58 protein-coding genes and 1 pseudogene (1 of these 59 running past the window's edge) are annotated in these 57347 nt (G+C 53.7%); 17 read left to right on the plus strand and 42 right to left on the minus strand.

Annotation, left to right across the window (positions count from 1 at the left end):
* The 9 genes from tuf to fkpA form a co-directional block, all read right to left on the minus strand.
* Positions 1-1151, minus strand: a 1151-nt coding sequence (gene tuf / locus OGV69_RS04675) for an elongation factor Tu (protein WP_286469143.1), incomplete at its 3' end; no start/stop codon positions are given.
* Between the two features lie 69 nt (positions 1152-1220).
* Positions 1221-3335 (minus strand): elongation factor G, encoded by a 2115-nt coding sequence (gene fusA / locus OGV69_RS04680; protein WP_038634754.1) that lies wholly within the window; start codon positions 3333-3335, stop codon positions 1221-1223.
* 96 nt (positions 3336-3431) lie between these two features.
* On the minus strand, positions 3432-3902 hold the full coding sequence (gene rpsG, locus OGV69_RS04685) for a 30S ribosomal protein S7 (RefSeq protein WP_003023657.1): 471 nt from the start codon (positions 3900-3902) through the stop codon (positions 3432-3434).
* Between the two features lie 95 nt (positions 3903-3997).
* The gene (rpsL, locus tag OGV69_RS04690; RefSeq protein WP_003023654.1) at positions 3998-4372 is read right to left on the minus strand and encodes a 30S ribosomal protein S12; all 375 of its coding nucleotides are present in this window, start codon (positions 4370-4372) and stop codon (positions 3998-4000) included.
* Positions 4373-4497: 125 nt separating this feature from the next.
* On the minus strand, positions 4498-4785 hold the full coding sequence (gene tusB, locus OGV69_RS04695; RefSeq protein WP_038634759.1) for a sulfurtransferase complex subunit TusB: 288 nt from the start codon (positions 4783-4785) through the stop codon (positions 4498-4500).
* A gap of 7 nt (positions 4786-4792) precedes the next feature.
* Positions 4793-5152 (minus strand): sulfurtransferase complex subunit TusC, encoded by a 360-nt coding sequence (gene tusC / locus OGV69_RS04700; RefSeq protein ID WP_038634761.1) that lies wholly within the window; start codon positions 5150-5152, stop codon positions 4793-4795.
* Positions 5152-5538, minus strand: coding sequence for a sulfurtransferase complex subunit TusD (gene tusD / locus OGV69_RS04705; protein WP_069323824.1), 387 nt, complete (start codon positions 5536-5538; stop codon positions 5152-5154). Before tusD ends, tusC begins: the two co-directional genes overlap by 1 nt.
* Entirely contained in the window at positions 5538-6260 is a 723-nt protein-coding gene (locus OGV69_RS04710; protein ID WP_003023643.1) for a helix-turn-helix transcriptional regulator, read from the minus strand. Before OGV69_RS04710 ends, tusD begins: the two co-directional genes overlap by 1 nt.
* Positions 6261-6427: 167 nt before the next feature.
* A complete protein-coding gene (gene fkpA / locus OGV69_RS04715; RefSeq protein WP_038634767.1) occupies positions 6428-7246 on the minus strand; it encodes an FKBP-type peptidyl-prolyl cis-trans isomerase in 819 nt (272 codons plus the stop codon).
* Positions 7247-7478: 232 nt separating this feature from the next.
* Here fkpA and OGV69_RS04720 point away from each other — a divergent pair, with 232 nt between their 5' ends.
* Positions 7479-7697, plus strand: a complete 219-nt coding sequence (locus tag OGV69_RS04720; protein ID WP_038634770.1) for a protein SlyX — start codon at positions 7479-7481, stop codon at positions 7695-7697.
* Between the two features lie 197 nt (positions 7698-7894).
* Here OGV69_RS04720 and slyD read toward each other — a convergent pair whose 3' ends face one another.
* From slyD to kefG, 4 genes are all read right to left on the minus strand, one after another.
* Positions 7895-8497: a peptidylprolyl isomerase gene (gene slyD / locus OGV69_RS04725; protein ID WP_006687368.1), complete on the minus strand. Its 603-nt coding sequence runs from the start codon at positions 8495-8497 to the stop codon at positions 7895-7897.
* A 94-nt stretch (positions 8498-8591) separates the two neighbouring features.
* The gene (locus OGV69_RS04730) at positions 8592-8792 is read right to left on the minus strand and encodes a YheV family putative zinc ribbon protein (protein WP_016154768.1); all 201 of its coding nucleotides are present in this window, start codon (positions 8790-8792) and stop codon (positions 8592-8594) included.
* An 8-nt stretch (positions 8793-8800) separates the two neighbouring features.
* The gene (gene kefB, locus OGV69_RS04735) at positions 8801-10606 is read right to left on the minus strand and encodes a glutathione-regulated potassium-efflux system protein KefB (protein WP_038634774.1); all 1806 of its coding nucleotides are present in this window, start codon (positions 10604-10606) and stop codon (positions 8801-8803) included.
* The gene (gene kefG, locus OGV69_RS04740) at positions 10606-11157 is read right to left on the minus strand and encodes a glutathione-regulated potassium-efflux system ancillary protein KefG (RefSeq protein WP_003023629.1); all 552 of its coding nucleotides are present in this window, start codon (positions 11155-11157) and stop codon (positions 10606-10608) included. The genes kefB and kefG overlap by 1 nt, the downstream gene beginning before the upstream one ends.
* Before the next feature lie 132 nt (positions 11158-11289).
* Between kefG and OGV69_RS04745 the strand changes: the two genes are divergently transcribed.
* Positions 11290-13191, plus strand: a complete 1902-nt coding sequence (locus tag OGV69_RS04745) for an ABC transporter ATP-binding protein (protein WP_069323823.1) — start codon at positions 11290-11292, stop codon at positions 13189-13191.
* A 16-nt stretch (positions 13192-13207) separates the two neighbouring features.
* Positions 13208-14140, plus strand: a complete 933-nt coding sequence (locus tag OGV69_RS04750; RefSeq protein ID WP_069323833.1) for a LysR family transcriptional regulator — start codon at positions 13208-13210, stop codon at positions 14138-14140.
* Positions 14141-14230: 90 nt separating this feature from the next.
* Here the strand turns inward: OGV69_RS04750 and mdcH are convergent, their stop codons facing one another.
* From mdcH to prs, 10 genes are all read right to left on the minus strand, one after another.
* Positions 14231-15127 carry a malonate decarboxylase subunit epsilon gene (mdcH, locus tag OGV69_RS04755; RefSeq protein ID WP_069323822.1) on the minus strand — a complete coding sequence of 299 codons (897 nt, stop codon included), beginning with the start codon at positions 15125-15127 and terminating at the stop codon, positions 14231-14233.
* On the minus strand, positions 15124-15744 hold the full coding sequence (locus OGV69_RS04760) for a malonate decarboxylase holo-ACP synthase (protein WP_069323821.1): 621 nt from the start codon (positions 15742-15744) through the stop codon (positions 15124-15126). The genes mdcH and OGV69_RS04760 overlap by 4 nt, the downstream gene beginning before the upstream one ends.
* Positions 15745-15747: 3 nt before the next feature.
* The gene (locus OGV69_RS04765; protein WP_069323820.1) at positions 15748-16707 is read right to left on the minus strand and encodes an AEC family transporter; all 960 of its coding nucleotides are present in this window, start codon (positions 16705-16707) and stop codon (positions 15748-15750) included.
* Positions 16708-16833: 126 nt separating this feature from the next.
* On the minus strand, positions 16834-17634 hold the full coding sequence (mdcE, locus tag OGV69_RS04770; protein WP_069323819.1) for a biotin-independent malonate decarboxylase subunit gamma: 801 nt from the start codon (positions 17632-17634) through the stop codon (positions 16834-16836).
* A complete protein-coding gene (locus tag OGV69_RS04775; RefSeq protein ID WP_038634789.1) occupies positions 17634-18467 on the minus strand; it encodes a biotin-independent malonate decarboxylase subunit beta in 834 nt (277 codons plus the stop codon). Before OGV69_RS04775 ends, mdcE begins: the two co-directional genes overlap by 1 nt.
* Positions 18460-18759, minus strand: coding sequence for a malonate decarboxylase acyl carrier protein (mdcC, locus tag OGV69_RS04780; protein ID WP_069323817.1), 300 nt, complete (start codon positions 18757-18759; stop codon positions 18460-18462). Before mdcC ends, OGV69_RS04775 begins: the two co-directional genes overlap by 8 nt.
* 17 nt (positions 18760-18776) lie before the next feature.
* Positions 18777-19637, minus strand: coding sequence for a triphosphoribosyl-dephospho-CoA synthase (locus tag OGV69_RS04785; protein WP_069323816.1), 861 nt, complete (start codon positions 19635-19637; stop codon positions 18777-18779).
* A complete protein-coding gene (mdcA, locus tag OGV69_RS04790) occupies positions 19637-21292 on the minus strand; it encodes a malonate decarboxylase subunit alpha (protein WP_038634792.1) in 1656 nt (551 codons plus the stop codon). The genes OGV69_RS04785 and mdcA overlap by 1 nt, the downstream gene beginning before the upstream one ends.
* Before the next feature lie 196 nt (positions 21293-21488).
* On the minus strand, positions 21489-22979 hold the full coding sequence (locus OGV69_RS04795; RefSeq protein ID WP_069323815.1) for a nicotinate phosphoribosyltransferase: 1491 nt from the start codon (positions 22977-22979) through the stop codon (positions 21489-21491).
* Between the two features lie 14 nt (positions 22980-22993).
* Positions 22994-23854, minus strand: coding sequence for a ribose-phosphate diphosphokinase (prs, locus tag OGV69_RS04800; protein WP_069323814.1), 861 nt, complete (start codon positions 23852-23854; stop codon positions 22994-22996).
* Positions 23855-24044: 190 nt separating this feature from the next.
* Here prs and OGV69_RS04805 point away from each other — a divergent pair, with 190 nt between their 5' ends.
* From OGV69_RS04805 to OGV69_RS04820, 4 genes and pseudogenes are all read left to right on the plus strand, one after another.
* Entirely contained in the window at positions 24045-24764 is a 720-nt protein-coding gene (locus OGV69_RS04805) for an NUDIX hydrolase (protein ID WP_069323832.1), read from the plus strand.
* Positions 24765-24808: 44 nt separating this feature from the next.
* A pseudogene (locus OGV69_RS04810) lies at positions 24809-25868 on the plus strand (hydrolase).
* Positions 25865-26083 carry a YheU family protein gene (locus OGV69_RS04815; RefSeq protein ID WP_003023615.1) on the plus strand — a complete coding sequence of 73 codons (219 nt, stop codon included), beginning with the start codon at positions 25865-25867 and terminating at the stop codon, positions 26081-26083. The pseudogene OGV69_RS04810 and the gene OGV69_RS04815 overlap by 4 nt, the downstream one beginning before the upstream one ends.
* Positions 26084-26136: 53 nt before the next feature.
* Positions 26137-27006: a phosphoribulokinase gene (locus tag OGV69_RS04820; RefSeq protein ID WP_038634800.1), complete on the plus strand. Its 870-nt coding sequence runs from the start codon at positions 26137-26139 to the stop codon at positions 27004-27006.
* 98 nt (positions 27007-27104) lie between these two features.
* On the opposite strand, the gene OGV69_RS04825 is transcribed toward OGV69_RS04820, so the two are convergent.
* Positions 27105-27509 (minus strand): OsmC family protein, encoded by a 405-nt coding sequence (locus tag OGV69_RS04825; protein WP_006687378.1) that lies wholly within the window; start codon positions 27507-27509, stop codon positions 27105-27107.
* A 308-nt stretch (positions 27510-27817) separates the two neighbouring features.
* On the opposite strand from OGV69_RS04825, the gene crp reads away from it, so the two are divergent.
* Both crp and OGV69_RS04835 read left to right on the plus strand, forming a co-directional pair.
* On the plus strand, positions 27818-28450 hold the full coding sequence (crp, locus tag OGV69_RS04830; protein WP_000242758.1) for a cAMP-activated global transcriptional regulator CRP: 633 nt from the start codon (positions 27818-27820) through the stop codon (positions 28448-28450).
* 51 nt (positions 28451-28501) lie between these two features.
* On the plus strand, positions 28502-30589 hold the full coding sequence (locus OGV69_RS04835; RefSeq protein WP_038634805.1) for a YccS/YhfK family putative transporter: 2088 nt from the start codon (positions 28502-28504) through the stop codon (positions 30587-30589).
* A gap of 99 nt (positions 30590-30688) precedes the next feature.
* Here the strand turns inward: OGV69_RS04835 and argD are convergent, their stop codons facing one another.
* The 5 genes from argD to ppiA all read right to left on the minus strand — a co-directional run bounded on the left by argD (position 30689) and on the right by ppiA (position 34026).
* The gene (argD, locus tag OGV69_RS04840) at positions 30689-31906 is read right to left on the minus strand and encodes a bifunctional acetylornithine/succinyldiaminopimelate transaminase (RefSeq protein ID WP_069323813.1); all 1218 of its coding nucleotides are present in this window, start codon (positions 31904-31906) and stop codon (positions 30689-30691) included.
* Between the two features lie 85 nt (positions 31907-31991).
* A complete protein-coding gene (gene pabA, locus OGV69_RS04845; protein ID WP_069323812.1) occupies positions 31992-32555 on the minus strand; it encodes an aminodeoxychorismate synthase component 2 in 564 nt (187 codons plus the stop codon).
* Between the two features lie 31 nt (positions 32556-32586).
* The gene (locus OGV69_RS04850; protein WP_069323811.1) at positions 32587-33189 is read right to left on the minus strand and encodes a putative adenosine monophosphate-protein transferase Fic; all 603 of its coding nucleotides are present in this window, start codon (positions 33187-33189) and stop codon (positions 32587-32589) included.
* Positions 33179-33346 carry a FicA/YhfG family antitoxin gene (gene ficA / locus OGV69_RS04855; protein ID WP_069323810.1) on the minus strand — a complete coding sequence of 56 codons (168 nt, stop codon included), beginning with the start codon at positions 33344-33346 and terminating at the stop codon, positions 33179-33181. The genes OGV69_RS04850 and ficA overlap by 11 nt, the downstream gene beginning before the upstream one ends.
* A gap of 107 nt (positions 33347-33453) precedes the next feature.
* On the minus strand, positions 33454-34026 hold the full coding sequence (gene ppiA, locus OGV69_RS04860) for a peptidylprolyl isomerase A (protein WP_003023595.1): 573 nt from the start codon (positions 34024-34026) through the stop codon (positions 33454-33456).
* 264 nt (positions 34027-34290) lie between these two features.
* Here ppiA and tsgA point away from each other — a divergent pair, with 264 nt between their 5' ends.
* The 6 genes from tsgA (at position 34291) to OGV69_RS04890 (ending at position 41441) form a co-directional block, all read left to right on the plus strand.
* Positions 34291-35472, plus strand: a complete 1182-nt coding sequence (gene tsgA / locus OGV69_RS04865; protein ID WP_038634817.1) for an MFS transporter TsgA — start codon at positions 34291-34293, stop codon at positions 35470-35472.
* 270 nt (positions 35473-35742) lie between these two features.
* Complete coding sequence (nirB, locus tag OGV69_RS04870) at positions 35743-38286, plus strand: NADPH-nitrite reductase large subunit (protein WP_061381016.1); 2544 nt, start codon at positions 35743-35745, stop codon at positions 38284-38286.
* Positions 38283-38609, plus strand: a complete 327-nt coding sequence (gene nirD / locus OGV69_RS04875) for a nitrite reductase small subunit NirD (protein WP_042312029.1) — start codon at positions 38283-38285, stop codon at positions 38607-38609. The genes nirB and nirD overlap by 4 nt, the downstream gene beginning before the upstream one ends.
* A 194-nt stretch (positions 38610-38803) precedes the next feature.
* Positions 38804-39613: a nitrite transporter NirC gene (gene nirC / locus OGV69_RS04880; protein WP_069323809.1), complete on the plus strand. Its 810-nt coding sequence runs from the start codon at positions 38804-38806 to the stop codon at positions 39611-39613.
* Between the two features lie 11 nt (positions 39614-39624).
* The gene (gene cysG / locus OGV69_RS04885; protein WP_038634829.1) at positions 39625-40998 is read left to right on the plus strand and encodes a siroheme synthase CysG; all 1374 of its coding nucleotides are present in this window, start codon (positions 39625-39627) and stop codon (positions 40996-40998) included.
* A gap of 272 nt (positions 40999-41270) precedes the next feature.
* Positions 41271-41441, plus strand: a complete 171-nt coding sequence (locus tag OGV69_RS04890; RefSeq protein WP_006687392.1) for a YhfL family protein — start codon at positions 41271-41273, stop codon at positions 41439-41441.
* Between the two features lie 65 nt (positions 41442-41506).
* Here the strand turns inward: OGV69_RS04890 and trpS are convergent, their stop codons facing one another.
* From trpS to OGV69_RS04950, 12 genes are all read right to left on the minus strand, one after another.
* Positions 41507-42511 (minus strand): tryptophan--tRNA ligase, encoded by a 1005-nt coding sequence (gene trpS, locus OGV69_RS04895; RefSeq protein WP_038634836.1) that lies wholly within the window; start codon positions 42509-42511, stop codon positions 41507-41509.
* On the minus strand, positions 42504-43262 hold the full coding sequence (gene gph, locus OGV69_RS04900) for a phosphoglycolate phosphatase (protein WP_069323808.1): 759 nt from the start codon (positions 43260-43262) through the stop codon (positions 42504-42506). The genes trpS and gph overlap by 8 nt, the downstream gene beginning before the upstream one ends.
* A complete protein-coding gene (gene rpe / locus OGV69_RS04905; RefSeq protein ID WP_003023561.1) occupies positions 43255-43932 on the minus strand; it encodes a ribulose-phosphate 3-epimerase in 678 nt (225 codons plus the stop codon). The genes gph and rpe overlap by 8 nt, the downstream gene beginning before the upstream one ends.
* Before the next feature lie 17 nt (positions 43933-43949).
* Positions 43950-44786, minus strand: coding sequence for an adenine-specific DNA-methyltransferase (gene dam / locus OGV69_RS04910; RefSeq protein ID WP_069323807.1), 837 nt, complete (start codon positions 44784-44786; stop codon positions 43950-43952).
* Between the two features lie 117 nt (positions 44787-44903).
* Positions 44904-46199, minus strand: a complete 1296-nt coding sequence (gene damX / locus OGV69_RS04915; protein ID WP_038634845.1) for a cell division protein DamX — start codon at positions 46197-46199, stop codon at positions 44904-44906.
* 96 nt (positions 46200-46295) lie between these two features.
* On the minus strand, positions 46296-47384 hold the full coding sequence (gene aroB / locus OGV69_RS04920; protein ID WP_038634848.1) for a 3-dehydroquinate synthase: 1089 nt from the start codon (positions 47382-47384) through the stop codon (positions 46296-46298).
* 57 nt (positions 47385-47441) lie between these two features.
* A complete protein-coding gene (gene aroK / locus OGV69_RS04925) occupies positions 47442-47963 on the minus strand; it encodes a shikimate kinase AroK (protein WP_003023552.1) in 522 nt (173 codons plus the stop codon).
* Between the two features lie 405 nt (positions 47964-48368).
* Positions 48369-49604, minus strand: a complete 1236-nt coding sequence (hofQ, locus tag OGV69_RS04930) for a DNA uptake porin HofQ (RefSeq protein ID WP_174330367.1) — start codon at positions 49602-49604, stop codon at positions 48369-48371.
* Positions 49519-49932 carry a HofP DNA utilization family protein gene (locus OGV69_RS04935; protein ID WP_038634853.1) on the minus strand — a complete coding sequence of 138 codons (414 nt, stop codon included), beginning with the start codon at positions 49930-49932 and terminating at the stop codon, positions 49519-49521. The genes hofQ and OGV69_RS04935 overlap by 86 nt, the downstream gene beginning before the upstream one ends.
* The gene (locus OGV69_RS04940; protein ID WP_069323805.1) at positions 49922-50377 is read right to left on the minus strand and encodes a HofO family protein; all 456 of its coding nucleotides are present in this window, start codon (positions 50375-50377) and stop codon (positions 49922-49924) included. The genes OGV69_RS04935 and OGV69_RS04940 overlap by 11 nt, the downstream gene beginning before the upstream one ends.
* Positions 50361-50900: a PilN domain-containing protein gene (locus tag OGV69_RS04945; protein ID WP_069323804.1), complete on the minus strand. Its 540-nt coding sequence runs from the start codon at positions 50898-50900 to the stop codon at positions 50361-50363. Before OGV69_RS04945 ends, OGV69_RS04940 begins: the two co-directional genes overlap by 17 nt.
* Positions 50900-51679 (minus strand): type IV pilus biogenesis protein PilM, encoded by a 780-nt coding sequence (locus OGV69_RS04950; protein ID WP_069323803.1) that lies wholly within the window; start codon positions 51677-51679, stop codon positions 50900-50902. Before OGV69_RS04950 ends, OGV69_RS04945 begins: the two co-directional genes overlap by 1 nt.
* Before the next feature lie 120 nt (positions 51680-51799).
* Here OGV69_RS04950 and mrcA point away from each other — a divergent pair, with 120 nt between their 5' ends.
* Entirely contained in the window at positions 51800-54352 is a 2553-nt protein-coding gene (mrcA, locus tag OGV69_RS04955) for a peptidoglycan glycosyltransferase/peptidoglycan DD-transpeptidase MrcA (RefSeq protein WP_069323802.1), read from the plus strand.
* 55 nt (positions 54353-54407) lie between these two features.
* On the opposite strand, the gene nudE is transcribed toward mrcA, so the two are convergent.
* Positions 54408-54968, minus strand: coding sequence for an ADP compounds hydrolase NudE (gene nudE, locus OGV69_RS04960; protein WP_038634868.1), 561 nt, complete (start codon positions 54966-54968; stop codon positions 54408-54410).
* 322 nt (positions 54969-55290) lie between these two features.
* Between nudE and igaA the strand changes: the two genes are divergently transcribed.
* On the plus strand, positions 55291-57347 hold the 5' portion of the coding sequence (igaA, locus tag OGV69_RS04965; protein ID WP_069323801.1) for an intracellular growth attenuator protein IgaA. Its footprint extends 79 nt past the window's final position; the window shows 2057 of its 2136 coding nt (coding positions 1-2057); it begins with the start codon at positions 55291-55293; its stop codon lies beyond the right edge, outside the window.

Below are 57347 nucleotides of genomic sequence, written 5' to 3' on the forward strand. Positions count from 1 at the left end.
ACAGTACGGCCGCCTTCACGGATTGCGAAACGCAGACCGTCGTCCATCGCGATCGGGTGGATCAGGGTAACAACCATTTTGATGTTGTCGCCCGGCATTACCATCTCTACGCCTTCCGGCAGTTCGATGGTGCCAGTCACGTCAGTAGTACGGAAGTAGAACTGCGGACGGTAGCCTTTGAAGAACGGAGTATGACGGCCGCCTTCGTCTTTGGACAGGATGTACACTTCAGATTCGAACTTGGTGTGCGGCTTGATAGAGCCCGGCTTAGCCAGTACCTGACCACGTTCGATTTCTTCACGTTTGATACCACGCAGCAGAACACCAACGTTCTCACCAGCACGGCCTTCGTCCAGCAGTTTGCGGAACATTTCAACGCCAGTACAGGTAGACTTAGCAGTCTCTTTGATACCAACGATTTCAACTTCTTCACCAACTTTGATGATACCGCGTTCTACACGACCGGTAACAACGGTACCACGACCGGAGATGGAGAATACGTCTTCGATAGGCAGCAGGAACGGCTTGTCAATCGCACGCTCTGGTTCCGGGATGTAAGAGTCCAGGAAGCCAGCCAGTTCGATGATTTTCGCTTCCCACTCTGCTTCGCCTTCCAGCGCTTTCAGAGCAGAACCACGAACGATCGGAGTGTCGTCGCCCGGGAAATCGTACTGAGACAGAAGTTCACGAACTTCCATTTCTACCAGTTCCAGCAGCTCTTCGTCATCAACCATGTCGCATTTGTTCAGGAACACGATGATGTACGGAACGCCTACCTGACGACCCAGCAGGATGTGCTCACGAGTCTGCGGCATCGGGCCGTCAGTCGCAGCAACAACCAGGATCGCGCCGTCCATCTGCGCAGCACCGGTGATCATGTTTTTAACATAGTCGGCGTGGCCCGGGCAGTCTACGTGTGCGTAGTGGCGAGTCGGGGTGTCATATTCAACGTGAGAAGTGTTGATGGTGATACCACGAGCTTTTTCTTCCGGCGCGTTATCGATCTGGTCGAATGCACGAGCAGCACCGCCGTAGGTTTTAGCCAGTACGGTGGTGATTGCAGCGGTCAGGGTAGTTTTACCGTGGTCAACGTGGCCGATGGTGCCGACGTTAACGTGCGGTTTTGTACGTTCAAATTTTTCTTTAGACACGGCTATATTCCTTACTATAGTGCTCTCCCCTATGGAGAGAGCACGGGACTTAGGTTTTAATCCTGTGGCTTATTTACCACGGGCTTCAATAACGGCCTGAGCAACGTTGTTCGGCGCATCGTCGTACTTCAGGAACTCCATGGAGTAAGAAGCACGGCCTTTGGTCAGAGAACGCAGCTGGGTTGCATATCCGAACATTTCAGACAGCGGAACTTCAGCATGGATAACAACGCCAGTGACGTTGGATTCCTGACCACGAAGCATACCACGACGGCGGCTCAAGTCACCGATAACGTCACCGGTGTTCTCTTCCGGAGTCTCTACTTCAACCTTCATGATAGGCTCAAGCAGAACTGGTTTCGCTTTCTTAAAGCCATCTTTGAAGGCGATAGAAGCGGCCAGTTTAAACGCCAGCTCAGAGGAGTCAACGTCATGGTAAGAACCGAAGTGCAGACGCACGCCCAGATCAACAACCGGGTAACCAGCCAGCGGGCCAGATTTCAGCTGTTCCTGGATGCCTTTATCAACGGCCGGGATGTATTCGCCAGGAATTACACCACCTTTGATGTCGTTGATGAACTCGTAGCCTTTCGGGTTTGAACCCGGCTCCAGCGGGTACATGTCGATAACAACATGACCGTACTGACCGCGACCACCAGACTGCTTAGCGTGTTTACCTTCGATATCGGTAACTTTCGCGCGAATCGCTTCGCGGTAAGCAACCTGAGGTTTACCGACGTTCGCTTCAACGTTGAATTCACGCTTCATACGGTCAACGATGATGTCGAGGTGCAGCTCACCCATACCAGCGATAATAGTCTGGTTAGATTCTTCGTCAGTCCATACGCGGAAAGACGGGTCTTCTTTAGCCAGACGGCCCAGAGCCAGACCCATTTTTTCCTGGTCAGCTTTGGTTTTCGGTTCTACCGCGATGGAGATTACCGGCTCAGGGAATTCCATACGTTCCAGAATGATCGGGTGATCCGGGTCACACAGAGTGTCACCAGTGGTCACGTCTTTCAGACCGATTGCAGCAGCGATATCGCCCGCGCGAACTTCTTTGATCTCTTCACGTTTGTTGGCGTGCATCTGAACGATACGGCCAAAACGCTCACGTGCAGTTTTCACGGAGTTCAGGATGGTATCACCGGAGTTAACCACACCAGAGTACACACGGAAGAAGGTCAGGTTACCCACGAACGGGTCGGTAGCGATTTTGAATGCCAGAGCAGCAAACGGCTCATCATCGCTAGCGTGACGCTCAGCCGGAGTATCTTTACCGTCGTCCAGAATACCGTTGATCGCAGGTACGTCGACTGGGGATGGCAGGTAATCAATTACCGCATCCAGCATCGCCTGAACACCTTTGTTCTTAAATGCAGAACCACAGGTTACCAGGATGATTTCGTTGTTCAGAACGCGCTGACGCAGAGCTTTTTTGATCTCTTCTTCAGTCAGTTCTTCACCACCCAGGTATTTCTCCATCAGCTCTTCTGAAGCTTCCGCTGCGGACTCGATCAGGTTCTGGTGCCATTCGTCAGCCAGTTCCTGCATGTCAGCCGGGATATCTTCATAAGTGAAGGTTACGCCTGCATCTTCTTCGTTCCAGTTGATGGCTTTCATTTTCACCAGGTCAACAACACCGGTGAACGCTTCTTCAGCGCCAATCGCCAGCTGCAGCGGAACAGGGTTCGCGCCCAGACGGGTTTTGATCTGACCAACAACTTTCAGGAAGTTCGCACCCATACGGTCCATTTTGTTAACGAACGCAATGCGCGGAACTTTATATTTGTTTGCCTGACGCCATACGGTTTCAGACTGAGGCTGAACACCACCAACTGCGCAGTAAACCATTACTGCACCATCAAGCACACGCATGGAACGTTCTACTTCGATAGTGAAGTCAACGTGCCCCGGGGTGTCGATGATGTTTACGCGATGCGGTTCATACTGCTTAGCCATACCAGACCAGAATGCAGTAGTCGCTGCGGAGGTGATAGTAATACCACGCTCCTGCTCCTGCTCCATCCAGTCCATGGTGGCTGCGCCGTCATGAACTTCACCGATTTTATGGTTTACACCGGTGTAGAACAGAATACGTTCGGTAGTAGTGGTTTTACCGGCGTCGATGTGCGCACTGATACCGATGTTACGGTAGCGCGCGATGGGTGTTGTACGAGCCATTTGATTCCTCGTTTATCTTTTAGGCGTTCAATTTAAGTAGCCCAAAGCGGGCTGCTTACTGGAAGCGCCCGCCTGGTGACTAAAACTCCGAAGGGATTACCAACGGTAGTGTGCGAACGCCTTGTTGGCTTCTGCCATACGGTGAACGTCTTCACGTTTCTTAACTGCAGTACCTTTGTTTTCTGCAGCATCAGAAAGTTCGTTCGCCAGGCGCAGAGCCATGGATTTATCACCGCGTTTACGAGCAGCTTCAACGATCCAACGCATTGCCAGGGCATTACGACGGACCGGACGGACTTCAACTGGTACCTGATAAGTAGAACCACCAACGCGGCGAGACTTAACTTCGACAGTCGGGCGCACGTTTTCGAGAGCTACTTCGAAAGCTTCCAGTTCGTTTTTACCAGAACGCTGAGCCAGGGTCTCCAGCGCGCTGTATACGATAGTTTCGGCAGTAGATTTTTTACCATCTACCATCAGGATATTTACAAATTTAGCCAGCAGTTCTGATCCGAACTTCGGATCCGGCAGAATTTTACGCTGACCAATGACGCGACGACGTGGCATGGAAATACTCCGTTGTTAATTCAGGATTGTCCAAAACTCTACGAGTTTAGTTTGACATTAATATAAAACGTTTGGCCTTACTTAACGGAGAACCATTAAGCCTTAGGACGTTTCACGCCATACTTGGAGCGTGATTGCTTACGGTCTTTAACGCCGGAGCAGTCAAGCGCACCACGAACGGTGTGGTAACGAACACCCGGGAGGTCTTTTACACGACCGCCACGGATCAGGATCACGGAGTGCTCCTGCAGGTTGTGACCTTCACCACCGATGTAGGAAGTCACTTCAAAACCGTTAGTCAGACGAACACGGCAAACTTTACGCAGTGCGGAGTTCGGTTTTTTAGGGGTGGTAGTATATACACGAGTACATACGCCACGTTTCTGCGGGCATGCTTCCAGCGCAGGCACGTTGCTTTTTGCAACTTTGCGTGCACGTGGTTTGCGTACCAGCTGGTTAACTGTTGCCATTAAATAGCTCCTGGTTTTAGCTTTTGCTTCGTAAACACGTAATAAAACGACCTCATACAATATGAGGACGCAGAATTTTAGGTCGGTGTCGAAAAGGTGTCAAGAAATATACAACGATCCCGCAATTACCAGGACATCTGGTTGGGATGCTTCACCGTAAGTCTGACGAAGTCAGTATAGCTAACCCTGACGACACTGTCTGAAATTTGACCATCTAACCCGCGAGCTTTAATGTCTTCTTCCAGTACAGAGACCTTAATGGAGGCATTTTGCAGACTTTCAAGGAAACGGCTTCCTTCTATTGCGGCAGTCACGCCATCCTGGAGCAGTAAAAGCTCATCGTCTTTTTCAATCAGGCGAAGAAGAGAGGAGAAATCAGTAAGCCACGCGGAGCGGTGTAGTGTGTGCAGCATGAGAGTCTCAAAACCTTAAAATGACGTCATAATTACCTAGCTCACGGCGCAAATCTTCAGGTTCCAACGGCGTGGCATCAACCACAAAATTAACACCCTGCTGAAGACCCCGCTCACGTAATGAGGCGGCACAAAGCCAACATTGATCGATATCGTACAACTCCAACAGCTTGAACGTTGCGATATAGTTGCGAGCCAGAACGACATCCGGTTGTTGACCCTGGAGGATCTGGAACACGCCATCGCCGATAAAAAACACGCCGAGACCTTCCGTTAGCGCAGATGTCGCCAGTAAGGCATCTAACCCTTCACGGCCGGATGCGCTGCCGTGCGGCACGGTAGAAAAGACAAAAGCAACCCGTTTCATTAAAACTGCACCACGCGATCGCAGGTCAGGGACGCCTCAGCCAGCGAACCCAGCCCGCTGAGATTAAAACCTGATTGTAGATTAGCAGCTGCCAGCCCAAGCCGCTTTGCTTCAGCTTCATCAACAACGCCGCGACGCAACGCCGCTGCAACGCAAATATTTAGCGTCACGCCATGTTGTTGGTTCAGCTGTTGCCAGGCTCGTACCAGATCATACTCATCGCTGGCGGGCGAAGTCAGGAAGTTGGCGTTATACACACCTTCACGATAGAAAAATACGCTGCTTAACTCATGCCCTTCCTTGAGTAGCGCGTGGGCAAATTGCAACGCGCTACTCGCCTGCTGTGTACCATAAGCAGGTCCCGTCACCATGATGGTAAAGCGCATTACTTGTCTTGCCCCTGGAAATCGCCGCTTTTGAACTGGCGAATATAGAGGTAGACCGTGTGCTTGGAGATATTCAGCCGATCGGCGACCTGGTTAATCGCATCTTTAATATCGAAGATACCTTTCTCATACAGATTCAGGACAATCTGGCGGTTTTTCGCATTGTTGGATACATTGCGATCGGCATTCACTTCTTCGATCGTGAATTCCAGCGTCTGGGTGACCAGATCTTCGACTGAAGAAGCAAAGTTCACGGCAGAGCCCACTTCCGGGGTTTCCGGTGGGATAAAGGTATTCATTATCTGCGAGAATGGCACATCGAGGTTCATGTTGATGCACAGCAGACCAATCACGCGATGCTCTCGGTTACGAATGGCAATCGTCACCGACTTCATCAAGACACCGCTTTTCGCACGTGTGAAGTAACACTTCGACACGCTGCTATCCGCACCCGTCATATCATGCAGCATACGCAAAGCAAGGTCGGTTATCGGCGAGCCAATTTTACGGCCCGTGTGTTCACCGTTCGCAATGCGGATAGCTGAGCATTTCAAATCCTGCAAAGAGTGCAATACGATTTCACAATGGGAACCAATGAGCATCGCCAACCCGTCCACTACCGCTTCATAGGATTTAAGGATATCGAAGTCAGTCTGATCGAAAGGACGTTGATCCAGTAAATCTAGCTCACTGGTTTCGTTGGTTAAAAGCGACCTGGACATGAAAAAAAGCACTCCTTTTCAGGAGCCTGTCGTTATGTTGTCAGGGCAGGCTCATCACTATTATAGGGGCATCTAAAGTAATACAGCGCACAAGGCGCTTTCCAGTATTAATTATATCCTGTCGATAATAAAAAACCGCCGCCCTGTGGGCGGCGGTTACTGTTCGCTTACTTTTTGCTGCTATCTGCAGCTTTATCGGCCGGTGCAGCATCTGGCTGCGCCTCGGCTTTCGGTGCCGGTTTGATGTCTAACAGTTCAACATCAAAGACCAGCGTAGAGTTGGCCGGAATACCCGGAACGCCGGTTTTGCCGTAAGCCAGATCCGGTGGGATAACCAACTGAATTTTACCGCCTTTCTTGATGTTTTTCAGACCTTCAGTCCAGCCAGGGATAACACCATCAAGACGGAAAGAGAGCGGCTCGCCACGGGTGTAGGAGTTGTCAAACTCTTTACCATCAATCAGCGTACCTTTGTAGTTTACAACCACGGTATCGCTGTCTTTCGGCGCAGCGCCGGTACCTTCTTTCTCTACTTTGTAGATCAAGCCGGTGGAAGAGGTTTTAACGCCTTTCTCTTTAGCAAATTTCTCGCGGTAAACTTTACCTTTGGCTTCATTGTCAGCCGCGTCTTTTTCCATTTTCGCCTGAGCGGAGCTCTTCACGCGCGCTTCAAACGCCTGCAGAGTTTGTTCGATTTCCTGGTCAGAGAGCTTGCTCTTGTCAGCAAACGCATCCTGAACGCCAGCGATCAGCTGATCTTTATCCAGTTTGATGCCCAGCTTTTCCTGCTCTTTCAGGGAGTTTTCCATATAACGACCCAGTGACGCGCCCAGCGCGTAAGCGGATTTTTGGTCGTCATTCTTGAATGCTGCTTTGCTGTCAGCAGTAGCGGCTGGTTTCGCAGCATCAGCAGCGAAGGTGATCGGGGCATGCAGAGCAACAGCCATTGTGGTCGCCAGCAGCGTTACTTTAAACAGTGATTTCATCCATATCTCCAGGGCCGGGGCATCTCACCCCAGGGTTATCTAACATAAAAATGTACTATAAAGCGTTGCAGAACAAATCAACATACAGGCACGCCCTATTATCACCACTTTTCAGACTCTTTTTGTTTAAATTAGTTTCGTTGCCGAAGATTGAGTGCTGTGCAAACAGGCAAAGTTAAGTAGAATTCGCCGCAGTCCGCGATCTGCCGGAGAAAAAAGAAAGAGGTGAATCATGCAGGATACAACATTGGAAACTCGCCTGGCCGAGCTGGAAAGCCGCCTGGCATTTCAGGAAATCACCATTGAAGAGCTCAACGTGACGGTAACTGCGCATGAACTGGAAATGGCTAAACTACGCGATCATCTGCGTCTGCTGACTGAGAAGCTGAAAGCCACGCAGCCGTCCCACATCGCGTCGCAGTCCGAAGAGACCCCACCGCCGCATTATTAAGACGTAAAAAAAGCGGGGATATCCCGCTTTTTTGTGCCCGATGGCGCGAACGCTTAGCAGGCCTACTCACATATACCCAAAGGATTTCAAATCACAGCAAGGCGGCAAGCTTGAGGAAGTCCCGGGAGCATAGATAACTATGTGACCGGGATTTGAAAGCGCAGCCAACACCGCTGTGGGTTGAAAGACGAAGGGTATTAGTGGCAACCGCAGCCGCCGTTACCTTTACCGCCACCGCCGCAGCAGCCTTCGCCACCGTGCTCGTGACCATGGTCGTGGCCGTGACCACCGCAGCAACCATCGTGACCGTGGTCATGATCGTGGTCGTGACCGTGCGCGCCGTGAACGTGGCCATGAGCCAGTTCTTCTTCGGTCGCTTCACGAATCGCTACAACTTCTACGTTGAATTTCAGGTTCTGGCCAGCCAGCATGTGGTTACCGTCAACCACAACGTGGTCGTCTTCCACTTCGGTAATTTCTACCGGTACTGGACCCTGGTCAGTTTCAGCCAGGAAACGCATGCCAACCTGCAGTTCGTCAACGCCCATGAAGACGTCTTTAGGAACGCGCTGCACCAGGTTTTCGTCGTACTGACCGTAAGCGTCGTTTGCGCCAACAGCAACGTCGAATTTGTCGCCAACTTCATGACCGTCCAGCGCTGTTTCCAGGCCAGAAATCAGGGAACCGTGACCATGCAGGTAGTCCAGCGGTGCACTCACCGGAGACTCATCAACCAACACACCGTCTTCTGTACGTACCTGATAGGCCAGGCTGACCACCAGGTCCTTTGCTACTTTCATGATATCTCCTGAGCATGGAAAGAATAGTGGCGCAGATTGTAGCGGAATTCTGCACCCGTGTACCCTCTAGCTTAAAAAAAGCTGCGCCATATCGCTAGTCCGGATGAAAAATCCCGATCACTTGCTCTTCTTTGCGAACATGTTCGCGCGCCTCTTTATCGGCTTCCCGCATCTGATGCCCGCACTTAACACACTCAACAATATCGATATTATTTTCGCGCCACATCGCCAGTGTATCCTGCGCCTGGCAGGACGGACATTTTGCGCCTGCAATAAAACGTTTACGAATTGCCATGATTACCTCTACTCAAATTCATCCCAGCCGTCCAGCTGACGCCGCTCTTGCTGCATCTCACGTTGGAAAATTTCCTCCAGTTCACGCCGGGCTTCCCTGGCTCGCGAGATTTGTACCGTGTCTGTATGCATGGGAATCAATTCCCGCAACATGCGCATATCGAGCCGCCGAAAATGCAGTTGAGCGCGCTGAGCCTGGTGCGGATGCATCCCCAACGTGACCAGCGTTTTACGCCCCAACTCCAGCGCACTGGAGAACGTTTCGCGGGAAAACTGCGTCACTCCGGCCTGTAATAACTCATGCGCCTCTACACGTCCGCGCGCTCGCGCAAGAATATGCAAATGCGGAAAGTATTGTTGGCAAAGCTCCACCAGTTTCATGGTGTCTTCGGGTTCATTACAAGTAATGACGATGGATTGCGCCGCCTCTGCCCCCGCGGAACGCAGCAGATCCACCTGCGTTGCATCTCCGTAATAGACCTTATAGCCATATTTGCGCATCAGATTCACAGCGCTGATATCTCGCTCCAGGACGGTAATACGCATTTTATTGGCCATCAGTAAGCGACCAATAACCTGACCAAAGCGTCCAAACCCCACGACAATGACCTGCGGTTTATCATCCTCCACCCAGGGTTTTTCATCTTCTTCATCCGGGCCGTTAAACTGGCGGGAGAGCCATTTATCAATCAGCTTCATCACCAGCGGCGTGGTCATCATCGACAACGTGACGGTCACCAGCAGTAGCGCCATTTGATCGCCCTGAAACAATCGTTGCGAGGATGCCGTTGAAAACAGCACGAAAGCGAATTCACCGCCCTGGCTTAACACGCCGGCAAACTGCATTCGTTCAGAGCTTCTCATGCCGTTCAGTCGTGCCAGCACATACAGCACCAGCATCTTCACGACCACCAGCACGATTACGCTCGCCGCTACCCACAGAATATGGGTATAGAGCACGCCGAGATTGAGCGACATGCCGACGGAGATAAAAAACAGTCCGAGCAACAGGCCCTTAAAGGGATCGATTGCCGTTTCCAACTCATGGCGGTATTCGCTTTCCGCCAGCAGCACGCCCGCGATAAACGTTCCCAGCGCCATCGACAATCCCAGCGCATCCATAAATAGCGCGGAACCCAGTACCAGCAGCAGCGTAGCGGCGGTGAACACTTCCCGCACGCCAGAACCCGCAATAAAGCGGAAAACAGGGCGCAGCAAATAGCGTCCGCCAATCAACATGCCGGCGAAAGCCAACACCTTCATGCCCACTTTGATCCAGTCAAAATGTTCATCGGCAGACCCCGCCAGCAGTGGAACCAGCGCCAGTGCGGGGATTACGGCCAAATCCTGGAACAGCAGCACCGAAAAACCCAGTTGCCCGGATTCGCTGCGGTTCATGCCTTTTTCGCGCATCAACTGTAGCGCCATGGCGGTCGATGACATCGCCAGACCAATGCCGCCGACCACTGCCGCTTGCCAGGAGAATGCGGTCAGCATCAGCAAGCCAGCCAGTACCACTGCGCTCAACATCACCTGCGCGGCACCGACGCCAAAAATTGAACGCCGCAATTGCCATAACTTGGCCGGGTTAAGTTCCAGCCCAATGATGAACATCAAAAAGACGACACCCAGTTCGGAAAAGTGCAGGATTTCATCTACATCGCTAATGAATCCTAATCCCCACGGACCGATAGCGATCCCCGCCAGCAAGTATCCTAATACCGGGCCAATACCCAGCCGCGATGCCAGCGGCACCGCAGCGACCGCCGCGAAGAGGAACAACACTCCCGCGGTCAATAAATCAGAACCTTCCATCAGCGGCCTCCCACAGGAATCGGATTCGCCAGCCAGTCACCGTACGCTTTAGCATGGCTGTCCAGCTCCTGCTTCGTTTGCCGCCTTGCCCAGTAAACGATGATTGGGCTCATCCAGTGCATGCGGCACATACCGGCCGTTAGCTCAAAAGGGCGCAGTACATCGCTCATCGGATAACGGTTCAGCGCGTCATAACGGTACGCGCTTTCCGGTTCACCGGTGGTGATGACGCTTCGCCAGTACTTTCCCGCCAGTTGATTCCCTCCGGGACCGCTGGCAAATCCGCGGCTCAGTACACGGTCAAGCCACTCCTTTAACAGCGCCGGGCAGCTATAGGTGTAGAGAGGATGTTGAAAAACAATCACATCATGCTCACGCAGCAGCGCCTGCTCATGCGGAATGTCGATAAAAAAATCAGGATAGTGCGCGTAAAGATCGTGCACGGTAACATTACTGAGCTGCATGGCCGGTTTAAGCAGAACCCGGTTCGCGACCGAGTCCTGAGATTCCGGATGGGCATACAGCAGCAACACTTTCGCTGGCTGGAACATCATCCCCCTCCCGGTTTTGTCTTTTGTCTATTTTCGACGTTTTGGGCTACCATGGCGTCTCAGTGCGGCAAACGGCCCACACATTACATTATCATAATGATAAATTAACATAGTCTGAACATACGGCGCCTTATGATTGTTTTCTCATCGTTACAAATTCGTCGCGGCGTGCGCGTCTTGCTGGACAATGCCACGGCCACCATTAATCCAGGGCAGAAAGTTGGTCTGGTGGGCAAAAATGGCTGCGGTAAATCTACTCTGCTGGCATTGCTGAAAAATGAAATCAGCGCTGACGCCGGAGGATTTACCTATCCGGGAAACTGGCAACTCGCCTGGGTGAATCAGGAAACGCCAGCATTGCCACAGCCCGCGCTGGAGTACGTGATTGACGGCGACCGCGAGTATCGTCAACTGGAAGCGCAGTTGAACGATGCCAACGAACGTAACGATGGACACGCTATTGCCACCGTCCATGGCAAGCTGGATGCCATTGACGCCTGGACCGTACGCTCACGCGCGGCAAGCCTGCTGCATGGCCTCGGCTTCTCCAATGAACAGCTTGAACGTCCGGTCAGCGATTTTTCCGGCGGCTGGCGTATGCGTCTTAACCTGGCCCAGGCGCTGATTTGCCGTTCAGACCTTCTGCTGCTTGATGAACCGACCAACCACCTCGATCTTGACGCAGTGATCTGGCTGGAAAGATGGCTGAAAAGCTATCAGGGTACGCTGATTTTGATTTCCCATGACCGCGACTTCCTCGACCCGGTGGTGGACAAAATTATTCATATCGAACAGCAAACCATGTTCGAGTACACCGGCAACTACAGCGCGTTTGAAATCCAGCGTGCGACCCGCCTCGCGCAGCAACAGGCGATGTACGAAAGTCAGCAGGAGCGTGTGGCGCATCTGCAAAGCTATATCGATCGTTTCCGCGCTAAAGCAACCAAAGCAAAGCAAGCGCAGAGCCGTATCAAAATGCTGGAACGTATGGAGCTCATTGCCCCGGCGCACGTGGACAACCCGTTCCACTTCAGCTTCCGTCAACCGGAAAGCCTGCCAAACCCGCTATTGAAGATGGAAAAGGTCAGCGCTGGCTATGGCGATCGCGTCATTCTCGATTCGATCAAACTGAATCTGGTGCCGGGTTCACGCATTGGCCTGCTCGGTCGTAACGGTGCGGGTAAATCAACCCTGATTAAGCTGCTGGCGGGTGAACTGGCCCCCATCAGCGGTGAAATCGGTCTCGCCAAAGGCATTAAACTGGGTTACTTCGCGCAGCATCAGCTGGAGTTTTTACGTGCCGATGAATCCCCCATCCAACACCTGGCGCGCATGGCGCCGCAGGAACTGGAGCAGAAACTGCGCGACTACCTCGGCGGATTCGGCTTTCAGGGCGATAAAGTCAGCGAACAGACCGCCCGCTTCTCCGGTGGTGAAAAGGCGCGCCTGGTGCTGGCATTGATCGTCTGGCAGCGCCCGAACCTGCTGCTGCTTGATGAACCGACTAACCACCTGGATTTGGATATGCGTCAGGCGCTGACCGAAGCGCTGATCGATTTCGAAGGCGCGCTGGTCGTGGTCTCGCACGACCGTCATCTGATTCGCTCCACTACCGACGACCTCTATCTGGTGCACGACAAGAAAGTCGAGCCGTTTGACGGCGATCTGGAAGATTATCAACAGTGGCTGAGCGATGTGCAGAAACAGGAAAACCAGAGCGACGAACCGGCGAAGGAGAGCGTGAACAGCGCCCAGGCGCGTAAGGATCAGAAGCGTCGCGAAGCTGAACTCCGCACCCTGACGCAGCCGCTGCGCAAAGAGATCACCCGTCTGGAAAAAGAGATGGAGAAACTACAGGCGCAGTTGGCGCAGGCGGAAGAGAAACTCGGTGATAGCGAACTCTACGATCAAAGTCGCAAAGCCGAACTCACTGCCTGTTTGCAGCAGCAAGCGAATGCAAAATCCGGGCTGGAAGAGTGTGAAATGGCCTGGCTGGATGCGCAGGAACAACTCGAACAGATGCTGGCCGACTAACGATGGGAAGACGATGATGAATCAGCTGACGACCAACGATATTACCTTCCGCAAGCTGAGCATCTTCATGACCTTTATGGAGAAGGGTAACATCGCCCGCACCGCCGAGGCGCTGAACATCAGCGGCGTTAGCGTTCACCGGGCGTTACACACGCTGGAAGAGAACGTTCGTTGCCCGCTGTTCGTTCACAAAGGGCGTAATCTTATCGCCCAGCCCGCAGCGTGGACATTGCTGGAGTACTGCCAGGAAGTCACCCAATTGATGGAACGCGGGCTGGAAGAGGCGCGCAAAACGGCAGGCGTGGGTCAGGGCCGTTTACGCGTTGGCACGCTCTACTCACTGACGCTGGAGACGGTACCGCACCTGATTATGGGCATGAAGCTGCGCCGCCCGGATCTGGAGCTGGATCTCACCATGGGCTCCAACGAAGCGCTGCTGAAGATGCTGGAAGACGGCGTGCTGGACGCCATCCTCATCTCCATTTCCGAAAGCGAAATCGACCGCAACAGCCTCGAAGTGCTGCCCCTGTTCCACGACGATATCTACCTCGCCGCACCGATGTCAGCTACGCTGGACGCCACCATGAAGGCGGACCTGCGCCACTATCGCAATGAGAAATTTGTCTCGCTGGCGGAAGGATTTGCCACCTACGCCGGTTTTCAGGAAGCATTTCATATCGCCGGGTTTGAGCCTGAAATCGTTACCCGCGTAAACGACATCTTCTCCATGCTCAGTCTGGTACAGGCAGGGGTGGGTTTCTGTTTAATGCCGGGGCGAATGAAGAAAATGTATGAGAATACCGTGAAGCTGCAAAAACTGGCTGAACCCTATCAGATGCAGCAGCTTATCGCGATTGTCTTTGCCCGCAACCGCGAGCGCGACCCAAGCCTGTTAGCGCTGGCCGCCGAAGGGCGCATGTACGCCAGGACGCTGAACCAGAACGCCTGAATCGCCGGATGGCGACGCTTCGCGTCTTATCCGACCTACACCAGGTGCGAGCCGTAGGCCCGATAAGCGCAGCGCCATCGGGCAATCACATCACGCACGAAGGCGTTTCGCCAGATGCACGGCAACATCGACGCCGCTGCGCTCCAGAGAAATAGACTCCCCTTCCCACGCGGCCTGACGCGTCAGGCAGGTCAGTACGCCACCGGGCGGCATTTCAATCGCCAGCCGCGCTTCACGTTCGTTAGCGGAAATCACCGCCTCCTGCCAACGTACCGTACGTGCCATATTCATCGCCAGGTCGTCAGCAATACGCTCCGGCTGCCACAGCACGCGTCCGGTACTGCCGCTCAGGTAGGCATCGCGCGGACGGGAAAGCGTCACGCGGCTGAACGCTTCAACCAGCTTTTGCGCGGGCTCGGCCAGCAGTTCACAGTGCGACGGCACGCTCACCGCCAGACGAGAAGCCTTACTGGCCCCTTTGGCCATCGCGCGTTTTGCCACTTCCGCCATCGCTTCATCGGTACCCGCAATCACAATCTGCGTTTCGGCATTCAGGTTGGCAATATAGGTTTCGCTGTCTGCCACCAGGCTTTCCACCTGACTTAACGTTAGCCCCATAATCGCCGTCAGGCCGTAACCGTGTGGGTATGCTTGCTCCATTAAGTCACCGCGCAGCGCCACCAGCGTCAGCGCATCGGCAAAATCGAGCGCACCGGCAACCACCGCCGCCGGGTACGCGCCAATGGAGAGTCCACTGAGGATATCAGGCGCGACACCACGACGTTCAAGCTCACGCGCCCAGGCAACGCCGGCAATCAGCAGAGACAGTTGAACGGCTCGGGTATGTTTCAACGCTTCAGGGCTATCCAGCGTATCCACCTCTGCGCCCAGCACTTCACGCGCCTGAGCGAGCTCCGCCCCCGGAAGGTTTTGCAGCATACCTTCGTGCTGTGTCCCTTGCCCCGGGAAGGTAAACAGAATTTTCATGACTCCTCCCTGCCCCACGGGTCGAGAACCAGTTGCGGCCCCTGCGAGGTTTTCAGTAATGCTTTTCCATCACGCAGCCATTCATTAAGGGCAAAGCCGCCGCGCGGAGTATCCACTTGGATATCCGCCCGGCACAGCCCGCCCGTCAGCTGCTGCTGCCACTTCTCCAGCGCTTGTCGGGAGAGCGGCTGAGGCGCGCGGATCAGCAGATCCAGATCGCTTGCCGCATGGATCACCGGGATCCCGGTTGCCAGCGCATAGCCGGTACTCCCGGTAATGCCCCACGTCCACGGCCACGACTGCTGGGCCAATAATAAAGCCACCTGAAGCGGCGGCTGAGAGATAAAGGGCGAACGCAGCAGCGTCTGCGGGTCCACCAGCGATTCCGGCGAGCAGACGCGAACGACCGCCTCCGCTTTCACCCAACCGGCGGCGCGCTGGTCGCGCTTCATCCCGCGGACGCCCACGGGAATACGCCCCTGCGCATCAACATCACGCCGCACGACCACCGGCAGACCGCTATGCCAGACGGTATCCACCCAGGATTCCGTGACATCCTCGAGCGCGTCGCGTGCGTTCAGCCAGATAAGATCGTGTGGACGTAATGTTGTGCTCATGATTTAGATTCCTGAAGTCAGCGAGATAAACAGCGGCAGCGACAGGATACACAGTACAGAGCTCAACAGCAGCACGGCTTCTGCATCTGGAGACTGCACGCCAAAGCGGTTACCGAACACCACGCCGAAGAAGCCCGCGGACAGTGCAATCATCAGGATGGCAGTGATAGCCACGGAACCATGCAGGCCGAAAATCAGCACGATACCCCAGGCAATGGCCGGTTGAATCAGCAACTTAGCGATGGTGGAAGTAATCACCACGGTATTGATCTGCAGTTTACGCGCAGAGAGGATCACACCAGTCAGGAACAGCGCCGCCGCAGTAGCAGACAGACCCAGCGGTTTGATCGCCGCCAGCACCAGCTCCGGCATTTTAATACCAATGGCGGAAAGGATAACCCCCAGCAGCGGGCCCATTACGATTGGTTTTTTAATCGAGCGCCACATCAGTACCGGCAGCATAGAGAGCGTAGAACCGGAGTTACCGCCTTCAGCACGCGCTTTTTCACGCTCGAGGATCAGCAGGCAGAACGGTGTCATCAGCACGGAGCCGCAGGCAATGGAAACGGCAACGGACAGCGAAGTTGAAGATGCTTCACCCAGCACGCTACCCAGAATCGGCAGACCCAGCGCGGCATAGTTTGGCAGCGCAACGGTCAGGGTCAGCACGGCGGCATCCTGTGGAGATTTCTTGAAAACTTTGGTCGCCATAAAGTAGATAGCGGCATAGGTAATCCACATCGCCAGCGTCAACACCACAATCAGCGGTGACTGAGCCACGATACCGGCCCACGGCGTTTGTACCGTGGCGCTAAACAGCGCTGCGGGTAACGCAAAGTCCATCACGAAAATATTGAGCAGGGAGACATTCTTGTTGTCGACCATTTTGGCCTTCCCGGCCCAGAATCCCAGCAACATGATGACGAAAATCGGAGCAAGAGCATGAACAATTACGTAAGTCATATTTCACCTGTAATCTTAAAAGAAGTAGCACTGACGCGATGATTGTTATTTTTCGGATGCAGCGACCCACGCGGGTGCAGTCACTGCACCCGCGGAGCCGTACATCCGGCAGGTCTCTTTTTTTACTTACCAGCTTGCTCGCATGCGTTCGCGTACGAGGGCAGAGCTGCGGCGATTGTCGGCACCCAGACGGCTTTTAAGCGTAGGGTCCTGACGCGCGTCGTTGATGGCCTGTTGCAGGGTGTTTTTCACCAGCGCCAGGTCTTGTGCGGATGGGGCATCCGGGTTGCTGATATCCAGCAGGTTTTCCAGCAGGCCCAGGGTGGCGTAGTTGCTGATGTCATAGGCCATCGGCGGAATGGTTGCCGCCAGTTTTTCCAGCGCCTCAACGGTACGCAGGGTAATGCGCGCCGCGGACTCTTTGCCCATCGCGTGAATCAGTACGCCTTTATCGTTGAAGGCGATCAGACGGTTTGCCTGGTAGCCGTGCGCCAGAAATGCCCCGGACATCGCTTTACCGACGATAAGACCAATCACCGGGTGGCCTGCCAGACGCGCATTGGCATACGCCGCAGCCGCGCCAGCCAGCGCCTGATGAATGCCAAAGCCTTCTTCACGACGACCATAGGCCTGGCTGGCGACGTCAATCACCGCCACAATCGGGCGCTTGACGGCTTTATCGGCATCGGCGGCGATGGTTTCGCTGACGACTTTCGCAAGCCACCAGCCTTCCAGCAGACCGACTTCACCTTTAGTGGCGCGCGGATAGTGGTTATGGGCATCCGGAACGACGGCGATAAAGCGCACGTTTTCACCGTTCAGCTCGCCATCAGCGGCCTGTACGGACGGGCACAGCCCTGCAATACGTTTGGCGCCTGGCGCCAGCGTTTCCAGCCATAATTCGCCACGGCTAATTACGTTACTCATCATTTCACCTCCCGGGCGAAGAGCGCTCTAATCTGTTCTGAATCGGCCTGTTTGCGGGTATCAAAATGGCTCAGGCGGTCGAGATACCAGTCGTAATTATCGGTGCGATGTTTTGCCGGAACGCCTTTCGCCAGCGCCTCGTTCATGGCGGCTTTCACCGCGTTCACACCGTCGTTGACCAGTGCTTCTACCAGCCCGCTTTCGTAGCGAACTTCACCACCGGTCATGCTCCAGATGAACGGACGGTCGCGGGAGTCATACTCTTCAATCCCGGCTTCCTGTTCGATTACCTGCGGGCCGTTCAGGCCGAGACGCGCTTCGCGGGTCACAATCAGATAGCTACACAGCGCCGCCGCGATGGACATCCCGCCGAAGCAGCCCACAGTACCGGCCACAATGCCAACCACCGGGGTGTAACGACGCAGATCCACAATCGCCGCATGAATATCGGCAATCGCCGCCAGACCGAGGTTCGCTTCTTGTAAACGAACCCCGCCGGTTTCCAGGCTCAGTACCGCCTGAGTAGGAATGCCGTTACGGTTATCTTCCGCCGCCAGCTCCAGCGCCGCTGCCATTTTGGCACCGGACACTTCGCCCATGCTGCCGCCCTGGAACGCGCCTTCAATCGCTACAACAACGGCCGGTTTACCATTGATGGTGCCTTTTGCCACCACCATGCCGTCATCGGCCTGTGGAACAATGCCCTGTGCACCGAGCCACGGCGACATCACGCCTTCAAATGGGTCGAGCAGTTCACGGTAGCTGCCTTCATCCAGCAGCGCATGCGCACGCTGGCGTGCTTTTAATTCGATAAAACTGCGGTCATCACGCATAGCTCACCTCTTCAAAAACCTGTTCGATACGGATGCGCGCCACGCCCGGCGTCGCGCCGAAGTCATGGATGGTCAGTTTGCCGGCAGGCAGGCTGCTGACCGTCTGCAGACGGTTGAACAGCGCTTCCCAGCGGCGGGTGCTGTTATTGACAGAAGTGGTGATATCAATGGTTAATGTCTGGCCCTGGTCGGCGGTGAATAACACCTCCATATCCCCGGAGCCCACAACGCCTGCCAGCGCTTTGCCGCTTAAGGTGCGGCTGGCCGGTACGGTTAACGTAATGTGTTCCATAACATCCTCTTAATGCTTTAAATACGGCGATTCGACGTGATTTCGACGCGATCGAGAAATAGCGTGGCGGCGAGCAGGTCAGCCGCGCCGCCCGGCGAGGCGTTTAGCGCCAGCATCTGGCTATCCAGTTCCGCTAATGCCGCCTGACCCGCCGGGTGCGCGCTGCCGCCTGCATTCAACACGGCGCGCGCGCCGTCCTGCATGGCATCAAGCCCTTCCAGCCCGGCACGAGAAAGTACGCAGGTATCGGTCAGCGAGGTCATGATGGCCATCAGCGCATCCAGCCTCGCGTGCGTCTCGCTACTACCGCGCAGGCGGCTTAAACGCAGTTGCGGCAGCGCGCGCTGCATCACGTGCGGAAACGCCTGCTGAGCTTCTTCACGAGCGCCCGGTACACGATAACGATGCGTCGCGCGAAGCCCTTTGCTGAACACCTTCGGCGCTGCGTCATCCGGCAGCTTCGCCAGTTCCGCTGCGGTAGCGGCTATCTGCTGCGCGCCACCGGCACCACCGTGCATCGCAACGGCGCTCACCAACAACCCCAGCGCCCAAATCGCGCCGCGGTGGGTATTCACGCCGTGGGTCGCGGCCATCATCTGCTGCTCGCCCTCACGGCCGAGTCGCCCTATGGTTTGTCTGAGCGCAATATCCGCTGGACGCTGCCAGCTTTGCTGCGCCAGCGCCTGAAACGTAGGGGTCAGGCTATGTGCGGAGCGCTCCATTAGCGAAAGCGTAAGATCGTGGTGCGCGCCGTTCCCCCGACTGTCCACCAGACCGGGTTTCGGGCTTAATCGTGCTTCGTCAATCAGACACTGCGTGGCGGTTCGCGCCAGCCACTCGGCACCGCCTTCAACCTGAATCTGGGGCAGAAGTTTCATTACCAGCTCCGGAATTTCGCAGGTGGGTTGTAAAGACCGCCGGACCATTCCACCAGGTCAGCGACGCTACCGGCTGCCAGCAGCGAACGGGTGGCATCGGTACGACGAATGCCCATATCTTCCGGATAGACCACCTTGCCGCTCTGACGCAGTTCGGCAACGCGCTTAGCGTCAACGCCCAGCCCGATATCGGTGATCCCTGCTACCGCAGCCACCATCGCACGGCGCTCTTCAAGATCTTTGGCGCGGTAGAGGTAGGCGATACCTTCTTCTGTCAGCACGTGGGTTACGTCATCGCCGTAGATCATTACCGGTGCCAGCGGCATACCGGAGGCTTTCGCCACGTCAACCGCGTCCAGTTTTTCGACGAAGGTTGGCTTCACGCCCGCCTGGAAAGTTTCGACCATCTGCACCACCAGTTTTTTACCGCGCTGCATTGGGTCTGGTTCGGTGATCATATTCAGCCAGGCTGGCGTTGCATGACGACGACCGTGCGGGTCGTGACCCATGTTTGGCGCGCCGCCGAAGCCAGAAAGACGGCCGCGGGTCACGGTGGAGGAGTTGGCGTAGCCATCAACCTGCAGGGTGGAGCCGATAAACATATCTACCGCGTACTGGCCAGCCAACTGGCAGAAGGCGCGGTTAGAACGCATCGAGCCGTCGGAACCGGTAAAGAAGATGTCCGGACGGGCGCGGATATACTCTTCCATCCCCAACTCGCCGCCGAAGCAGTGCACGCTTTCTACCCAGCCGCTCTCAATTGCCGGAATCAGCGTTGGATGCGGGTTCAGGGTCCAGTGCTTACAGATTTTGCCTTTCAGACCGAGCTGTTCACCGTAGGTTGGCAGCAACAGTTCAATCGCCGCGGTGTTGAAGCCGATACCGTGGTTCAGCGACTGTACCTGATGTTCCGCGTAGATGCCTTTAATCGCCATCATCGCCATCAGGATGTGTTCCTGTTTGATCAGGCGCGGGTCGCGGGTAAACAGCGGTTCGATAAAGAACGGTTTGTCAGCCACCACGACGTAGTCAATCCAGGAACCCGGAATATCCACGCGCGGCAGGTCGCATTCGTCGTCCACCAGCTCGTTCACCTGTGCGATGACGATACCGTCGTGGAATGCAGCAGCTTCCACCAGCGCCGGGGTATCTTCGGTACTCGGCCCGGTGTAGAGGTTACCTTTACGGTCAGCTTTATAACCGGCAATCAGCGCCACGTTCGGGGCCAGGTCAACATAAAGACGGGAATAGAGTTCGATGTAGGTGTGGATGGCGCCGATTTCCAGTTGGCCATCTTCCAGTAGTTGCGAAATACGCAAGCTTTGGGTACCGGAGAAGGAGAAGTCCAGCTTACGGGCGATGCCTTTTTCAAAGATATCCAGATGCTCGCTGCGCCCGACGCTTGGCATAATCATATGCAGGTCGTGCACAATCTGCGGATTGACTTCAGCCAGCATGCGGGACAGGAAATCTGCCTGCTTCTGATTATTCCCTTCTAATACCACGCGGTCACCCGGCGCGATCAGTTTTTCCAGCATCGCGGTCAGGTCTGCGGTCGGCAGCACCTTACCCTGCACCGGAACGGAAGCCAGACGGCGCTGTTTTTCCGTGCGGCGGGTGTTCCAGACTCGTGCTGGCGTTTGCCCAGATAACATTATTAACCTCCTGATTCAGCTAATCATTTTGATTGCTTAACACTGGAAAGAGTGTGCACCCTGGTGAGAAAGTCATCAATTAAGCGTAGGAAAGAATCATTAGCTTGAGAGTAATAATTGAAGTAACCATTTGTGACGATGATCAATTCACGCCGGGAGGGAGAGGAAGCGGGTAACGCTACCCGCTTGGGGAAAACTAGCTTTGTGCCGCCAGGCGCTGGCGGATCTGTTCGAAGTGCTCATGGTTAATCAACTTCCCGTTGAGAAAACGGGTTTTCAGCTCTCCTTCCTGCTCTTGCTCCCAGGTTTGTTCATCATGCAGACGCAATTCTCCTTGCTCATCACGTACTACGCGAAGCAAACCTCGGGCCGAGCGCTTTAAGCCGTTATCGGTTTTCGGCTCTTTAAAAATCGTCCGACCCTTGCCGTCGACTTCGCCCCACGTTGCCTTCATCGCAAAACCGAAGGTGTCACGCGTGTTGTACTGATAGGTAAAAGAACCCACGCCAAACACCACATTTGAACTGGCAAATCCTTTCGCTTCCAGGCGGCGCAGGATCTCATTCGCACGCTCAAGGGTGATGGAATCGCCATAAATTAGCCCCACATGTGGGTCGAGCACCTTGTAGCCTTTGGCGTTAACCGTGCCGCCAAATATCTCCCAGAGTACCTCCACAGAGCCTTTCTCCTGTGCCGTACGATCGGCTCGTGTATCCTCATCCGCGCCAGTACCGCACAGGATCTCAACCGGATTACCGCTGTCCGGGCGGAAAACCACCCGTCCCTCGCGCGCCAGAATGATGTTCTTCAGCTCGCGGGTGTACTCCGTCAGTACCTGCCAGTAATCCCACGTATCAGAGACAATCGACACAAATCCCTGCGGGTAGAGATCGGCAATCAGGCGGCGGAAGGTTTCAATTTCATGCTCACGCTCCCCCATACACATCACGCTGTGCTCGGTCGCCGGAATGCTGGCGCCGATAAAATAGGGCTCGCCGTCGGTATAATAATCCCGGGCGTAGAGAAGCGACGGAATGCTGTCAGTGCCTTTAAAACTCAGCAAGTGGCCGCTGCCCGCCTGCATGGTGTCCTGCAATCCGGCCATACCGCGAAATGAAAAGTCATGGCACTGGAAGTCGAGGTGCGTCAGGTCGCTACAGGTTTTCTGTGCCCAGCGCGCGCAAATTTTACGATAGTGATGAGCAATGGTGGCGTTTGTTGACGCCTTCCACAGTTCTGCCGACAGCACGGTCTCCAGGTAATTCACCAGCCAGAAAAACTCAGGTTGGGTGTTGATGATAGTTAAAACGGGCACCGCCATCGGCACCTTGCTGCCTTCATCCAGCGCTTTGATGTGCAACGGCAGATAGCCCAACTGATGCAGGGCGCGGATATGATCAACCGCTACCGCATCTTTGCCGAGATAGCTGTCCATGACCTGTTTGTATTCGCTGACCACCTCGTCTTCCGGACGGGCAAAGAATGCCTCGTTAAACAAATCAACCAGAAACCACTGCAGAAAACCTTGCAGGCCAAAAAACACCAGTTTGCCATCCGCCAACGGCGAGGAGAAAAAGCGATCGCTGCGCGGGGTAAAGTTGGAATACACGCGGCTGGTTCCTTGCGGATACTGTACGCGGTGAGAAACTTTGTAGCCGTCGATAGCCAGAATCGGGTTCATTTTCATAATCAGTATCTCCCTCAGGCGCGGTAAATCGCGTCAATGTCGATAAGCTCAAGCTGCGGATGTTCCAGCGTCGGGGCAGCGAAAGAGGTGGTGGTGTAGATAGCATCAATACCGTTCGCAAACAGGTGTTCAACGCCCTTAGAGAAAATACCGTGGGTGATATACAGGTTGACGCTACGGGCACCTGCATCACGGAGTACCTGCGCAGAACCAATGAACGTACCGCCAGCGTCACACAGGTCGTCAACAATCAGCATATCCCGGCCCCTCACGTCTCCGGCGACTAAAGCAAACCCCGTCAGCTTGCCGCTTGCCACATCGCGTTTTTTGCTCAGGACGGCGTACTCCGCTACACCGACCGCTCTGGCAACGGCATCAATTTTCTTCAGCGATCCGGCATCAGGGGCGACCAGCATTAGCGCTTTTTGCCGGAACTGCCGCTGCAAGGTCGCGCTGTGCAGCAGGCAAGTCTCTTGTGAAATCGCCACGAAATTATTGATAGCTGCCGCCGCCGCGTCACTGTGCGGATCGAGCACCTTCACCCTATCGAATTGCAGCGTATTAAGCTGGCTGGCAAAGACTTTCAGCGCAAAGCTATCACCCGCCAGCATATGGCGATCCTGACGAGCCCACGGTAACCAGGGAAGTTCGAGATGACTGACCAGCACATCCGTTTGATGGCGAACCGCCTCCACCAGTTGCGCCAACAGCATAAAGTCGTTCATATCGCGCATCGCCGTCGCACGAATGCGCATCAGGCGAGCAAAGGGTGGTAATGCTTCAGTAACCTTCAACCAGACGGCGCCATCAGGAAAAACACCGTGTGTCACTCCGTAGCCCTGGTCATCCAACGTTAGTGTCAGTTTTATGTTCATCACGCTCACCCCTTAATTGTGTCCCTTCGACACAATTAATAATGTCCTTAAGACACATATAAAGCAAGCACAAATGCATTATTTTTAGGCCATCGCATAAACAACTGATAAATAATAAGAAAAAACGAACCTTGCCCCCCGGTATTGGGCTGGTACACTTGTGGGCGTTGCAAATCATCGTGAGTACCTTATGACCACCGAAGCCGACTACCTGAATCAATACGATGCCCGCCGCTTTCCCACACCACTGGTGACGGTCGATAGCGTGCTGTTTACCCTGCATCAACAGGCGCTGTGCGTATTACTGGTTGAACGAGCAAACCAGCCGCAAAAAGGGCGTTGGGGATTACCAGGTGGCTTCATTGATATCGAGCGCGATGACTCCACTCGCGCCACAGCGCTGCGCAAGCTCACTGAAAAAACAGGGGTTTTGCCTTCGTGGCTGGAACAACTGGATACTTTTTCCGGCCCGGATCGCGACCCGCGCGGCTGGAGTCTGACAGTCGCCTGGTTTGCGCTTATCGCCTGGGTAGACTGTGCGCCGCACATCGCCAGCGTCAGCAATGCCCGTTGGGTGCCGGTTGATGAGCTGAAAAATTATTCACTCGGGTTCGACCACGGAGACATCATTACGGCGGCCCTGCATCGCTTGCGGCAAAAAACAATGTACTCGCTACTGCCCGTATACTGTTTGCCGGAGACATTTACCCATGGGCAACTGCTCGAAGCCACCGAGGTGATCCTCGGTCAGTCGATCCAGCGTAAAAGTCTGATTCGCCGCTTTGAAGCGTCAGGAATGTTTGAAGATACCGGAGAAAGCGTGGCGACAGGGACACGTAAAGCTCGCCTGTGGCGACGAAAGCCCGACGTCGATTTTCATTTTTTCTCGCGTAACCTGCTGACTGACTAGCGACAAAATCACATATTGGCTAACCCGCAAGCGCTGCGCGCGGTATAGTTATTCTTTCCGATTATTAATTGCTCTGGTGTTATGGTTGAAATCACGTCCACAGAAATGATCCCACCTACTGATGATTCGCGAGAATTCCGCCCTATGCGCGGTATCAGTAACCGCCATTTGCAGACAATGCTGCCGCGTTTAATTCGCCGCAAGGTGAAGTTCGACGCCCATTGGCAGCGTCTGGAATTACCCGACGGTGACTTTGTCGATCTGGCATGGAGTGAAGATCCGCAACAGGCGAAGCACAAACCGCGCCTGGTGGTTTTTCACGGTCTGGAAGGCAGTCTGAACAGCCCGTACGCACATGGCCTGATTGAAGCAGCGCAAAAGCGCGGCTGGCTGGGCGTGGTGATGCATTTTCGCGGCTGCAGCGGCGAACCAAATCGTCTCAACCGTATTTATCATTCTGGTGAAACAGAAGATGGCACCTGGTTTTTACATTGGCTGGAACGCGAGCTTGGTCGTGTGCCGACCGCGGCGGTAGGCTATTCACTCGGCGGGAACATGCTGGCCTGCCTGCTGGCCAAAGAAGGCAACGATATTCCCATTGATGCAGCGGTTATTGTCTCTGCGCCTTTCGTGCTGGAAGCCTGTAGTTACCATATGGAGAAGGGGTTCTCACGCGTCTACCAGCGCTATCTGCTCAATCTGTTGAAAGCTAACGCCTCGCGTAAGCTACAGGCCTATCCGGGTTCGTTGCCGGTGAGTCTGACCCAGTTGAAATCCCTGCGTCGCATTCGTGATTTTGACGATCTCATCACTGCCAAAATCCACGGTTTTGCCGATGCTATAGACTATTACCGCCAGTGTAGCGCCATGCCATTGCTTAATCAGATCGCCAAACCGACGCTGATTATCCATGCCAAGGACGATCCGTTTATGGATCATCACGTGATCCCTGAACCGGAAAACCTGCCCTCACAGGTGGAGTATCAGTTGACTGAACACGGCGGACACGTCGGATTTATTGGCGGCACAGTGCGCCGCCCTGAGATGTGGCTGGAATCCAGAATTCCCGACTGGCTGACAACGTATCTGGAGGCGTCATCATGATTATCCCCTGGCAAGACATCTCCCCGGACGCGCTGGACAATCTGATTGAAAGCTTTGTCTTGCGCGAAGGTACCGATTATGGTGAACATGAACGTTCGCTCGAACAAAAAGTCGCCGACGTCAAACGCCAACTACAATCAGGTGAAGCCGTCCTGGTGTGGTCCGAACTGCATGAAACGGTCAACATCATGCCGAGGAAGCAGATTCACGAGTAATTCGTAGCCGACGGCTGACTATAATAAAAAATCAACCTATTCATGGAGTTGTTATGTCTGCCAAACATCCGGTGATTGCGGTAACAGGATCCAGCGGCGCGGGGACCACCACCACCAGCCTCGCGTTTCGTAAAATTTTCGCGCAGCTAAATCTGCGCGCCGCCGAGGTGGAAGGTGACAGTTTTCATCGCTATACCCGTCCGGAAATGGATATGGCGATTCGCAAAGCGCGCGATGCCGGGCGACATATCAGTTATTTCGGGCCCGAAGCCAATGACTTTGGTCTGCTGGAACAAACCTTCATTGAATACGGCCAGACGGGAAAAGGTCAGTCGCGTAAATATCTGCACACCTACGATGAAGCCGTACCGTGGAACCAGGTCCCGGGAACGTTTACCCCCTGGCAGCCATTGCCTGAACCGACGGATGTCCTGTTCTATGAAGGGCTACACGGCGGCGTCGTCACCCCACAGCAAAATGTGGCCCGGCATGTCGACCTTCTGGTCGGCGTAGTGCCGATCGTTAACCTGGAATGGATCCAGAAACTGACCCGCGATACCAGCGAGCGTGGACACTCGCGTGAAGCGGTGATGGACTCGGTTGTGCGCTCAATGGACGATTACATCAATTACATCACGCCGCAGTTTTCCCGTACGCACATCAACTTTCAGCGCGTACCCACCGTCGATACCTCAAACCCCTTTGCCGCCAGGAGCATTCCGTCGCTGGATGAAAGCTTTGTGGTCATTCATTTTCGTAATCTGGAAGGGATCGACTTTCCGTGGCTTCTGGCCATGCTGCAAGGCTCATTCATTTCCCACATCAATACATTGGTCGTACCTGGCGGCAAAATGGGTCTGGCGATGGAATTGATTATGTTGCCGCTGGTCCAGCGATTGATGGAAGGTAAAAAGATAGAGTGAGGTACGGGATGTGCCCGATGGCGCTACGCTTATCGGGCCTACGAATCGGTATCGTCCTGTAGGCCGGATAAGGCCAAGCCGCCATCCGGCTTCACGTATTACGCAGCAACCACTTCATAGGAGTGGGTAATATTCACCGCCTTTTCCAGCATCAATGCCACGGAACAATATTTTTCCGCCGAGAGATCGACGGCGCGGGAGACCGACGCCTCTTTCAGATCGTTGCCAGTGACGATGAAATGCAGATTAATGTGGGTAAACAAACGCGGCGCTTCTTCACGGCGCTCAGAGGTGAGCTTCACTTCGCAGTTGGTCACATCCTGACGCCCTTTTTGCAGGATCGACACCACATCGATCGCGCTACAACCGCCTGCAGCCATTAATACCATTTCCATCGGGCTCGGCGCTTTATCACCGGAGTTACCGTCCATCAAAATTTGGTGGCCAGAGGCGGACTCACCGAGGAAGGTTAACCCCTCAACCCACTTTACACGCGCTTGCATATTTCGTAACTCCAATGTTTCAATTTTCCTGACAGATTACGCGTACATAACAATTCTCGCAACGGAAGGCGACCTGCGTCATGCTGAAGCGAGACACCAGGAGACACACGGCGAAAGCTATGCTAAAACAGTCGGGATGCTACAGTAATACATTGACGTACTGCATGTATGCAGAGGACATCACATTACAGGCTGCAGTATATTTTTAGTAGCCCCCTTCCCAGGTAGCGGGAAGCACATTTTTGCAAACCCAGAGGCAGCGTCGTTTTCTGGCTCTGGAGACAGCTTATAACAGAGGATAACCGCGCATGGTGCTTGGCAAACCGCAAACAGACCCGACTCTCGAATGGTTCTTGTCTCATTGCCATATTCATAAGTACCCATCGAAGAGCACGCTGATTCACCAGGGTGAAAAAGCGGAAACGTTGTATTACATCGTTAAAGGCTCAGTGGCAGTGCTGATCAAAGATGAAGAAGGGAAAGAAATGATCCTTTCTTATCTGAATCAGGGCGATTTTATTGGTGAATTAGGCCTCTTCGAAGAAGGCCAGGAACGTAGCGCTTGGGTACGGGCCAAAACCGCATGTGAAGTCGCTGAAATTTCCTACAAAAAATTTCGCCAATTAATCCAGGTCAACCCGGATATTCTGATGCGCCTGTCTTCTCAGATGGCTCGTCGCCTGCAGGTCACGTCTGAAAAAGTAGGCAACCTTGCCTTCCTCGACGTCACCGGCCGTATTGCCCAGACTCTGCTGAATCTGGCAAAACAGCCTGACGCGATGACTCACCCGGACGGTATGCAGATTAAAATCACCCGCCAGGAAATCGGCCAGATCGTTGGCTGCTCCCGTGAGACCGTTGGTCGTATTCTGAAGATGCTGGAAGATCAGAACCTGATCTCCGCTCACGGTAAGACCATTGTCGTTTACGGCACACGTTAATCCCATCGAAATGGCGCGTTACCCGGTAGCGCGCCATTTTTGTTTGTTCCGATGTGGCGAAGACTGATTTATCACCCCGAGATCAACTACGCACTACGGCAGACGCTGGTGCTGTGTTTACCTGTGGCTGTCGGTCTTATCATTGGTCAGCTTCATCTGGGGCTTCTGTTTTCCCTCGTCCCTGCCTGTTGCAACATTGCCGGTCTTGATACCCCGCATAAACGCTTTTTTAAACGTTTAGTTATTGGCGCATCGCTGTTTGCCGGTTGCAGCCTGATCATGCAGTTACTGCTGGCGCAAGAGATACCACTGCCGCTCATCCTCACCGGCCTGACGCTAATTCTTGGCGTAACCGCCGAGCTAAGCCCGTTGCATGCGCGACTGCTGCCAGCCTCACTCATCGCGGCAATTTTCACGCTAAGCCTTGCCGGGAACATGCCCGTCTGGGAGCCATTGCTGATCTATGCACTGGGTACGTTGTGGTATGGTCTGTTCAACTGGTTCTGGTTCTGGATGTGGCGTGAGCAGCCACTGCGTGAATCGCTCAGCCTGTTGTACCGCGAATTAGCCGATTACTGTGAGGCCAAGTACAGTCTGCTGACCCAGCATGCCGATCCAGAAAAAGCGCTGCCTCCGCTACTGGTTCGTCAACAAAAAGCGGTGGATTTGATTACCCAGTGCTACCAGCAAATGCACATGCTGTCGGCGCATCACAATAATGAATACAAGCGACTGTTGCGTGCCTTTCAGGAAGCGCTCGATTTGCAGGAACATATTTCAGTTAGCCTGCATCAGCCGGAAGAGGTGCAAAAGTTGGTCGAGCGAAGCCACGCGGAACAGGTGATTCGCTGGAACGCGCGCACCGTCGCCGCCCGCCTGCGCGTCCTGGCCGATGATATCTTGTATCACCGCTTACCGACCCGTTTCTCAATGGAAAAGCAGATTGGCTCGCTGGAGAAAATCGCCAACCAGCATCCGGATAATCCGGTAGGACAGTTTTGCTACTGGCATTTCAGCCGTATCGCCCGCGTGCTACGGACCCAGCGACCGCTGTATGCCCGAGATTTGATGGCGGACAAACAGCGGCGGTTGCCGTTGATCCCGGCGCTGAAAAACTATCTGTCGTTGAAATCCCCGGCGCTGCGTAACGCCGGGCGCATCAGCGTCATGCTGAGTATCGCCAGCCTGATGGGCAGCGCCTTACATCTGCCTAAACCTTACTGGATTTTGATGACGATCCTGTTCGTCACGCAAAATGGCTATGGGGCGACCCGAGTGCGTATTTTGCATCGTTCGGTGGGTACGCTCGTCGGACTGGTGATTGCCGGCGTCACATTGCACTTTCATATTCAGGAAGGTTTCACGCTGGCAGGCATGTTGCTGATCACATTAGGCAGCTATCTGATCATTCGCAAAAACTACGGCTGGGCCACCGTCGGCTTTACGGTTACGGCGGTGTACACCCTGCAACTGCTGACGCTGAACGGGGAACAATTTATCGTGCCGCGGTTTGTCGACACGGTGATTGGCTGCTTAATCGCCTTTGGCGGCACGCTCTGGCTGTGGCCACAGTGGCAGAGTGGTCTGTTGCGTAAGAACGCCCACGATGCGTTAGAAGCCGACCAGGAGGCTATTCGCCTGATCCTCAGCAACGATCCGCAGGCCACGCCGCTGGCGTATCAACGCATGCGGGTCAACCAGGCGCATAACACGCTGTTTAACTCACTGAATCAGGCAATGCAGGAGCCGGGATTCAACGCGCACTATCTGGCGGATATGAAACTGTGGGTCACGCACAGCCAGTTTATTGTCGAACACATCAACGCGATGACCACACTGGCAAGGGAACATACGATGCTGACGCCAGATTTGGCGCAGCGGTATCTGGAGTCCTGCGAAATTGCGCTCCAGCGCTGTCAGCAGCGGCTGGAGTATGACGGACCGGGAAGCTCGGGCGATGTGAATATTCTCGAAGCGCCTGAAATGCTGTCCCACGGTCCATTAAGCACCCTGGAGCAGCATCTGCAGCGAATCTTGGGGCATCTGAACACCATGCACACCATTTCGTCGGTAGCATGGCGTCAACGACCCCACCACGGGATCTGGCTTAGCCGTCGGTTGCGGGACATGAAAGGTTAAGATCGGCTGCCGGATGCGCTACGCTTATCCGGCCTACGAATCACACCTTACCCTGTAGGCCGGATAAGGCGCTCGCGCCGCCATCCGGCAATCAGGCATTCAGCCCACCACCTTCGCTACCGCCTGCGCGAAACGCAACATCCCTTCCTCGATATCCGCGTCTTCCACCACCAGCGACGGCGCGAAACGCATCACGTCCGGCCCGGCATTCAGCACCATCACCCCTTCGTGCGCGGCGGCGTAGAGGAAATCGCGCGACCGGCCTTTAAACTGCGGCTTCAGCTCGGCGCCAATCAGCAGCCCCATGCCGCGAATATCGCTGAAAATATCGAACTGCTGATTAATTTTCTGCAAATGATGCACAAACGTCTGACGTTTGCCCTGAATACCTTCCAGCACTTCCGGGGTGTTGATGATATCAAACGCGGCATCTGCAACCGCACAGGCCAGCGGATTACCGCCGTAAGTGGAACCGTGCGAACCCACGTGGAACGCGGAGGCAATTTCCTGAGTGGTCAGCATGGCGCTCACCGGGAAACCGCCGCCGAGCGCCTTGGCGCTGGTGAGGATATCCGGCGTCACGCCGTAGTGCATATAGGCAAATAAATCGCCGGTACGCCCCATCCCACACTGCACCTCATCAAAGACCAGCAGCGCCTGGTGCTGGTCGCAAAGTTCACGCAGACCTTGCAGGAATTCCGGGGTTGCCGCAGTGACGCCGCCTTCTCCCTGAATGGGCTCCACCACCACCGCGCAGGTGTGATCGTCCATCACCGCTTTTACCGCATGCAGATCGTTAAACGGCACATGGATGATATCCGCCGGTTTTGGTCCAAAGCCGTCGGAATATTTCGGTTGCCCACCAACAGATACGGTAAACAGCGAACGACCGTGAAACGCATTATGAAAGGCGATGATTTTGGTTTTGAACGGGCTGTGGCGTACGCAGGCATAATGACGCGCCAGCTTAAAGGCGGTTTCATTGGCTTCGGTACCGGAGTTCATGAACAGCACGCGTTCAGCAAAGGTCGCATCAATGATTTTACGACCTAAGCGCAACGCTGGTTCGTTGGTGAAAACGTTACTGGTGTGCCACAGGGTTTCACCCTGGGTTTTTAACGCCTCAACCAGCGCCGGATGGCAATGCCCTAACGCGGTAACTGCAATGCCGCCCGCAAAATCAACATACTCTTTGCCCTGTTGATCCCAGACCCGACTCCCTTTTCCTTTTACCGGGATAAACTCAGCCGGTGCATAAATCGGCAGAATTACTTCATCGAATGTCGCGCGCGTAATCGCAGTTTGTTCAGTTGCCATGTCATTACCACCCTGTTAAGCAGAAATGCTAGTGAAATTATAATCACAAAATATGAATAAAAAATCACTGAATAGCAACCACAAATCACTGTTGGAGGAAATTATCCAGCAGCTGATGCCCCTGTTCGCTGAGAATACTCTCCGGGTGAAACTGCACACCTTCCAGATCCCACTCGCGGTGGCGAATGCCCATTATCTCTTGTGTTTCACTCCAGGCCGTCACTTCAAAGCAGTCAGGAAGCGTTTCGGGGGCAACCACCAGAGAATGGTAGCGTGTCACGGTTAATGGGTTGGCGAGTCCCTGAAAAACCCCCTGCCCGTTATGCGTAATCGGCGAGGTTTTACCATGCATCACTTTTGCTGCCCGAACCACGGTCGCGCCAAACGCCTGCGCCATCGCCTGGTGACCAAGACATACACCCAGCAGGGGAATTTTGCCCGCGAAATGGCGAATCACATCCAGCGAGATACCGGCATCATCCGGCGTGCATGGGCCGGGGGAAATCACGATTTTTTGCGGATTCAGCGCGTCGATTTGCGACAGCGTCAGCTCGTCGTTACGCCTGACGAGGACATCAGCACCCAGTTCGCAGAAGTATTGGTACAGGTTCCAGGTAAAAGAATCATAGTTATCGATAAGCAGGATCATGGCGGCTCCGGTACATAAGAACCGCGCTATTCTACTCAGTTTCCGGGGCTTCGCTTACCACTTTACGAAATATCGCCCGCAGAGCGGTCAGGTCGCCCATCGCCCCGCTCTGGTTCGCCTGGTTCCACTCCTCAACCTGAATGTCATCCCAGCTCAGCATATACCCGGCATGGATCGCTAGCTGTTCGAAGAAAATACGCTGCGCGAGACCGCTACCAATACGAAACGGATGCAGCACATTGATTTCGCAATAATAGTGCGCAAGGCGGTCGACGAATTTTTCTTCCGGCAATCCCACCAGCCAGGACTCCTCTTCCAGGTCCTGCATCAGCGCATTGCCCTCTTTCTCGATATAGGCGAAATGGCAAAAGCGAGTATCGCCCTGGTAGATATCAACTTCCCGCAGTTGTCCCGCCCAGTCGAAAATATCCTGGTATAACTGGCGATGAATGGCGCACAGGTGTGGCAGGCCACGCTTTAGAGGCCCCAACTCAACCGTCGCGGCGCGCAGTGCTGTTAATTCGTATGCCGCTTGTGCCAGACGCTGGGCCTGATGAATCCCCAGGCGGTTACGCATCACATTCAGACCGGGGTACAGATAAGGGTCGCGTCCATCACCGAATTTATCGCTCATAGTGCCTCCTCAACTCATCCAGACGCGCCAGGGCGTCTTCCGCACTCAGAGTAACCCGTGGAATATCCACGCCTTCCAGTCGTCGACTTCCCTGGAAATTGACATTACGCCGTTGCTCCCAGAGCCTGGACTTTTGTTTATCGGTGAGTTTTTTCACGTGACCTCCCTGAATGTAAGCGGCACTTGCCACAAGTATAAGCAGCAATTTCGGGTTACGCAGAGAAGGGAGAGAACGCGGGCAGGAACTGCCCGCGCAAAATACGATTACGGCAGGACTTTAGCAGAAAGGATAACAATCGGTTTTGACGGGACATTCTGGTAAGGACCAACATCATGGGTCTGTACCTGAGAGATCTTATCTGCAACATCCATACCTTTCACAACTTTACCGAACACAGCATAGCCAAAGTCGCGTTGGCCATGATCGAGAAAAGCGTTGTCTGCAATGTTGATAAAGAACTGGCTGGTCGCGCTGTCTTTATCCGCTGTACGCGCCATCGCAATCGTACCGCGGGTGTTACGCAGACCGTTATCGGCTTCATTCTTGATTGGCGGGTTAGGTTTCTTCTGCTGCATCTGCTCGGTGAAGCCGCCGCCCTGTACCATAAAGCCTGGGATCACACGGTGGAACGTGGTGTTGTTATAAAAACCACTGTTCACATAATCGACAAAGTTTTGCACTGAAACCGGGGCTTTCTGGCTGTTCAGCTCCAGCTCGATGTTACCAGCAGAGGTGGTCAGCAGGACATGTGGGTCACCTTTTGCTGCCAGTGCTGCAGGAGAGAGCGCGGAAAGAGCGAGAACAGCTGCAACAGCCGCCAGAGTCGATTTGAGCATGAGAAGTCCTTAACAAGAGCAGAAATGAAGCAAGTGAAGTGATTCTAAAGAGCCTTCAAGGACAAGGCCATCCCTTTACTTAATTTTACGTATCTGAAACAAATGTAACTGCATAACCGGAATACTCATTGTGATCTAGCTCACATACAAAAATGTAACGGAGCAAGTTATTGCCATTAAACATTTAAATACGTCACTAAAACGCCTAAAATCTGCCCGCTCACGGCGCAATCAATGCGTCTTACACTTCTATACAGGCCAGTCATGACTAACAGCAATCGCATTAAGCTCACATGGATTAGCTTTCTCTCCTACGCCCTGACAGGCGCGTTGGTAATTGTCACCGGGATGGTGATGGGAAATATCGCAGATTACTTCCATTTGCCCGTTTCCAGTATGAGTAACACCTTCACCTTCCTGAATGCCGGCATCCTGATTTCTATCTTTTTGAATGCCTGGCTGATGGAAATTGTGCCCCTGAAAACCCAGTTGCGCTTTGGCTTTATCCTGATGGTTCTGGCGGTCGCCGGACTGATGCTCAGCCATAGCCTGGCCTTGTTCTCAGCAGCAATGTTTGTACTGGGGCTGGTGAGCGGTATCACCATGTCGATTGGTACGTTCCTGGTCACGCAGATGTATGAAGGTCGCCAGCGCGGTTCCCGCCTGCTGTTTACGGACTCCTTCTTCAGCATGGCTGGCATGATCTTCCCGATGGTGGCGGCATTTCTGTTAGCGCGCAGCATCGAATGGTACTGGGTTTATGCCTGCATCGGCCTGGTATATGTTGCCATTTTCCTGCTGACCTTCGGTTGCGAATTCCCGGCGCTGGGCAAACACGCGCAGCAGTCAGACGCACCGGTAGTAAAAGAAAAATGGGGCATTGGCGTACTGTTCCTGTCCATTGCGGCTCTGTGCTACATCCTCGGCCAGCTTGGTTTTATCTCGTGGGTACCGGAATATGCCAAAAGCCTGGGCATGAGCCTGGGTGATGCGGGTAAACTGGTCAGCGACTTCTGGATGTCTTACATGGTTGGTATGTGGGCGTTTAGCTTTATTCTGCGTTTCTTCGATTTGCAGCGCATCCTGACGGTACTGGCGGGTTTGGCCACCGTCCTGATGTATCTGTTTATCACCGGTACGCCGGAGCATATGCCGTGGTTCATTCTGACGCTGGGCTTCTTCTCCAGCGCGATTTATACCACCATTATTACCCTCGGTTCCCAGCAGACGAAGGTCGCCTCACCTAAACTGGTTAACTTCATTCTGACCTGCGGCACCATCGGTACCATGCTTACTTTCGTCGTCACTGGCCCGATCGTCGCTCATAGCGGTCCAATGGCGGCATTGCAAACAGCTAACGGCTTGTATGCCGTTGTGTTCGTAATGTGCTTTATTCTTGGGTTTGTTACGCGCCATCGCCAGCATAACGCGCCGGCCACGCATTAATCACTCTGCCGGATGGTGTTCTCGCCATCCGGCATATCCCTGGCATCCCTTCCTCCATTGGTGATGTAGGCCAATTCATACAAAAACCCCTTAATTTGTGCGCTTTTTATACAAACACGAAAAGCCAGTCAATTCCGTAACTTATAAAAATGTAGGTAAATCAGTTATATACCTCTTAAGGAGTATATGAGGGCGAATTTGATTTGTATCAATAAGCGGGGTAGCTGAATCGTTAAGGTAGGCGGTAATAGAAAAGAAATCGAGGCAAAAATGAGCAAAGTCAGACTCGCTATTATCGGTAATGGTATGGTCGGCCATCGCTTTATTGAGGATCTTCTTGATAAATCCGACGCTGCCAATTTTGATATTACCGTCTTCTGTGAAGAACCCCGCAAAGCGTACGACCGCGTACACCTGTCTTCCTACTTCTCCCACCACACCGCCGAAGAGCTTTCTCTGGTGCGTGAAGGATTCTACGAGAAGCACGGCGTTAAGGTATTAGTCGGCGAGCGCGCAATTACCATCAACCGCCAGGAGAAGGTGATCCACTCCAGCGCGGGTCGTACGGTTTATTACGATAAGCTGATCATGGCGACTGGCTCTTATCCGTGGATCCCGCCGATTAAAGGTTCGGAAACCCAGGACTGCTTCGTTTACCGCACCATTGAAGACCTCAACGCCATTGAGTCTTGCGCGCGCCGTAGCAAACGCGGTGCTGTCGTCGGCGGTGGCCTGCTGGGCCTGGAAGCCGCCGGTGCGCTGAAAAACCTCGGCGTTGAAACCCACGTGATTGAATTCGCTCCGATGCTGATGGCTGAACAGCTGGATCATATGGGTGGCGAGCAGTTACGTCGCAAAATTGAAAGCATGGGCGTGCGTGTGCACACCAGCAAAAACACGAAAGAGATTGTCCAGGAAGGCGTCGAAGCGCGCAAAACCATGCGTTTTGCCGATGGTAGCGAACTGGAAGTCGATTTTATCGTTTTCTCTACCGGTATTCGTCCACGCGACAAACTGGCTACCCAGTGCGGTCTGGACGTCGCTCCGCGCGGTGGGATCGTGATTAACGACACCTGCCAGACTTCTGACCCTGACATCTATGCCATCGGCGAATGCGCCAGCTGGAACAACCGTGTATATGGTCTGGTGGCACCCGGCTACAAAATGGCGCAGGTTGCCGTTGACCATATCCTCGAAACCGAAAACGCCTTCGAAGGCGCAGATTTAAGCGCCAAGCTGAAGCTGCTTGGCGTTGACGTTGGCGGGATTGGCGACGCGCATGGCCGCACACCGGGTGCGCGCAGCTACGTTTACCTCGACGAGAGCAAAGAAGTCTACAAACGCCTCATTGTCAGCAAAGATAACAAAACGCTGCTCGGCGCGGTTCTGGTGGGCGACACCAGCGATTACGGCAATCTGCTGCAACTGGTGCTGAACGCTATCGAACTGCCGGAAAACCCGGACTCGTTGATCCTGCCAGCACACGCGGGCAGCGGTAAACCCTCTATCGGTGTCGATAAACTGCCGGACAGCGCGCAGATTTGTTCCTGCTTCGACGTCACGAAAGGCATGCTGGTTGCTGCTATCAATAAAGGTTGCCACACCGTTGCGGCGCTGAAAGCTGAAACCAAAGCCGGTACCGGCTGCGGCGGGTGTATCCCGCTGGTAACGCAGGTCCTGAACGCTGAACTGGCGAAACAGGGTATTGAAGTTAACAACAACCTGTGTGAACACTTCCCGTACTCGCGTCAGGAACTGTTCCATCTCATTCGCGTAGAAGGCATTAAAACCTTCGAAGAGTTGCTGGCAAAACACGGGAAAGGCTACGGCTGTGAAGTGTGTAAACCTACCGTCGGTTCCCTGCTGGCCTCGTGCTGGAATGAGTACATTCTCAAACCTCAGCACACGCCGCTGCAAGACACCAACGACAACTTCCTGGCGAATATCCAGAAAGACGGCACCTACTCCGTGATCCCGCGCTCCGCTGGCGGTGAAATCACACCGGAAGGCCTGGTGGCCGTGGGACGTATCGCACGTGAATTTAACCTGTATACCAAAATCACCGGTTCTCAGCGTATTGGCCTGTTCGGCGCGCAGAAAGATGACCTGCCGGAAATCTGGCGTCAGTTGATTGAAGCCGGTTTCGAAACCGGTCATGCCTATGCTAAAGCGTTGCGTATGGCGAAAACCTGCGTGGGCAGCACCTGGTGCCGCTACGGCGTGGGCGATAGCGTCGGTTTCGGCGTCGAGCTGGAAAACCGCTACAAAGGCATTCGTACGCCGCATAAGATGAAGTTCGGTGTCTCTGGCTGTACCCGTGAATGCGCGGAAGCCCAGGGCAAAGACGTTGGTATCATCGCCACTGAAAAAGGCTGGAACCTGTACGTTTGCGGTAACGGCGGGATGAAACCTCGTCACGCCGATCTGCTGGCGGCAGATATCGATCGTGAAACGCTGCTGAAGTATCTCGATCGCTTCATGATGTTCTACATCCGCACTGCCGACAAACTGACCCGTACCGCACCGTGGTTAGACAACCTGGAAGGCGGCATTGAGTATCTGAAATCGGTCATCATCGACGACAAGCTGGGCCTGAACGAGCATCTGGAAGAAGAGATGGCCCGTCTGCGTGAAGCGGTGGTATGCGAGTGGACAGAAACCGTTAACACCCCATCCGCGCAGGTTCGCTTCAAGCACTTCATCAACAGCGACAAACGCGATCCGAACGTCCAGGTGGTGCCTGAACGTGAACAACATCGTCCGGCAACGCCTTATGAGCGTATCCCGGTGACTCTGGTGGAGGAGAACGCATGAGCCAGTGGCAAAACATCTGCAAAATCGATGACATTCTGCCTGCAACAGGCGTCTGCGCCCTGTTAGGTACTGAACAGGTCGCAATTTTCCGCCCGTATCACAGTGACCAGGTGTTTGCGATCAGCAACATCGATCCGTTCTTTGAGTCCAGCGTGCTTTCTCGTGGCTTGATCGCTGAGCATCAGGGCGAACTGTGGGTCGCCAGCCCGCTGAAAAAACAGCGCTTTCGTTTAAGCGACGGACTGTGCATGGAAGACGAACAGTTCTCCGTGAAACATTACGAAGCGCGCGTGAAAGACGGCACGGTGCAGTTGCGCGGTTAATTAATTTTGGGAGGCGCAACGCCTCCCCTTTTTTGTATTTTTTTCATTTTAATTGTTATCACAAAATCATTTGTACTGCATCGCGGCGGCAACCGAGCAAATCCCCAGGAGCATAGTTCACTATGTGACTGGGGTGAGCGAGGGCAGCCAACAAAGAGGCAGTGCAAAGGATGAAGTGAGAAAAGGATAATCAAATGTTTACTGACACTATTAATAAGTGTGCGGCTAATGCCGCGCGCATCGCACGCCTGTCGGCTAATAATCCGCTCGGATTCTGGGTCAGTTCGGCAATGGCAGGGGCCTATGTCGGTCTCGGCATCATTCTTATTTTCACCCTCGGCAATCTGCTCGACCCGTCCGTACGTCCTCTGGTAATGGGTGCAACCTTTGGTATCGCCTTAACGCTGGTCATTATCGCGGGTTCTGAACTGTTTACCGGTCACACCATGTTCCTGACGCTCGGCGTCAAAGCGGGCACCATCAGCCACGGTCAAATGTGGGCAATTTTACCGCAAACCTGGCTGGGTAATCTGGTCGGTTCCGTGTTTGTCGCTCTGCTTTACAGTTGGGGTGGCGGCAGCTTGTTGCCGGTAGATACCAGCATCGTCCATTCGGTTGCACTGGCGAAAACCACCGCGCCTGCGACGGTACTGTTCTTCAAGGGCGCACTGTGTAACTGGTTGGTTTGTCTGGCAATCTGGATGGCAATCCGTACCGAAGGCGCAGCAAAATTCCTCGCTATCTGGTGGTGTCTGCTGGCGTTTATTGCTTCCGGCTACGAACACTCGGTTGCCAACATGACGCTGTTTGCCCTCTCCTGGTTCGGCCACCACAGCGAAGCCTATACCCTGGCCGGAATTGGTCATAACCTGCTGTGGGTGACACTCGGTAATACTTTGTCCGGTGTCGTATTCATGGGATTGGGTTATTGGTATGCTACGCCAAAATCGGAGCGTCCGGCTCCGGCAAAAATCAATCAGCCAGAGGCTGCTGCCAATAATTAAGGGGTAATGTCGTGGATCATTTGCCTATATTTTGTCAACTACGTGACCGTGACTGCTTGATCGTCGGCGGTGGTGATGTCGCAGAACGCAAAGCGCGGTTATTGCTGGAAGCGGGCGCCCGTTTAACGGTTAATGCGCTGGCGTTTATTCCGCAGTTCACCGTATGGGCAAATGAAGGCATGCTGACGCTTGTTGAGGGGCCGTTCGATGAATCCCTGCTCGATCCTTGCTGGCTGGTTATCGCCGCCACCGATGACGATGCCGTCAACCAAAGCGTCAGCACCGCCGCAGAATCACGCCGTATTTTCTGCAACGTGGTCGATGCGCCAAAAGCAGCCAGTTTTATCATGCCCTCCATTATCGACCGCTCGCCGCTGATGGTGGCGGTCTCGTCTGGCGGCACTTCGCCGGTGCTGGCCCGTCTGCTGCGTGAAAGACTCGAATCCATACTGCCTCAGCATCTTGGCCAGGTCGCACAGTATGCGGGCAAGCTGCGTTCCCGGGTTAAAAACCAGTTTGCCAGTATGGGTGAACGTCGCCGCTTCTGGGAAAAATTGTTCATTAATGACCGCCTGGCGCAGTCGCTGGCAAACAACGATCGGAAAGCTGTCGAGGAAACCACCGAGCAGTTGCTCAGCGAACCACTGGATCACCGTGGTGAAGTAGTGCTGGTTGGCGCCGGTCCTGGCGATGCCGGGCTACTAACGCTGAAAGGGCTGCAGCAGATCCAGCAAGCCGACGTAGTGGTTTATGACCGTCTGGTTTCCGACGATATTATGAACCTCGTGCGCCGCGATGCGGACCGGGTATTCGTCGGTAAACGCGCGGGTTACCACTGCGTACCGCAGGAAGAAATCAACCAGATCCTGCTGCGTGAAGCGCAACAAGGCAAGCGCGTGGTACGACTAAAAGGTGGTGACCCGTTCATCTTTGGCCGCGGTGGCGAAGAGCTGGAAACGCTTTGCCACGCCGGTATTCCATTCTCCGTTGTGCCGGGTATAACTGCGGCTTCCGGTTGCTCCGCTTATTCAGGTATTCCACTGACCCATCGCGATTACGCGCAAAGTGTTCGTCTGGTTACCGGACACCTGAAAACCGGCGGCGAGCTGGACTGGGAAAATCTGGCGGCAGAGAAACAGACGCTGGTGTTCTATATGGGACTGAATCAGGCGGCCACAATTCAGGAAAAACTGATCGAATTTGGCATGCAGGCCAATATGCCGGTTGCGCTGGTAGAAAACGGTACCTCCGTGAAGCAACGCGTCGTCAACGGTGTGCTGACGCAGCTCGGGGAATTAGCGCAACAGGTTGAAAGCCCAGCGCTGATTATCGTCGGTCGCGTGGTTGGACTACGCGATAAGCTGAACTGGTTCTCGAATCATTAATTGAATGTAAATACATGCCCTGATATTCAGGGCATGTATTTATCATCCTGCAGAAATAAATAATAAACGAAATACGCTACATGCTCACTTCAGCAAACCAATTATTAATTAAAATATAACCGCCCAGTAATCCAATTCATTAATTATATAATTTACATAAAGCTTGTTATGTCCTTATCCGGACTACTTAAATTTTATTTAAGTTGATATCTTAACCGTCGAGAAATGGATTTCATCCATTTTAAAAATAGGTATCTTACAAGGATTTTAACATGCTGAAATTTGCAAAAATCACCATTGTCGCTGGGGTTCTGGCTACACTGACCGCATGTACGGGTCATATTGAAAACAAAAAAAACAACTGCAGCTACGATTATTTCCTGCATCCAGCAATTTCAATTTCTAAAATTATTGGTGGCTGTGGTCCGGCTGCAGACCAGTAATAGACGTTATTGCGCAGATACAAAAAAACCGGGGATTCCCCGGTTTTTTTGCAACGCAGAAAATATTACGGTCTGGCGACAAAACCAATCGCTTCGTAAACGGCTTTCAGCGTAACAGACGCGCGTGCGCTGGCTTTTTCCGCACCGTCTTTCATTACTTTCTGCAGGAAAGCTTCATCGTTACGGAAACGGTGATAACGTTCCTGAAGCTCGGTCAGCATGCCGGAAACGGCCTCCGCGACTTCACCTTTCAGATGACCATACATTTTGCCTTCGAAGTGCTGTTCCAGCTCAGGAATACTCTGGCCGGTGACGGCAGAAAGGATATCCAGCAGGTTCGAAACGCCCGCTTTTTCTTTCACATCGTAACGAACAACAGGCGGCTCTTCCGAGTCAGTCATCGCTCGTTTGATTTTTTTGACCACAGATTTTGGATCTTCCAGCAGACCGATCACGTTGTTGCGGTTGTCATCCGACTTGGACATTTTTTTCGTCGGCTCCAGCAGCGACATCACGCGCGCGCCGGATTTAGGGATGAACGGTTCCGGTACTTTGAAGATGTCGCCATACAGCGCATTGAAGCGCTGAGCGATATCGCGGCTCAGTTCAAGATGCTGTTTCTGATCTTCGCCAACCGGTACCTGATTGGTCTGATACAGCAGAATGTCTGCCGCCATCAGCACCGGATAATCAAACAGACCGGCGTTGATGTTCTCTGCGTAACGCGCAGATTTATCTTTGAACTGGGTCATACGGCTCAGCTCGCCGAAATAGGTGTAGCAGTTCAGCGCCCAGCCTAACTGTGCGTGTTCCGGTACGTGCGACTGAACGAAAATGGTGCTTTTTTCAGGATCGATCCCGCATGCCAGATACAGCGCCAGCGTATCCAGCGTTGCTTTACGCAATTGCTGAGCATCCTGACGAACGGTAATGGCATGTTGGTCAACGATGCAGTAGATGCAATGGTAGTCATCCTGCATGTTCACCCACTGACGCAGCGCACCCATATAGTTGCCAATGGTCAATTCACCTGAGGGCTGTGCGCCACTAAAAACGATGGGCTTAGTCATTTTTCGATTCCTGATTTTCGCTATGCGGAAGCCCGAGAGCGGGCAGTAGTTCATTAATGCGGTCGTACATGACATCGGGCTCGCTCAATGCGATAGACTCACCATAGTTGTAGCCATACGTCAGACCAACGGACGGACAACCAGCAGCCTTAGCCGCCTGAATATCATTACGAGAATCCCCTACGAAGAGCATTTGCTCAGGCTTGATGCCAAGCTTACTTGCCACCAGCAGCAGCGGATCCGGGTGTGGTTTTTTATTCTGCACGTCGTCACCACCGATGACCACGCTGAAGTATTTGGCGATATCTAACGCCTCGAGCAATGGCGCGACAAACGGGGTTGGTTTGTTGGTCACCAGACCCAGCGGCAAACCTTTAGCATGCAACGCGCCCAGCGTGTCGGCAACATCAGGGAACAGGAATGTCCCCTCTTCTGCGACATCGCCGTAGTACCTGTCGAACAGCTTACGCAAAATACGTACCTGTTCCTCGGCAGGAATATCATCATCAATGGGGGGTTTACCCATCGTTTTACGTAATGTCGCGCGCTCCTGACGAGACCATGCCAGCGCGCGCTCCATCAGTACATCTGCACCATTACCAATCCAGGTGATTACACGTTCTTCACCAGCAACCGGCAGTTCCAGCGCATACAGCGCCATATCCACCGCTGCGGCTAATCCCGGCGCGCTGTCGACCAGCGTGCCGTCGAGGTCAAAAGCGGCGCCCCGAATATCCTGAAACTTATCCATGACTTACCTTCGCCAGTTCATTGCGCATTTCATCAATGACTTTTTTGTAGTCTGGTTGGTCGAAAATAGCGGAGCCTGCAACAAACATATCTGCACCCGCCGCTGCGATTTCACCGATGTTGTTCACCTTGACGCCACCATCAACTTCCAGGCGGATGTCATAGCCAGATTCATCAATACGACGACGCACTTCACGCAGCTTATCCAGCGTTTGCGGGATGAAAGACTGTCCGCCAAAGCCTGGGTTAACGGACATCAGCAGGATCACATCCAGCTTATCCATGACATAGTCCAGGTAGCTTAAAGGCGTTGCCGGGTTAAACACCAGGCCCGCTTTACAACCATGCTCTTTGATCAGCTGCAAGGTACGATCAACGTGCTCGGAGGCTTCTGGATGGAAAGTAATGATGCTGGCGCCAGCGGCGGCGAAGTCAGGGACAATACGATCGACCGGTTTCACCATCAGGTGAACATCAATCGGGGCGGTGATGCCATATTTACGCAGCGATTTCAGAACCATCGGTCCGATGGTCAGGTTCGGTACGTAGTGATTGTCCATGACGTCGAAGTGTACTACATCGGCACCGGCAGTCAGCGCTCTCGCGGTGTCTTCGCCCAGGCGGGCAAAATCAGCCGACAGAATTGAGGGGGCGATCAAATACTGTTTCATCCGCTTCTCCTTGAGAATTATTTTTTCGCAGGCGTTGCGACTCCTGGTTTATACAGCGCCAGCAGTTCGTTCACCTTTTTACGCGTGCCGCCATTGCTGCTGATGCTGCGCCGCACTTTGACCTGAAAATGTTTCGCTGCCCGGTACCACTCACGAGTATCAGGCGTGTCATGGTTCGAAATTAACACCGGAATCTGCTTACTGACCAGCTTTTCTGCCATCTCGGCCAAATGCGCCTGCTCTTTCGGGCTAAAGCTGTTGGTATGATACGCGGTGAAATTTGCCGTCGCCGAAAGCGGTGCATAAGGCGGGTCACAATAGACTACGGAGTTGATATCCGCACGGTCCATGCACTCTTCATAGGAAAGGCAATGGAACTCCGCATTCTGCGCTTTTTCAGCAAAATGGTATAACTCGGCTTCCGGGAAATAAGGTTTTTTATAACGACCAAACGGTACGTTAAACTCACCGCGCAGGTTATAACGGCACAACCCGTTGTAACCAAAGCGGTTCAGATACAGGAATAGCACTGCGCGGCGGAACGGGTCCTGGCAGGTATTAAATTCTTCCCGGAACTGGTAGTACACCTCAGCCTGATTAGTTTCAGGCATAAACAGCTCGCGCGAAGCCTGCACGTACTCATCGGTACGGGTCTTCACGATGTTATAGAGACTGATGAGGTCGCTGTTGATATCGGCAAGAATATAACGAGAAAAGTCGGTGTTGAGAAACACCGACCCGGCCCCTACGAAGGGTTCAATCAGACACTCACCCTGGGGTAAATGCCGTTTGATATCATCAAGCAGGGGGTATTTTCCCCCTGCCCATTTCAAAAAAGCGCGATTTTTTTTCATGCTGACTAACTAATTACACCTTCTCCGGCTGTGGAGAAAGCTCCGACAGCATCCTGCGCTTTAGTCTTTGTCCCGCAATTGGGCGAAACAGCAAACCATTGCAGAACATATCCTATCTTACTTCAAATCGGCCTGAACCTGGTGCAGCGGTTTTGCCCACGGATTTTTCGCCTGAATATCGGCGGGTAACGTAGACACTGCACGTTTCGCATCTTCTTTAGACGCATACACGCCCGTCACCAGAACATACCACGGTTGACCGTTACGCGTCGTCTGATACACCACGTAGTTCTTCAGGTTTTCTTTCTTCGCCCAACCGTTCAGGTTGTCGTAGTTAGAAGAACTGCTGAGCTGCAGCGTGTAATGGCCGGACGGCGCAGATTTTAACGCGCCAACATTTCCTGTACTTTTCGCTCCGCCAGCCACAGGCGTTGCCGTCGCGGTTGGCGCAGGTGTTGCAGTTTGTGCAGGCGTCGTCGTCGCGGTTGCTTTCGGTTCTGCTGTCGCTTTTGGCGCAGCGGTTACCACAGGCGCTTTGGTTGTAGTCGTCGGCGCAGTCGCGGCTGGTTTTGCCTGAGCAACAGGTTTCGGCTCTGTCGTCGTCGCTTTCACCGTGGTCTGCGGTTTGCTCTTCGGCTCAATGACGGCCTGTTTACGTTCCTGGTGCGTAGCAGCAGGACGTTCAACCGTTTCCGTTTTGGCAGTCTGGCGCGCAGCAGTACCATTACGAACTGGTGCGACGGTCGCAGGTTCGGTCGGCAGCGTAGAGTTCACCACGACGTTGTTAACCTGCTCCTGACCTTGCGGTTGCGTCAGCGCATTGTTCAGATCGCCCTGCACTTCAACACGCTGCTGACCTTCAGTTGCCGCAGGCGTCTGGCCTTGAGTTGGGGTAGAGGAAATCGGCGGCAGGGAAACATCCTGCTGGGTATTGCCCGCAGTCTGCTCAGCGCCCGTTGCAGGCGTATTCGTGTTCGCCTGATCCGTCGCATTGCTGCCAGAAAGATCGATGCTCTTCTCGCCAGACGCCGTCTGTTCACTGGAAGAAGATGAGGGGGCTTTCAGCGCAGAACCAATACCGATGATCAACAGCAGCAGCACCAGCACGCCCACACCCATCATCATATACTGACGAGAGGCAGGTTTACTGACCGCTTTCTTACGCTTGCGCGGACGACGTTCTACACGCTCTTCATCCACCGCATCGTCATCAGATTCATAGTCTTCTTCGATGTCCCGCTCTTCTTCACGCTCTTTACGTGCGCGCGCAGGACGGCGATCGTCAGCATCCAGATCAACATCATCAAAATTGATTTGCGGCTCATTATCGCGTTCAGACGATTGACGAGAACGACCAGTACGACGATCGCTGGGATCGGGTTTCAGCTCGTCTTCTGGTTTGAATTCATCCATTTAACACCCCACTCAAAGGTTAATGCTTACAACTTTGCACGTAACCTGAAGCTAAAAGACCTACGTTTCGCAACGTACGTCGGACCTTTCTTGTTGTTACGCCTGCTGGCAATCAGCAATAGCGTTAAGAACCACCTCGTGCGACACTCCGCCGCGCACTTCACTCTTCCCTATTGCCCGCGGAAGCACTAAACGAATTTCTCCCGCTAACACTTTTTTATCTCGCAGCATATGCGGTAAATAGGCCTCGGTGGACATTTCACGTGGCCCATTAACCGGTAAGCCTGCTCGCTGTAGCAGCGTAATGATGCGCTGCGTATCCGCAGAGCTAAACTGACCCAGACGTTCTGACGTACGAGCAGCCATTACCATACCTGCTGCGACGGCTTCACCATGTAACCAATTGCCATAACCCATTTCAGCTTCGATCGCATGGCCGAACGTGTGTCCCAGATTCAGTAAAGCACGTAAGCCCATTTCGCGCTCGTCTGCTGCGACAACTTCTGCTTTCAGCTCACAACAACGGCGAATACAGTACGCCATTGCCGGACCGTCCAGACGCAATAACGCGTCCAGATTGTCTTCCAGCCAGTTGAAAAACTCACCGTCAAGAATGATGCCGTATTTGATGACTTCCGCCAGCCCCGATGCCAGCTCACGCGCAGGAAGCGTTTTCAGACAATCGAGATCCACCACCACGGAGGCTGGTTGGTAAAACGCGCCAATCATGTTTTTACCGAGGGGATGGTTTACGGCGGTTTTGCCGCCGACGGAGGAGTCGACCTGCGACAACAGAGTTGTCGGGACTTGAATGAAACGAACACCGCGCTGGTAGCTGGCTGCCGCGAAACCGGTCAGATCGCCAATCACGCCGCCGCCAAGTGCGACTAACGTGGTATCGCGACCGTGCGGTTTTTGCAGTAACGCGGTGAAAACCGTATCCAGAACCGTCAGGCTTTTATACTGTTCGCCATCGGGAAGGATAACGCTATCAACGTTAACACCCGCCTGTTCAAGTACGCCGCGAACCTTATCGAGATACAGGGGAGCCAGGGTTTCGTTGGTCACCAACATAACCTGATCGCCCGATTTCAGCGGTAAGAATGAAGCTGGCTCATTGAACAAACCAGCCGCGATAGTGATAGGGTAACTACGTTCCCCGAGAGTGACTGTGATCCTCTCCATTACGCGACATCCACCTTAGTTACTTGTACCCGCAGACGAGTGTGTATTCGGCCAGAATTAGTTGCTTTCCAACATATGAATAATCTGGTTTGCTACGACTTTTGCGCTCTGATCGTCGGTGCGAATGGTCACGTCGGCAATCTCTTCGTACAGAGGATTGCGTTCGTCAGCCAACGCTTCCAGAACTTCACGAGGCGGTGATTCTACCTGCAGCAGCGGGCGTTTCTTGTCACGTTGAGTACGCGCAAGTTGTTTTTCAATTGTCGTTTCAAGATAGACCACGACGCCACGCGCGGAGAGACGGTTACGTGTTTCACGTGATTTTACAGAGCCACCGCCAGTTGCCAGCACAATACCCTGTTTTTCCGTCAACTCGTTGATGACTTTTTCTTCGCGATCACGGAAGCCGTCTTCACCTTCTACATCGAAGACCCAGCCCACATCAGCTCCGGTTCGTTTCTCAATCTCTTGATCAGAATCGTAAAATTCCATATTGAGTTGTTGAGCTAACTGCCGCCCAATAGTGCTTTTTCCGGCACCCATAGGCCCAACCAGAAAGATATTGCGTTTCTCTGCCATTTTTTCGGTACTACTAAGACTATTCGTTAATGGTAAACCCGCTTCGCAGACACCCAGCGCAGCAGGACATGAACTGAAACCTCATAAGATATTGCGAGAGTCAGACTGAAAATTATCTCAATACTCAAGCGGGTTTGGCAACTGAATAAATCACCAAACCCTACGCATTTCTGGTCGTGGCAGGCATGTAACCCTGCAAACATCAGACATGGCGACGTATCGCGTAGTCCAATGACGGCAAAATAAGCCTATGACACACCACCAGAAAGGCAAAGCGTATTCATTGCCGCATAAGTAAAGAAAAGTACCGACGCTCAAATCGGTACTCCTTGTATGCTAAATACACCCCCACGTCAAATCCCTGAAACGTGTTCAGTGCAAAAACAACGGTTTTTCATGCATAAGTTATTCCGTTGACACCAGTCTGGGCGTAATAAAGACCACTAACTCACGACGCTCATCTTCTTTTCCATCGTGACGAAAAAGAGAGCCAAGCCAGGGGATGTCGCCTAACAACGGCACGCTGTCAGCCGCAGATTTATTTTTATGTGAAAAAATGCCGCCCAACGCAATCGTCTCTCCGCTTTTTACCTCAACCTGTGTTTCAATTTCCTGCTTATCGATAGCCAGAACTTCACCATCAGCTTGTTGTAGCACCTGCCCGGGGACATTCTGGCTGATATGCAGTTTCAGCCTGATTCGCCCTTTCTGCAAAACAGTGGGCGTAACCTCCATCCCCAGTACCGCTTCTTTAAACTCGACGGATGTCGCCCCGCTTTCTCCGCTGGAGACCTGATACGGGATCTCGCTGCCCTGCTTAATACTGGCAGGTTGCAGGTGAGAAGCCAGTAATCGCGGACTGGCGATGATATCAAGCTGCTGTTTTTGCTCCAGTGCCGACAGCTCCAGTTCCAGTAACCGACCGTTAATGCGACCAATATTAAATCCCACACGGGATGTTGCTGCGGGCACCGAAAGATCGCTGGCAAGCGTAGTGACATTCCCCACCACCCCCGGTTGTTGCGCGTCGGCCAGCGACCATTTAACCCCCAGCTCGCGCAAACTTTTTTCATTAATCGTGACGATATGCGCCGCCAGTTCGACCTGTTCAACGGGTAAATCCATTTGCGCCACCCACTTTTCCAGCGCGTTAAGCACAACGCTATTATCACGCAGCAGTAAGCGGTTGGTTCGTTTATCAACCGTCATACTGCCTTTAGCGCTCAGCAACTTCTCTCCGGCTTTTGCCAGCTCGGCGGCGTCAGCGTATTGCAAAATGATGCTGCGATGTTCCAGAGGCAGACTGGCCTGCATTCGTGCCTGCTCATTTTCCTGGCGGGCCGCATTTTCACTCTGCCATTGCATAGAATGCACATGCAGAATGTTGCCCTCCTGGCGTAGCACTAATCCGGCGCTTTTCACGACCGTTTGCAACGCCTGCTTCCAAGGCACATCTGTCAGATGCAGTGACAGCACCCCGCCGACATCCGGTGAAACCACCAGGTTTTTCTTTTCTTGTTCCGCCAGGGCCTGCAAAACCTGCACAACAGGCACATCATCCACCACCAGCGTTACGTTTTGCGGTTTTCCCGCCTGCCCGCTGAACACCGCGACCAGCAGCATCATGGCTATCCATCTCATCCATCGCTTCATTTACCGCTCCCTGTCGTTGCCACTGCCATTGAGCAGGCTCGCAGCTTTTCTCTGTGTTGAGAGTTAAGCTTTCAGCCGTTATCTGCGAAATCGTCCAGCCGTTTTTCAGGACGTCATTTCGCTCAACTCGCCGCCATTTGTGCTGCCCATCCTGCACGATGCCGATCGGTCGCTCACCCACGCTCACCATTCCCTGATAACGCCACGTGGACCACTCAGCTATCTGGCAAGGGTCCTCCGGCGGTAAGAAGGGATTACGCATACCGGTCAGGATCAGCACACTGATGCATGCCAACAGCCAGCGTTCAACCGTCATTCAGATGTTCCAGTTGTAGCGTTAACAGCAGTTCAGCGCCTTCTACACTGAGAGAAAAACGGCTGACGTTCATCCCTTGTTCCGCCAGTTGGACAAACACCGGCGGGATAGCCTCCCACGCAGGCCTCAGCGTCATCTCCCCGCCCTGAATGGCGGGTTGCCAGTGGACAAGACGTACAAGGGGCGTCTGAAACAGCAACGGAGAGAATGGAATAAACGTCTCTTCAGCCTCTCCTGACGATGACGCCAGCAGATACAGGTTTCCCCATTGCGTCTGAATGGCAGCACGTTGCTGGTTTAGCGCCTCTTGTTGCATATCCCGCTGCCTGGCGGCGGGGTAAAGACATAGCGCGACCATCATAAGCAGCCCTAAAATCCAGCCGCATGCGCACATAACACGAAAGCGCAGCGACTGCGCGAGCCAGGCATCACAGAGCGTTATCATGCGTGTCACTCCGCGTCAGACGATAGTGGAATTGCCAACGCCCTTGGGCATCCTGCTGCGTTTCGCCGGGACGATTTAGCGTAAACAACGGCTGCTGGCGTAATTGCGTTTCCAGCGCCTTAAGGGCGGCAAAGTTCAGCGTATTTCCCGTCAGTTCCAGCGTCCCTTGCTGCCAGGTCATTTTGGTTAACCACGCCTGCTCCGGGAGTAATTCCGCCAGTTGTTGCAGAATCTTTTGCCAGCTTTGGGTCTGGTCACGCTGTTTGTTTCGCGCTTGTACCTGTTGCCATTGTTGCAGGCGCTGCTGCAAACGAGGCTTTAGCGCCGTCAGCGCCGCAATGCGCTTATTTTCAGCCTCTACCAGCAGGAGTGCGACCCGGTTTTCCACGCTAAAAACGCTGTTATAGATTAACGTCACGCCAATGCTCAGCAGTAGAGCAGCGCTAAAGAAGACGCCCCAGAAACGCAAACAGGTATACCGCCGAGTCTGACGCCAGGGCAGAAGATTGATGGTCGCTATCATCAATACGATCCTCCCATGGCCAGTCCTAATGCAATGGTAAAGCGGTGGCTGTGTGGTGGAATTGGCGGCTGGCGAACGGACACGACGTTTAAAGGATCGAATCCGCTGGGGTCGCATAGCGCAATAGCTGTCGGGGAAAGAGATAACGTTGCGGCGAGTTCGTCGAGACGGCCAATATCGCCCGTCAATTTTCGCCCCCATGACGAGCGGGTCGCCCATAGCCACTGGGTCTCATCACGCCATACCAGACACTGTTGATGTTCGGGTAAATAAGGAATAAATCGTTGCAAGGCGCTGGCGTCCGGCGTAATCGCTTTAACCTGTACTTTCAGCGCTTGTATTAACGTCAGCAGCGTTGAAATCTCTTTGCTTTGCGCGGCAGTGACGTTAAACGCCGGGCTCAACGTGTCTTCGCTATAATCAAAATGCAGCGCATCCTGCGACATATCCAGTTCACGTGCCATCAAACCGGACAACCATGCGGTTTGCTCTGGCTCTCGCAAGGTCATTGCCGGACGAGGAAACTTTTTTTGTAACGTCCTGTTGGCGGGAAAGGAGAGATAAATATGATGTCGGCGAGGAAGCTCACGGCTCCACGGCAGTAGCGTTGCGACAAGCTGTTCTGGCTCACGAATGTGACCATCAACGATAACCTGAGGTGCCAACGGCATACGCCACCAGCGCTGTAGAAACCAACCGGTCGCGTCGCGAACGACAGCGACAGCCAGCGCTTCATGTTGCTGAATATGCAGACCAATTTTCCAGATATTAAAAGCCATTGCTGATGATCTCCGTATCACCCGTTGCTTTAACGGGTATATCAATGCGTCTGGCTTGCCTTTATACTACCGCGCGTTTGTTTATAAACTGCCCAAATGCCACTAAATGGGAAATCTCCAGTGAAGTTCGTAAAGTATTTATTAATCCTTGCAGTATGTTGCATCCTGCTGGGAGCAGGCTCGATTTATGGCCTCTATCGCTATATTGAGCCGCAATTACCTGACGTCGCGACGCTCAAAGATGTGCGTTTACAGATCCCGATGCAGGTTTACAGCGCTGACGGCGAGCTGATCGCGCAATATGGCGAGAAACGTCGAATCCCGGTCACGCTGGATCAGATGCCGCCAGTGATGGTCAAAGCTTTTATCGCCACAGAAGACAGCCGCTTTTATGAGCACCACGGGGTCGACCCGGTGGGGATCTTCCGTGCAGCCAGCGTCGCATTGTTCTCCGGTCACGCCTCACAAGGGGCGAGTACCATTACCCAACAGTTGGCGAGAAACTTCTTCCTGAGTCCGGAACGTACGCTGATGCGTAAGATCAAAGAAGTTTTCCTGGCGATCCGCATTGAACAACTGCTGAGTAAAGATGAAATCCTCGAGCTGTATCTGAACAAGATCTACCTGGGATATCGCGCCTATGGCGTGGGGGCGGCCGCGCAGGTCTATTTCGGCAAGACGGTCGATCAGCTCAGCTTAAGTGAGATTGCGGTGATTGCCGGTCTGCCAAAAGCGCCGTCAACCTTCAACCCCCTCTATTCGATGGACCGGGCCACCGCACGACGTAACGTCGTGCTGTCGCGTATGCTGAGTGAAAATTACATTACGCAGGCCCAGTACGATCAGGCGCGCGGCGAGGCCATTGACGCCAACTATCACGCGCCGGAAATCGCCTTCTCTGCGCCGTATCTGTCTGAGATGGTGCGCCAGGAGATGTATAACCGCTATGGCGAGAAAGCCTATGAAGACGGGTATCGCATCACCACCACCATTACGCGCAAAGTGCAGCAGGCGGCCCAGCAGGCAGTACGTAACAACGTGATGGATTACGACATGCGCCACGGCTACCGCGGCCCGTCAAACGTGCTGTGGAAAGTGGGCGAAAGCAGTTGGGACAGCAAGAAAATCACCGATACGCTGAAAGCGCTGCCAACATATGGACCACTGCTGCCGGCGGTTGTCACCAGCGCCAATCCGCAGGAAGCCATTGCCGCGCTGGCGGATGGCACATCAGTTTCATTACGGATGGATGGCATGCGCTGGGCGCGTCCTTACCGCTCGGATACTCAGCAAGGTCCGACGCCGCGTAAAGTGACAGATGTGGTACAGACCGGGCAGCAAATCTGGGTACGCCAGGTTGGCGATGCCTGGTGGCTGGCGCAAGTGCCGGATGTTAACTCCGCACTGGTTTCTATTAATCCGCAAAACGGCGCGGTGTTGGCGCTGGTAGGGGGTTTTGACTTCAACCAGAGCAAGTTTAACCGCGCGACCCAAGCGCTACGCCAGGTAGGTTCCAACATCAAACCATTCCTCTATACCGCCGCAATGGATAAAGGTCTGACGCTGGCGAGCATGCTCAACGATGTGCCGATCTCCCGCTGGGATGCCGGTGCCGGTTCCGACTGGCAGCCGAAGAACTCACCGCCGCAGTATGCTGGTCCTATCCGTTTACGTCAGGGGCTGGGCCAGTCGAAAAACGTGGTGATGGTACGCGCCATGCGTGCTATGGGCGTGGATTACGCAGCAGAGTATCTGCAACGTTTCGGCTTCCCGGCACAGAACATTGTGCACACCGAATCGCTGGCGCTGGGTTCCGCCTCATTCACGCCAATGCAGGTGGCGCGCGGTTACGCGGTGATGGCGAACGGCGGCTTCCTGGTCGATCCGTATTTCATCAGTAAGATCGAAAGCGATATGGGTGGCGTTATCTTCGAAGCGAAGCCAAAAATTGCCTGCCCGGATTGTGATATTCCGGTGATTTATGGCGATACCCAGAAATCTAACGTGTTGGAAAACAGTAATGTAGAAGATGTCGCCGTCTCGCAGGAGCAGCAGAATGCCGCCGTGCCTATGCCACAGCTTGAGCAGGCCAACCAGGCGTTGGTCGCGCAGAGTGGAACGCAGGAGTACGCTCCGCACGTGATCAACACGCCGCTGGCGTTCCTGATTAAAAGCGCGCTGAACACCAATATCTTTGGGGAACCAGGCTGGATGGGAACCGGCTGGCGTGCGGGCCGCGACCTGAAACGTCACGATATCGGCGGAAAAACCGGGACTACCAACAGTTCTAAAGATGCGTGGTTCTCCGGTTACGGACCAGGCGTAGTGACATCAGTATGGATCGGCTTTGACGATCATCGCCGCAATCTGGGTCACACGACAGCTTCCGGGGTGATCAAAGATCAAATCTCCGGCTATGAAGGCGGCGCGAAGAGCGCGCAGCCTGCGTGGGATGCTTACATGAAATCCGTGCTGGATGGTGTGCCCGAGCAGCCGCTGACGCCGCCGCCGGGTATCGTGACGGTCAATATCGATCGCAGTACCGGTCAACTGGCGAGCGGCGGTAACAGCCGCGAAGAGTATTTCATTGAAGGTACTCAGCCAACGCAACAGGCGGTACACGAGGTGGGGACAACCATTATCGATAATGGTGAGACACACGAACTGTTCTGATCAAAAAAGGCGCTTCGGCGCCTTTTTTAGTGTTTGTGTATTAGTGGGATAGATATTAAAGCCGTCCCTGCCCTTTCAGCCATTCACGTACGAGGAACAACGCGCTCACATTACGCGCTTCGTGGAAATCAGGGTCTTCCAGCAAATCCATCATATGCGCGAGCGGCCAGCGTACCTGCGGTAATGGCTCAGGTTCATCCCCTTCCAGCGATTCAGGATAAAGGTCCTCTGCCACCACAATGTTCATTTTGCTGGAGAAATAAGACGGCGCCATGCTGAGTTTCTTCAAAAACGTCAGATCTTTCGCGCCAAATCCCACCTCTTCTTTCAGTTCCCGATTCGCCGCCTCAAATACGCTTTCACCGGGATCGATTAATCCTTTGGAAAAACCCAGTTCGTAGGACTCGGTCCCGACCGCGTATTCGCGGATAAGGATCAGGTGGTCATCCACAATCGGCACAATCATTACCGCTTCACGCGTGGAGGGCCGCATACGTTCATAAACGCGGCGTACGCCGTTGCTGAACTCAAGGTCCACGCTTTCGACCTTAAACAGCCGGGATTGGGCGACGGTTTCCACTTTCAAAATCGTGGGTTTTTGTAATGATTTGCTCATTGTGAGGGTCTTTGCTGTGAAATCTGGGGTCATTGTGCGATATACCGCACGGTTTCGGCAACGTGAATTGCCGTTTATTTACATTTATGTAACGTACTAAAAGTTAATCCCTATTTCAAATTAAAAGTCAATAGGTTGAAATAACTCCAGGAATTTGCTGATATTCCATTTTTAGTGATTTTGCTATGATTCGCATTTACTGGGCTGCGCTTTAAGATGCTCAAGTTCAACTCCACACTTGCCGATAGCCAACTAAAGAATCACGAATATTGAACAGGGTGCAACTGACCACGCCTGACAGACTAAGTAAGATGGGGAAAGCATGAGCACCATTCTGATTTTTTTAGCTGCTTTGCTGGCCTGCTCATTGCTTGCAGGGTGGCGACTCAGAACGAAATCCAGACAGAAAAATTTACCTTTGAGCAACGTCTTTTCAGACGCCTCTAAGCGTAAGCTTACGCCTGAAGAACGCAGCGCTGTCGAAAACTATCTCGAAAACCTGAGTCAAATTCAGCAAGTACCTGGTCCAACTGGCGCCAGTTCTGCGCCAGTATCGTTAACACTGAATGCCCAAAGTAACAGTGTTATTGTGCTTACGCACGCGATTACACGTTACGGTATTACCACCGACGATCCTAACAAATGGCGCTATTATCTTGATTCCGTTGAGGTGCATTTGCCGCCTTTTTGGGAACAATACATCAATGACGAAAACAGCGTTGAGTTGATTCACACCAATACGTTACCGCTGGTTATTTCGCTAAACGGCCACACCCTGCAGGAATATATGCAGGAAGCGCGTGGCTATGCGTTACAGCATACCGCCTCTACCCAAGCGTCCATTCGCGGTGAAGAAAGCGAACAAATCGAACTGCTGAATATTCGTCAGGAAACCTATGAAGAATATGCGCTCAGCCGCCCTTCTGGATTACGCGAAGCGTTACTGATCGCCGCATCATTCCTGCTGTTCTTTTTATGTTTAATCATCCCGGATACGTTTGTTCCGTGGGCAGTCGGTGGCGCGGTGCTGTTGCTCGGTGCAGGTCTGTGGGGGCTGTTCGCTCCGCCATCTAAAACCGCCCTGCGAGAAATTCATTGTCTGCGCGGGACGCCGCGTCGCTGGGGTTTGTTTGGCGAGAACGACCAGGAGCAAATTAACAATATTTCTCTGGGTATTATTGATCTGATCTATCCCCCTCACTGGCAGCCTTACATTGCGCAGGATCTTGGTCAGCAAACGGATATCGATATTTATCTCGATCGCCACGTTGTACGCCAGGGGCGTTTTTTATCCCTGCACGACGAGGTTAAAAATTTCCCGTTGCAACACTGGCTACGCAATGCCGTTATCGCTGGCGGTTCGCTGTTAGTGCTGCTGATGCTGCTGTTCTGGATCCCGTTGGATATGCCGATAAAATTCACCCTTTCCTGGATGAAAGGCGCACAGACTATCGAAGCCACCAGCGTGAAACAGCTTGAGAACGCGGGCGTCCGCGTGGGGGACACACTACACCTGAGCGGCACAGGTATGTGTAACATTCATACCCAGGGGAGCTGGAATACACAGCCCGCCACGCCGTTCATGCCTTTTGATTGCACGCAAATTATCTGGAATGACGCGCGCGCGCTACCGCTTCCGGAATCCGATCTGGTGAACAAAGCCACCGCGCTTACGCAGGCCGTAAGCCGTCAGTTGCACCCCAAACCAGATGATGATTCCCGCGTCAGCGCGTCATTACGTTCGGCAATCCAAAAGTCTGGCATGGTGTTACTGGATGATTTTGGTGAAATTGTCCTGAAAACAGCCGATCTGTGCGCAGCCAAAGATGAATGCGTGCGCTTAAAAAATGCGCTGGTTAACCTCGGTAACAGTAAAGACTGGGCCGCCCTGGTGAAACGCGCTAACGCCGGAAAACTGGATGGCGTAAATGTGCTGCTGCGTCCGGTAAGCGCCGAGTCGCTGGATAATCTGGTCAATACCTCTACGGCGCCGTTTATTTCACGCGAGACAGCGCGAGCGGCCCAGGCGCTGAATAGCCCTGCCCCCGGCGGTTTTCTGATTATCAGCGACGAGGGCAGCGATCTGGTCGATCAGCCGTGGCCGTCAACCTCCCTGTATGACTACCCGCCGCACGAACAGTGGAACGCCTTTCAGCGTCTGGCCCAGATGCTAATGCAAACACCGTTTCGCGCGGAGGGGATCGTCACCAATATCTCTACCGACGCCAACGGTACCCAGCACATTGGCCTGCACCGAATCCCGGATCGTTCAGGATTATGGCGCTACCTTGGCACGACGCTGCTGATGCTCTCCATGCTCGGATGCGCTATCTATAACAGCGTTCAGGCATTCAGACGCTACCAGCGCCATCGCTCGCG

It is taken from the genome of Citrobacter sp. Cc139, assembly GCF_030334645.1.
GTDB lineage: Bacteria > Pseudomonadota > Gammaproteobacteria > Enterobacterales > Enterobacteriaceae > Citrobacter > Citrobacter werkmanii.

Coding starts and splice junctions, on each gene's coding strand:
- fusA (WP_038634754.1), bottom strand. CDS start 3,335: ATGGCTCGTACAACACCCATCGCGCGCTACCGTAACATCGGTATCAGT.
- rpsG (WP_003023657.1), bottom strand. CDS start 3,902: ATGCCACGTCGTCGCGTCATTGGTCAGCGTAAAATTCTGCCGGATCCG.
- rpsL (WP_003023654.1), bottom strand. CDS start 4,372: ATGGCAACAGTTAACCAGCTGGTACGCAAACCACGTGCACGCAAAGTT.
- tusB (WP_038634759.1), bottom strand. CDS start 4,785: ATGCTGCACACACTACACCGCTCCGCGTGGCTTACTGATTTCTCCTCT.
- tusC (WP_038634761.1), bottom strand. CDS start 5,152: ATGAAACGGGTTGCTTTTGTCTTTTCTACCGTGCCGCACGGCAGCGCA.
- tusD (WP_069323824.1), bottom strand. CDS start 5,538: ATGCGCTTTACCATCATGGTGACGGGACCTGCTTATGGTACACAGCAG.
- OGV69_RS04710 (WP_003023643.1), bottom strand. CDS start 6,260: ATGTCCAGGTCGCTTTTAACCAACGAAACCAGTGAGCTAGATTTACTG.
- fkpA (WP_038634767.1), bottom strand. CDS start 7,246: ATGAAATCACTGTTTAAAGTAACGCTGCTGGCGACCACAATGGCTGTT.
- OGV69_RS04720 (WP_038634770.1), top strand. CDS start 7,479: ATGCAGGATACAACATTGGAAACTCGCCTGGCCGAGCTGGAAAGCCGC.
- slyD (WP_006687368.1), bottom strand. CDS start 8,497: ATGAAAGTAGCAAAGGACCTGGTGGTCAGCCTGGCCTATCAGGTACGT.
- OGV69_RS04730 (WP_016154768.1), bottom strand. CDS start 8,792: ATGGCAATTCGTAAACGTTTTATTGCAGGCGCAAAATGTCCGTCCTGC.
- kefB (WP_038634774.1), bottom strand. CDS start 10,606: ATGGAAGGTTCTGATTTATTGACCGCGGGAGTGTTGTTCCTCTTCGCG.
- kefG (WP_003023629.1), bottom strand. CDS start 11,157: ATGTTCCAGCCAGCGAAAGTGTTGCTGCTGTATGCCCATCCGGAATCT.
- OGV69_RS04745 (WP_069323823.1), top strand. CDS start 11,290: ATGATTGTTTTCTCATCGTTACAAATTCGTCGCGGCGTGCGCGTCTTG.
- OGV69_RS04750 (WP_069323833.1), top strand. CDS start 13,208: ATGAATCAGCTGACGACCAACGATATTACCTTCCGCAAGCTGAGCATC.
- mdcH (WP_069323822.1), bottom strand. CDS start 15,127: ATGAAAATTCTGTTTACCTTCCCGGGGCAAGGGACACAGCACGAAGGT.
- OGV69_RS04760 (WP_069323821.1), bottom strand. CDS start 15,744: ATGAGCACAACATTACGTCCACACGATCTTATCTGGCTGAACGCACGC.
- OGV69_RS04765 (WP_069323820.1), bottom strand. CDS start 16,707: ATGACTTACGTAATTGTTCATGCTCTTGCTCCGATTTTCGTCATCATG.
- mdcE (WP_069323819.1), bottom strand. CDS start 17,634: ATGAGTAACGTAATTAGCCGTGGCGAATTATGGCTGGAAACGCTGGCG.
- OGV69_RS04775 (WP_038634789.1), bottom strand. CDS start 18,467: ATGCGTGATGACCGCAGTTTTATCGAATTAAAAGCACGCCAGCGTGCG.
- mdcC (WP_069323817.1), bottom strand. CDS start 18,759: ATGGAACACATTACGTTAACCGTACCGGCCAGCCGCACCTTAAGCGGC.
- OGV69_RS04785 (WP_069323816.1), bottom strand. CDS start 19,637: ATGAAACTTCTGCCCCAGATTCAGGTTGAAGGCGGTGCCGAGTGGCTG.
- mdcA (WP_038634792.1), bottom strand. CDS start 21,292: ATGTTATCTGGGCAAACGCCAGCACGAGTCTGGAACACCCGCCGCACG.
- OGV69_RS04795 (WP_069323815.1), bottom strand. CDS start 22,979: ATGAAAATGAACCCGATTCTGGCTATCGACGGCTACAAAGTTTCTCAC.
- prs (WP_069323814.1), bottom strand. CDS start 23,854: ATGAACATAAAACTGACACTAACGTTGGATGACCAGGGCTACGGAGTG.
- OGV69_RS04805 (WP_069323832.1), top strand. CDS start 24,045: ATGACCACCGAAGCCGACTACCTGAATCAATACGATGCCCGCCGCTTT.
- OGV69_RS04815 (WP_003023615.1), top strand. CDS start 25,865: ATGATTATCCCCTGGCAAGACATCTCCCCGGACGCGCTGGACAATCTG.
- OGV69_RS04820 (WP_038634800.1), top strand. CDS start 26,137: ATGTCTGCCAAACATCCGGTGATTGCGGTAACAGGATCCAGCGGCGCG.
- OGV69_RS04825 (WP_006687378.1), bottom strand. CDS start 27,509: ATGCAAGCGCGTGTAAAGTGGGTTGAGGGGTTAACCTTCCTCGGTGAG.
- crp (WP_000242758.1), top strand. CDS start 27,818: ATGGTGCTTGGCAAACCGCAAACAGACCCGACTCTCGAATGGTTCTTG.
- OGV69_RS04835 (WP_038634805.1), top strand. CDS start 28,502: ATGTGGCGAAGACTGATTTATCACCCCGAGATCAACTACGCACTACGG.
- argD (WP_069323813.1), bottom strand. CDS start 31,906: ATGGCAACTGAACAAACTGCGATTACGCGCGCGACATTCGATGAAGTA.
- pabA (WP_069323812.1), bottom strand. CDS start 32,555: ATGATCCTGCTTATCGATAACTATGATTCTTTTACCTGGAACCTGTAC.
- OGV69_RS04850 (WP_069323811.1), bottom strand. CDS start 33,189: ATGAGCGATAAATTCGGTGATGGACGCGACCCTTATCTGTACCCCGGT.
- ppiA (WP_003023595.1), bottom strand. CDS start 34,026: ATGCTCAAATCGACTCTGGCGGCTGTTGCAGCTGTTCTCGCTCTTTCC.
- tsgA (WP_038634817.1), top strand. CDS start 34,291: ATGACTAACAGCAATCGCATTAAGCTCACATGGATTAGCTTTCTCTCC.
- nirB (WP_061381016.1), top strand. CDS start 35,743: ATGAGCAAAGTCAGACTCGCTATTATCGGTAATGGTATGGTCGGCCAT.
- nirD (WP_042312029.1), top strand. CDS start 38,283: ATGAGCCAGTGGCAAAACATCTGCAAAATCGATGACATTCTGCCTGCA.
- nirC (WP_069323809.1), top strand. CDS start 38,804: ATGTTTACTGACACTATTAATAAGTGTGCGGCTAATGCCGCGCGCATC.
- OGV69_RS04890 (WP_006687392.1), top strand. CDS start 41,271: ATGCTGAAATTTGCAAAAATCACCATTGTCGCTGGGGTTCTGGCTACA.
- trpS (WP_038634836.1), bottom strand. CDS start 42,511: ATGACTAAGCCCATCGTTTTTAGTGGCGCACAGCCCTCAGGTGAATTG.
- gph (WP_069323808.1), bottom strand. CDS start 43,262: ATGGATAAGTTTCAGGATATTCGGGGCGCCGCTTTTGACCTCGACGGC.
- rpe (WP_003023561.1), bottom strand. CDS start 43,932: ATGAAACAGTATTTGATCGCCCCCTCAATTCTGTCGGCTGATTTTGCC.
- dam (WP_069323807.1), bottom strand. CDS start 44,786: ATGAAAAAAAATCGCGCTTTTTTGAAATGGGCAGGGGGAAAATACCCC.
- damX (WP_038634845.1), bottom strand. CDS start 46,199: ATGGATGAATTCAAACCAGAAGACGAGCTGAAACCCGATCCCAGCGAT.
- aroB (WP_038634848.1), bottom strand. CDS start 47,384: ATGGAGAGGATCACAGTCACTCTCGGGGAACGTAGTTACCCTATCACT.
- aroK (WP_003023552.1), bottom strand. CDS start 47,963: ATGGCAGAGAAACGCAATATCTTTCTGGTTGGGCCTATGGGTGCCGGA.
- hofQ (WP_174330367.1), bottom strand. CDS start 49,604: ATGAGATGGATAGCCATGATGCTGCTGGTCGCGGTGTTCAGCGGGCAG.
- OGV69_RS04935 (WP_038634853.1), bottom strand. CDS start 49,932: ATGACGGTTGAACGCTGGCTGTTGGCATGCATCAGTGTGCTGATCCTG.
- OGV69_RS04940 (WP_069323805.1), bottom strand. CDS start 50,377: ATGATAACGCTCTGTGATGCCTGGCTCGCGCAGTCGCTGCGCTTTCGT.
- OGV69_RS04945 (WP_069323804.1), bottom strand. CDS start 50,900: ATGATAGCGACCATCAATCTTCTGCCCTGGCGTCAGACTCGGCGGTAT.
- OGV69_RS04950 (WP_069323803.1), bottom strand. CDS start 51,679: ATGGCTTTTAATATCTGGAAAATTGGTCTGCATATTCAGCAACATGAA.
- nudE (WP_038634868.1), bottom strand. CDS start 54,968: ATGAGCAAATCATTACAAAAACCCACGATTTTGAAAGTGGAAACCGTC.